The sequence below is a fragment of the Brevibacillus sp. JB24b genome (assembly GCF_051713385.1).
Classification (GTDB): domain Bacteria; phylum Bacillota; class Bacilli; order Brevibacillales; family Brevibacillaceae; genus Brevibacillus_B; species Brevibacillus_B laterosporus.
This window is the reverse complement of the sequence record NZ_JBNVQV010000001.1, coordinates 5,226,029-5,283,699: the sequence shown is the minus strand read 5'-3', so window position 1 is coordinate 5,283,699 and position 57,671 is coordinate 5,226,029. Positions and strand designations below refer to the sequence as shown.

Annotated in this window: 56 protein-coding genes and 1 pseudogene (1 of these 57 cut by a window edge); 43 read left to right on the top strand and 14 right to left on the bottom strand. The window is 39.6% G+C overall.

Annotated elements, in window-relative coordinates; all coding sequences use genetic code 11:
- The first annotated feature begins 335 nt into the window (after window positions 1-335).
- From pepF to ACQV1I_RS24600, 12 genes are all read left to right on the top strand, one after another.
- A complete protein-coding gene (gene pepF / locus ACQV1I_RS24655) occupies window positions 336-2,267 on the top strand; it encodes an oligoendopeptidase F (protein WP_116333494.1) in 1,932 nt (643 codons plus the stop codon).
- A 599-nt stretch (window positions 2,268-2,866) separates the two neighbouring features.
- Window positions 2,867-3,574 carry a hypothetical protein gene (locus ACQV1I_RS24650; protein ID WP_116333496.1) on the top strand — a complete coding sequence of 236 codons (708 nt, stop codon included), beginning with the start codon at window positions 2,867-2,869 and terminating at the stop codon, window positions 3,572-3,574.
- 519 nt (window positions 3,575-4,093) lie between these two features.
- Complete coding sequence (gene ychF, locus ACQV1I_RS24645; protein WP_094700194.1) at window positions 4,094-5,194, top strand: redox-regulated ATPase YchF; 1,101 nt, start codon at window positions 4,094-4,096, stop codon at window positions 5,192-5,194.
- A 139-nt stretch (window positions 5,195-5,333) separates the two neighbouring features.
- The gene (rpsF, locus tag ACQV1I_RS24640; RefSeq protein WP_018671214.1) at window positions 5,334-5,621 is read left to right on the top strand and encodes a 30S ribosomal protein S6; all 288 of its coding nucleotides are present in this window, start codon (window positions 5,334-5,336) and stop codon (window positions 5,619-5,621) included.
- A 24-nt stretch (window positions 5,622-5,645) separates the two neighbouring features.
- Complete coding sequence (gene ssb, locus ACQV1I_RS24635) at window positions 5,646-6,113, top strand: single-stranded DNA-binding protein (RefSeq protein WP_003334008.1); 468 nt, start codon at window positions 5,646-5,648, stop codon at window positions 6,111-6,113.
- Window positions 6,114-6,165: 52 nt separating this feature from the next.
- Complete coding sequence (gene rpsR / locus ACQV1I_RS24630; RefSeq protein WP_018671213.1) at window positions 6,166-6,396, top strand: 30S ribosomal protein S18; 231 nt, start codon at window positions 6,166-6,168, stop codon at window positions 6,394-6,396.
- Window positions 6,397-6,471: 75 nt separating this feature from the next.
- Window positions 6,472-7,452 carry a YybS family protein gene (locus tag ACQV1I_RS24625; protein ID WP_094700193.1) on the top strand — a complete coding sequence of 327 codons (981 nt, stop codon included), beginning with the start codon at window positions 6,472-6,474 and terminating at the stop codon, window positions 7,450-7,452.
- A 15-nt stretch (window positions 7,453-7,467) separates the two neighbouring features.
- Complete coding sequence (locus ACQV1I_RS24620; protein WP_116333497.1) at window positions 7,468-9,405, top strand: DHH family phosphoesterase; 1,938 nt, start codon at window positions 7,468-7,470, stop codon at window positions 9,403-9,405.
- A gap of 15 nt (window positions 9,406-9,420) precedes the next feature.
- Window positions 9,421-9,864, top strand: coding sequence for a 50S ribosomal protein L9 (rplI, locus tag ACQV1I_RS24615; RefSeq protein ID WP_116333498.1), 444 nt, complete (start codon window positions 9,421-9,423; stop codon window positions 9,862-9,864).
- 28 nt (window positions 9,865-9,892) lie between these two features.
- Window positions 9,893-11,239 (top strand): replicative DNA helicase, encoded by a 1,347-nt coding sequence (gene dnaB, locus ACQV1I_RS24610; protein ID WP_018671209.1) that lies wholly within the window; start codon window positions 9,893-9,895, stop codon window positions 11,237-11,239.
- Between the two features lie 308 nt (window positions 11,240-11,547).
- A complete protein-coding gene (locus ACQV1I_RS24605) occupies window positions 11,548-12,834 on the top strand; it encodes an adenylosuccinate synthase (protein WP_018671208.1) in 1,287 nt (428 codons plus the stop codon).
- A gap of 176 nt (window positions 12,835-13,010) precedes the next feature.
- Window positions 13,011-13,220 (top strand): hypothetical protein, encoded by a 210-nt coding sequence (locus tag ACQV1I_RS24600; protein ID WP_094700192.1) that lies wholly within the window; start codon window positions 13,011-13,013, stop codon window positions 13,218-13,220.
- Between the two features lie 210 nt (window positions 13,221-13,430).
- Here ACQV1I_RS24600 and ACQV1I_RS24595 read toward each other — a convergent pair whose 3' ends face one another.
- Complete coding sequence (locus tag ACQV1I_RS24595) at window positions 13,431-13,802, bottom strand: hypothetical protein (RefSeq protein ID WP_094700191.1); 372 nt, start codon at window positions 13,800-13,802, stop codon at window positions 13,431-13,433.
- Window positions 13,803-14,169: 367 nt separating this feature from the next.
- On the opposite strand from ACQV1I_RS24595, the gene ACQV1I_RS24590 reads away from it, so the two are divergent.
- From ACQV1I_RS24590 to ACQV1I_RS24565, 6 genes are all read left to right on the top strand, one after another.
- A complete protein-coding gene (locus ACQV1I_RS24590; protein WP_116333499.1) occupies window positions 14,170-15,663 on the top strand; it encodes a peptidoglycan DD-metalloendopeptidase family protein in 1,494 nt (497 codons plus the stop codon).
- 168 nt (window positions 15,664-15,831) lie between these two features.
- Window positions 15,832-16,542, top strand: coding sequence for a response regulator YycF (gene yycF, locus ACQV1I_RS24585; protein WP_018671204.1), 711 nt, complete (start codon window positions 15,832-15,834; stop codon window positions 16,540-16,542).
- Window positions 16,535-18,367, top strand: a complete 1,833-nt coding sequence (gene walK / locus ACQV1I_RS24580) for a cell wall metabolism sensor histidine kinase WalK (RefSeq protein ID WP_116333500.1) — start codon at window positions 16,535-16,537, stop codon at window positions 18,365-18,367. The genes yycF and walK overlap by 8 nt, the downstream gene beginning before the upstream one ends.
- On the top strand, window positions 18,364-19,749 hold the full coding sequence (locus ACQV1I_RS24575; protein ID WP_094700188.1) for a YycH family regulatory protein: 1,386 nt from the start codon (window positions 18,364-18,366) through the stop codon (window positions 19,747-19,749). Before walK ends, ACQV1I_RS24575 begins: the two co-directional genes overlap by 4 nt.
- Complete coding sequence (locus ACQV1I_RS24570) at window positions 19,736-20,518, top strand: two-component system regulatory protein YycI (protein ID WP_018671201.1); 783 nt, start codon at window positions 19,736-19,738, stop codon at window positions 20,516-20,518. Before ACQV1I_RS24575 ends, ACQV1I_RS24570 begins: the two co-directional genes overlap by 14 nt.
- 18 nt (window positions 20,519-20,536) lie before the next feature.
- The gene (locus ACQV1I_RS24565; RefSeq protein WP_116333501.1) at window positions 20,537-21,325 is read left to right on the top strand and encodes an MBL fold metallo-hydrolase; all 789 of its coding nucleotides are present in this window, start codon (window positions 20,537-20,539) and stop codon (window positions 21,323-21,325) included.
- Window positions 21,326-21,348: 23 nt separating this feature from the next.
- On the opposite strand, the gene ACQV1I_RS24560 is transcribed toward ACQV1I_RS24565, so the two are convergent.
- Entirely contained in the window at window positions 21,349-21,663 is a 315-nt protein-coding gene (locus ACQV1I_RS24560) for a hypothetical protein (RefSeq protein ID WP_116333502.1), read from the bottom strand.
- A 247-nt stretch (window positions 21,664-21,910) separates the two neighbouring features.
- Here ACQV1I_RS24560 and ACQV1I_RS24555 point away from each other — a divergent pair, with 247 nt between their 5' ends.
- A complete protein-coding gene (locus ACQV1I_RS24555) occupies window positions 21,911-23,185 on the top strand; it encodes a S1C family serine protease (RefSeq protein ID WP_116333503.1) in 1,275 nt (424 codons plus the stop codon).
- A gap of 320 nt (window positions 23,186-23,505) precedes the next feature.
- Here ACQV1I_RS24555 and ACQV1I_RS24550 read toward each other — a convergent pair whose 3' ends face one another.
- A complete protein-coding gene (locus ACQV1I_RS24550) occupies window positions 23,506-23,901 on the bottom strand; it encodes a RidA family protein (RefSeq protein WP_096886320.1) in 396 nt (131 codons plus the stop codon).
- A 444-nt stretch (window positions 23,902-24,345) separates the two neighbouring features.
- On the opposite strand from ACQV1I_RS24550, the gene ACQV1I_RS24545 reads away from it, so the two are divergent.
- From ACQV1I_RS24545 to ACQV1I_RS24430, 24 genes and pseudogenes are all read left to right on the top strand, one after another.
- Window positions 24,346-24,543: a PDZ domain-containing protein gene (locus tag ACQV1I_RS24545; protein ID WP_268878062.1), complete on the top strand. Its 198-nt coding sequence runs from the start codon at window positions 24,346-24,348 to the stop codon at window positions 24,541-24,543.
- Between the two features lie 21 nt (window positions 24,544-24,564).
- Window positions 24,565-24,984, top strand: coding sequence for a DUF4288 domain-containing protein (locus ACQV1I_RS24540; RefSeq protein WP_094700182.1), 420 nt, complete (start codon window positions 24,565-24,567; stop codon window positions 24,982-24,984).
- Window positions 24,985-25,345: 361 nt separating this feature from the next.
- Window positions 25,346-25,579 carry a CxxH/CxxC protein gene (locus tag ACQV1I_RS24535; protein WP_116333504.1) on the top strand — a complete coding sequence of 78 codons (234 nt, stop codon included), beginning with the start codon at window positions 25,346-25,348 and terminating at the stop codon, window positions 25,577-25,579.
- Window positions 25,580-25,584: 5 nt separating this feature from the next.
- On the top strand, window positions 25,585-26,064 hold the full coding sequence (rlmH, locus tag ACQV1I_RS24530) for a 23S rRNA (pseudouridine(1915)-N(3))-methyltransferase RlmH (RefSeq protein ID WP_116333505.1): 480 nt from the start codon (window positions 25,585-25,587) through the stop codon (window positions 26,062-26,064).
- A 144-nt stretch (window positions 26,065-26,208) separates the two neighbouring features.
- Complete coding sequence (locus ACQV1I_RS24525; RefSeq protein WP_161555060.1) at window positions 26,209-28,806, top strand: N-6 DNA methylase; 2,598 nt, start codon at window positions 26,209-26,211, stop codon at window positions 28,804-28,806.
- A 151-nt stretch (window positions 28,807-28,957) separates the two neighbouring features.
- On the top strand, window positions 28,958-29,338 hold the full coding sequence (locus tag ACQV1I_RS24520; protein ID WP_116333507.1) for a hypothetical protein: 381 nt from the start codon (window positions 28,958-28,960) through the stop codon (window positions 29,336-29,338).
- A gap of 116 nt (window positions 29,339-29,454) precedes the next feature.
- Window positions 29,455-29,907, top strand: a pseudogene (locus ACQV1I_RS24515) (JAB domain-containing protein).
- A gap of 12 nt (window positions 29,908-29,919) precedes the next feature.
- Window positions 29,920-30,243: a hypothetical protein gene (locus ACQV1I_RS24510; RefSeq protein ID WP_116333508.1), complete on the top strand. Its 324-nt coding sequence runs from the start codon at window positions 29,920-29,922 to the stop codon at window positions 30,241-30,243.
- Complete coding sequence (locus ACQV1I_RS24505) at window positions 30,240-30,461, top strand: hypothetical protein (protein WP_116333509.1); 222 nt, start codon at window positions 30,240-30,242, stop codon at window positions 30,459-30,461. Before ACQV1I_RS24510 ends, ACQV1I_RS24505 begins: the two co-directional genes overlap by 4 nt.
- Before the next feature lie 90 nt (window positions 30,462-30,551).
- Complete coding sequence (locus ACQV1I_RS24500; protein WP_116333510.1) at window positions 30,552-31,112, top strand: hypothetical protein; 561 nt, start codon at window positions 30,552-30,554, stop codon at window positions 31,110-31,112.
- A 305-nt stretch (window positions 31,113-31,417) separates the two neighbouring features.
- A complete protein-coding gene (locus ACQV1I_RS24495; protein ID WP_116333511.1) occupies window positions 31,418-31,927 on the top strand; it encodes a hypothetical protein in 510 nt (169 codons plus the stop codon).
- Window positions 31,927-33,756, top strand: a complete 1,830-nt coding sequence (locus ACQV1I_RS24490) for a DNA primase family protein (RefSeq protein ID WP_116333512.1) — start codon at window positions 31,927-31,929, stop codon at window positions 33,754-33,756. The genes ACQV1I_RS24495 and ACQV1I_RS24490 overlap by 1 nt, the downstream gene beginning before the upstream one ends.
- A gap of 259 nt (window positions 33,757-34,015) precedes the next feature.
- On the top strand, window positions 34,016-34,513 hold the full coding sequence (locus ACQV1I_RS24485; protein WP_116333513.1) for a recombinase family protein: 498 nt from the start codon (window positions 34,016-34,018) through the stop codon (window positions 34,511-34,513).
- 16 nt (window positions 34,514-34,529) lie between these two features.
- Window positions 34,530-36,218, top strand: coding sequence for a recombinase family protein (locus ACQV1I_RS24480; protein WP_116333514.1), 1,689 nt, complete (start codon window positions 34,530-34,532; stop codon window positions 36,216-36,218).
- A gap of 17 nt (window positions 36,219-36,235) precedes the next feature.
- Entirely contained in the window at window positions 36,236-36,526 is a 291-nt protein-coding gene (locus ACQV1I_RS24475; protein ID WP_116333515.1) for a hypothetical protein, read from the top strand.
- A 310-nt stretch (window positions 36,527-36,836) separates the two neighbouring features.
- Window positions 36,837-37,157: a hypothetical protein gene (locus ACQV1I_RS24470; RefSeq protein ID WP_116333516.1), complete on the top strand. Its 321-nt coding sequence runs from the start codon at window positions 36,837-36,839 to the stop codon at window positions 37,155-37,157.
- Entirely contained in the window at window positions 37,158-38,375 is a 1,218-nt protein-coding gene (locus ACQV1I_RS24465; protein WP_116333517.1) for a phospholipase D family protein, read from the top strand.
- 24 nt (window positions 38,376-38,399) lie between these two features.
- Window positions 38,400-39,545: an SIR2 family protein gene (locus ACQV1I_RS24460; RefSeq protein WP_236645717.1), complete on the top strand. Its 1,146-nt coding sequence runs from the start codon at window positions 38,400-38,402 to the stop codon at window positions 39,543-39,545.
- An 11-nt stretch (window positions 39,546-39,556) separates the two neighbouring features.
- On the top strand, window positions 39,557-40,045 hold the full coding sequence (locus ACQV1I_RS24455; RefSeq protein ID WP_236645718.1) for a hypothetical protein: 489 nt from the start codon (window positions 39,557-39,559) through the stop codon (window positions 40,043-40,045).
- Between the two features lie 363 nt (window positions 40,046-40,408).
- A complete protein-coding gene (locus ACQV1I_RS24450) occupies window positions 40,409-41,911 on the top strand; it encodes a malate:quinone oxidoreductase (protein WP_116333518.1) in 1,503 nt (500 codons plus the stop codon).
- Between the two features lie 564 nt (window positions 41,912-42,475).
- Entirely contained in the window at window positions 42,476-43,771 is a 1,296-nt protein-coding gene (hcp, locus tag ACQV1I_RS24445) for a hydroxylamine reductase (RefSeq protein ID WP_094700176.1), read from the top strand.
- A gap of 379 nt (window positions 43,772-44,150) precedes the next feature.
- Complete coding sequence (locus tag ACQV1I_RS24440; protein WP_116333519.1) at window positions 44,151-45,179, top strand: ABC transporter substrate-binding protein; 1,029 nt, start codon at window positions 44,151-44,153, stop codon at window positions 45,177-45,179.
- Complete coding sequence (gene fhuB / locus ACQV1I_RS24435) at window positions 45,176-47,263, top strand: Fe(3+)-hydroxamate ABC transporter permease FhuB (RefSeq protein WP_438769916.1); 2,088 nt, start codon at window positions 45,176-45,178, stop codon at window positions 47,261-47,263. The genes ACQV1I_RS24440 and fhuB overlap by 4 nt, the downstream gene beginning before the upstream one ends.
- 561 nt (window positions 47,264-47,824) lie before the next feature.
- Window positions 47,825-48,646: a hypothetical protein gene (locus ACQV1I_RS24430; RefSeq protein ID WP_094700171.1), complete on the top strand. Its 822-nt coding sequence runs from the start codon at window positions 47,825-47,827 to the stop codon at window positions 48,644-48,646.
- A 516-nt stretch (window positions 48,647-49,162) separates the two neighbouring features.
- Here ACQV1I_RS24430 and ACQV1I_RS24425 read toward each other — a convergent pair.
- From ACQV1I_RS24425 to ACQV1I_RS24375, 11 genes are all read right to left on the bottom strand, one after another.
- Window positions 49,163-49,741, bottom strand: coding sequence for an NAD(P)H-dependent oxidoreductase (locus ACQV1I_RS24425; protein WP_116333521.1), 579 nt, complete (start codon window positions 49,739-49,741; stop codon window positions 49,163-49,165).
- 122 nt (window positions 49,742-49,863) lie between these two features.
- Complete coding sequence (locus ACQV1I_RS24420; protein ID WP_116333522.1) at window positions 49,864-50,436, bottom strand: TetR/AcrR family transcriptional regulator; 573 nt, start codon at window positions 50,434-50,436, stop codon at window positions 49,864-49,866.
- Between the two features lie 164 nt (window positions 50,437-50,600).
- Window positions 50,601-50,900, bottom strand: a complete 300-nt coding sequence (locus ACQV1I_RS24415) for a hypothetical protein (protein WP_094700168.1) — start codon at window positions 50,898-50,900, stop codon at window positions 50,601-50,603.
- Between the two features lie 78 nt (window positions 50,901-50,978).
- Window positions 50,979-51,365, bottom strand: a complete 387-nt coding sequence (locus ACQV1I_RS24410) for a hypothetical protein (protein WP_116333523.1) — start codon at window positions 51,363-51,365, stop codon at window positions 50,979-50,981.
- A 12-nt stretch (window positions 51,366-51,377) separates the two neighbouring features.
- Entirely contained in the window at window positions 51,378-51,626 is a 249-nt protein-coding gene (locus ACQV1I_RS24405) for a hypothetical protein (RefSeq protein ID WP_116333524.1), read from the bottom strand.
- Between the two features lie 29 nt (window positions 51,627-51,655).
- The gene (locus ACQV1I_RS24400; RefSeq protein ID WP_116333525.1) at window positions 51,656-51,982 is read right to left on the bottom strand and encodes a hypothetical protein; all 327 of its coding nucleotides are present in this window, start codon (window positions 51,980-51,982) and stop codon (window positions 51,656-51,658) included.
- A 511-nt stretch (window positions 51,983-52,493) separates the two neighbouring features.
- Window positions 52,494-54,260, bottom strand: coding sequence for a sulfatase-like hydrolase/transferase (locus ACQV1I_RS24395; protein ID WP_116333526.1), 1,767 nt, complete (start codon window positions 54,258-54,260; stop codon window positions 52,494-52,496).
- 402 nt (window positions 54,261-54,662) lie between these two features.
- Window positions 54,663-55,310: a hypothetical protein gene (locus ACQV1I_RS24390; protein WP_094700164.1), complete on the bottom strand. Its 648-nt coding sequence runs from the start codon at window positions 55,308-55,310 to the stop codon at window positions 54,663-54,665.
- Between the two features lie 56 nt (window positions 55,311-55,366).
- Window positions 55,367-55,951 carry a hypothetical protein gene (locus ACQV1I_RS24385; protein ID WP_116333527.1) on the bottom strand — a complete coding sequence of 195 codons (585 nt, stop codon included), beginning with the start codon at window positions 55,949-55,951 and terminating at the stop codon, window positions 55,367-55,369.
- A gap of 229 nt (window positions 55,952-56,180) precedes the next feature.
- Window positions 56,181-57,023 (bottom strand): aldo/keto reductase, encoded by an 843-nt coding sequence (locus ACQV1I_RS24380; protein WP_018671181.1) that lies wholly within the window; start codon window positions 57,021-57,023, stop codon window positions 56,181-56,183.
- Between the two features lie 138 nt (window positions 57,024-57,161).
- Window positions 57,162-57,671: the 3' portion of an MFS transporter gene (locus tag ACQV1I_RS24375; protein ID WP_116333528.1), read on the bottom strand. Its footprint extends 702 nt past the window's final position; the window shows 510 of its 1,212 coding nt (coding positions 703-1,212); its start codon lies beyond the right edge, outside the window; the stop codon is at window positions 57,162-57,164.

Below are 57,671 nucleotides of genomic sequence, written 5' to 3'. Positions count from 1 at the left end.
TGCTTGATACAAAAAAGGATGCCTCGGGTATGGGGGCATCTTTTTTGTATAGAAAAAACCTTTCCACAAAAATAAATAAAAAAATGTGGATAACCCAAAAAGTGAAAACCCATGTATAGCAAGGCTTTCACTTGTGTATAACTTTTTTCAAAAAAACTATCCACAGAGATATCCACAGGTTTATCCAGGATAGAATTGAATAATTTTGTGACAATTTATCACAATAAAAGAGATGAACACTATCCAGTGAGATTTCCTACATAAAAAATAACTAATCTAATATGTATAGAAATAAATATGGAAGTGTTACGTTATTTAGAAAGGAGCAAGTTGCTATGATTTCTCTCAAAGGAAAGAACCTGGTATGCGCATTTGTTGCATGCACGTTTTTTATCCACAGCAGTTTTGTGTCTGTTTCCTTTGCCTATCCACAAGTGGGTAACAAAGAGACACAACGAACATCATACCAAAATCGCAAAGAAATTCCAACCATTTTTACATGGAATCTATCAGATATTTATCCAAATGTTACAGCGTGGGAAAAAGATAAGCAGGAAGTAAAGCGATTAGCCGATGCCTTTACGACACAACAAGGGAAATGGGTGAATTCAGCAAAGGCACTTGCTCAAGGAATGGAAGCATATAGTCAATTAATGCGTTTACTCGATAAGGTGAATGTGTATGCCACACTCAATTTTGATATACAGACGGCTAACCCAAGTGCTCAGGCCATTGTCAACCAAGCTGAAAAAATCCGAGTATATGTCAAGGAAAGAACCGCATGGGTAGGACCAGAGCTTGTTTCTATTCCCGATGAAAAGATGAAACAGTTTTTACAGGCACAAGAACTAATCCCTTACAAACCATTTATTCAAGAAACGATACGCGTAAAACAGCACATGCTTCCGAGAGAACAGGAACAGTTGTTGGCTTCCTTTTCTTCATTGGGGGAAACGCCAGAAAACATTTATAAGATGATGTCCAAAGACATTCCACTGCCTCTCATAAAAGATGAAACTGGTAAGATGGTGCCTTTAACTAGAACAAACTATGCTACTTATTTGGAAAGCAAGGATCGGCAGGTTAGAAAAGCCGCATACCAAGCGATGTATCGGACACTAGAAAATTATCAGGATACCTTAGCCCAGACGATAGCAGGACAAATTAAAGCAAATAACCTATATGCATCAAGTAGAAAGTATAAGAATGCTATGGAAGCTAGCCTTACCCCGAATCAGGTGCCTGTAGAGGTATATGATCAACTAATTTCCACTGTAAATAAGAATCTGCCACTATTGGAGCGCTATCTCAAGCTACGTAAAGAGATTCTTTCATTACCAGAGCTTCATATGTATGACTTATATGTACCTCTTATTGATCAAAAAACCGAATATATCCCCTATGAGCAAGCAAAAGAGCTGGTTGTAAACGGGCTTACACCACTTGGTGAGGAGTATGTATCTGTGATTAAAAGGGCATTTGATAATCGCTGGATAGATGTATATTCTACACCCGATAAAAGAACGGGTGCTTACCAATGGGGTGCCTATGATACCCATCCCTATGTATTGTTAAATTATCAAGGTTTAAAGGGAGATGTCTCAACTATTGCCCATGAATTGGGGCATGCTATGCAATCTTATTACACAAACAAGGCGCAACCTTATATCACATCGGGTTACCCGATCTTCACTGCTGAGGTTGCTTCCACTATGAATGAAAATCTATTATTTACGAGCCAATATAAAAAAGCCAAGACAAACCAAGAGAAAATGGCATTGCTCGTACAAAACTTAGAAAATTTCCGTACAACCTTATTCCGTCAAACTCAATTTGCTGAATTTGAGAAAGCTATGTATGAAGCCGACCAACGCGGTGAGGCACTGCAAGCGGATACCCTTAAAAAAATGTATCTGGATATCAATAAAAAATATTATGGCAAGCAGGTAGTTATGGATCAAGAGATTGCCATGGAGTGGGCCCGCGTACCTCATTTTTTTTACAATTTTTATGTCTATCAATATGCTACAAGCTTTGCGGCATCTGTAGCTCTAGCCAAACAAGTAGAAGAGGGTGGAAAACCAGAAGCAGAACGTTATATCAAGACGTTACTTTCGTTAGGGAGCTCTAAGCCTCCTCTCAGCGTTTTGAAGGAGGCGGGAGTAGATATGACTACCGCTAAGCCAATAGAGGATGCGATGAAGGTATATAAGGAGAGACTTGATGAATTGGAAAGATTGTTGAAGGAATCGGAGAAGAAAACCTAGGTAAACTGGGTTTTCTTTTTTTGCATCGCTTTGGTTGAGTTTCCATACTATTTTAGCAACTCCTGACGTATTCAATAAAATGTGAACAAGATATAGACTTTTATTCGAATTTAATAGATTGCGTTGCGATTATTGACTCTTTAATAAAAAAACTAAGACCATCAACGATATCGTTACGCGATCTTAGTTATGAAAAGTATACGTAGAACTTGTAGCTCTAGGGTATTTTTTTCTTTTAGCAATCTGCATGTGTGGATAATTTTACTTTGGCTCCTTTTTACTAAAGTAGGAAAGTAAAATTATTACGATGCTTATGGCCACTTCAATGTAGAAAAGTGAATAGAAAGAATCTAAAGGATGGGTTGAGTAAGTATGAGTGAATTTGTATTCTTCCAATGCGAACCATTCGCCCCAGACCATAGCCAGAAATAACTGAAAGAACGCTCCAAAAAGAAAAGCAACACCTATTTTGAACATAAAATCTGAATCCCTCCTACATACGGAATATATTTAAAATACTACAAATGATATGGAATATCCAATAATTGTATGCTACTATAAAAATGTTTAAATTTTACAAAAATGGAGGAATAAGTATTGTGAAAAAGCTAATAGGTTTATCCTTAGTGGCTGCACTATCAATTGGAATTACAATTCCTTGGGTAGATAATATTGTTGAAGCAAATGATTTACCTGTATCATTGAGCGACAGTAGCATTACACCCGATAAGATTGAATACATCACAAGCGAAAACGGACAAACTGTGCCAGTTATTTATATCGACGATCCCGAAAAGGCTCAAAAATTTATGGAACAAAATGGGTTTACACAAGAATCTGTTGTTAAGGAACAAAATACTAGCGACGACAAAAAGGGGAAAGATATCCAACCAATGCTTTTGGATACATACGAGTTTGTGGATTACGTGGGCACTATAAAATACGATTACATGGTTGACTATACAGAAAATAGATCGAAAAAAGATTTTAAATGGGTGCGTACAGTAGAGAGAGAATCATTCTCCGAAACATCGATAAATGTGGGCGGGGGATTTGAAAAGGTTTTTAATGCTGAAGTGGGTAAAAAATGGATCACTAAGACCAACTATAAAGATACATTCACTTTGGATATTCCTCCGAACAAGCAAGGAGAAATCTGGACTTGGAACAATGCCAGAGTGTATAAATTTAAAGAAATAGGAGTGACACGGACAGACTATTTCACTGCAACATTAGCAACCGATAATTTCGGAAATAGTATCGTGATATCAAAATTTAGAAACCCGCATGGCAATATTCCTAGATAGTTAGAATAAAAAAGCGCACCTCAAGGGTGCGTTTTTTATGTTGCAATCTTAATAGTTTAGAGAGAGTTTCCTTGAAAACGCTTTTTTTTATTTCTAGTAAACCACTTGGATTTTTTTGATTAACTGTTATAAATTTCTTAATACAATAGTTCGGTGCTCCTCATTGGTGGTCGGCTCATCCCCAAAAGGAAGGGGGTGAGCGCATGGTAATTACTCACGAAACACTTTCTTTAATGATCCAGTTTGGCATTACGCTTGTGTATGAACTAAGGAGCATAACTTAGAGCGTAAAAAAAGAAATGGAAAAGGTGTGCCATTACTGCTGTACATTTTTAAAGAAACTCTATTAAAAAAGACGACTTTTATAAGTTAGTAAAGGAATATGAACAAACAATTTAAGTTCTTATTGTGGGAACTCTTTCTATTAAAGATTGGAAGCGGTTATGATTGTATTATAACCAGTAAGTCTTTATACTAGAGAGCATGTTCTATTTCGGAAAATAAGGAGTGTATATATATATGGGTTCGAGCGTTGGAATTGTAGGTCTTCCTAATGTTGGTAAATCTACCTTATTTAATGCGATTACACAAGCGGGTGCTGAATCTGCAAACTATCCTTTCTGTACCATTGATCCTAACGTTGGTATCGTTGAAGTACCTGATCCACGTTTAAACAAATTAACAGAGATCGTTGTTCCAAACAAAGTTGTACCTACCGCTTTTGAATTCGTGGATATTGCTGGTTTGGTTAAAGGAGCGAGCAAAGGGGAAGGGTTGGGGAACCAATTTTTGGCCCATATTCGTGAAGTAGATGCGATTGCACAGGTGGTACGTTGTTTTGAAGATCAGAACATTGTACACGTTGCAGGTAAGGTAGATCCACTAAGCGATATTGAAACCATTAATTTGGAATTGGTATTTGCTGACTTAGATTCTGTTACTCGCCGGATTGACCGTATGGGGCGTAAAGCGAAGTCAGGGGATAAAGAGGCAAAAGTAGAGCTTGAGGTATTAGAAAAATTAAAAGCCGCTTTTGAAGAAGGTCAAGCAGCACGTGGCGTTGAGCTAACAGAAGATGAGCTTAAAATCATTCGTGACCTGCACCTGTTGACAATTAAACCAATGCTGTATGTTTGTAATGTAGCGGAAGACGGCATTCATACTGCTGAAGAGAATCCACATGTACAAGCAGTTCGCAAGCATGCTGAAGCTGAAGGTGCTGAAGTAGTCATTATCAGTGCTAAAGTAGAATCTGAAATTGCTGAATTGGAAGGCGAAGACAAGGAAATGTTCCTAGAAGAGCTAGGCCTGCAAGAATCAGGTCTTGATCGCTTGATCCGCGCTGCTTATTCCTTGCTTGGTTTGATTACGTATTTCACCGCTGGGGTTCAAGAGGTACGCGCATGGACGATTCGTCAAGAAACTAAGGCTCCTCAAGCTGCTGGTGTTATTCATACAGACTTTGAGCGTGGATTTATTCGTGCTGAAGTAGTGGCTTATAATGATTTAGTAGAGGCGGGCAATGTGAATGCTGCTCGTGAAAAAGGGAAATATCGCTTGGAAGGTAAAGAATACGTGGTAAAAGATGGCGACGTTATTCATTTCCGTTTCAACGTGTAATCTCTTGATTTGTCCCTAATGGTTTGTTATAATGCTTAAATGCGAGTATGGAAATGGGTGCCTCTAGTAGGTTTCATTAGCACTCGCTCCTTGTCCTTTTTTTAAAAGGGCCGCTAGTCCAAAAGGAGGTGAAGAAGGTATGCGTCAATATGAAGTAATGTACGTATTGCGTCCAGACCTTGAAGAAGAGAAAGTGAAAGCGAATGTAGCTCGTTATAGCGAAGTCGTGACTAACAATGGTGGAGAAATCACCAAGCTTCAAGAAATGGGTAAGCGTCGTCTTGCTTATGAAATCCAAAAGTTCAAGGATGGTTTCTACGTTTTGATGAACTTTAAAGCTAACGCTGAAGTTGTTACTGAAACTGAGCGTTTGATGAAAATTAACGACGACGTTATTCGTTTCCTTTTCGTAAGAGAAGATCAGTAATCGTTGTCGCGGGGAGGGAGTCTTATGCTAAATCGTGTTATTTTAATTGGAAACTTAACAAAGGACCCTGAATTGCGTTATACGCCCAATGGCGTTGCGGTAACGACCTTTACCTTAGCGATAAATCGTCCTTATTCTGGAGCCGGTGGCGAAAAGGAAACGGACTTTATCAATATTGTAGCATGGCGTCAATTGGCCGATCTTTGTGCAAACTATCTCCGTAAAGGTAGAAAAGCTGCCGTAGAAGGTCGTTTACAAACCAGAAGCTATGATAATAAAGAGGGTAAAAGAGTGTACGTAACAGAAGTTGTTGCAGATAACGTGCAGTTCCTAAGCTCACGTGAAGCGAGTGAAGGAAACACCGGCTATGACCCTGGTCCAAGCTATGGTGGTACACGTCCGGCTTCCAAAGGTAATAACGATTCATTTAATGACCCCTTCGCCGATTCTGGAAAGCCGATTAACATCTCAGATGATGATTTGCCTTTCTAGTTAAGTTCTAGATCGTATGTAAACTATCATAACTTGAAAAGGAGGGACTCTCATGGCACGTAAAGGACGTCCTAATAAACGCCGTAAAGTTTGCTACTTTACTGTTAATAAGATTAAAAAGATCGATTATAAAGACACTGATCTTCTTAAGAAGTTCATCAGTGAGCGTGGTAAAATCTTACCTCGTCGTGTAACTGGTACTTCTGCTAAATACCAACGTAGATTGACAATCGCTATTAAACGCGCTCGTCAAGTAGCGTTGCTGCCATATACGGCTGAATAGAATCAATAAAGTCAAAGGGGGGCACAGAGCGTGGCCCCTCTTTTTCCATATTTATAAGAGGGGAGTCGCTCCTTTTTGCCTAATCGAACAAAACAACTAGCAGAAAGTGCTTTGTTACTGGGAATTGCAGGCGTATTTCTCTTTTTAGGCCTGGCAACTCCTCTATCTGGCGTATTCTCTTTCTTGTTGCCTATTCCGTTCATTATTTTAGCGATGAGACGTACAGGTAAACAAATGATTATCGTATCGATAGCATTTGCTGTGCTTGGACTGATCATTAGCTCGATTGTTGGTATTATTTTTGCACTATCTTCCGTACTGTTGGGCTGGGCGATGGGCTATGCGTACAAGAATACCAATCGAGCATTTCCAGGTATTTTTGCAGGTTCTATTGTTAAAGCGCTGTCTTATGTATTTTTAGTGTATGTCTCATCGAAGCTTATAGGTATTGATATTGTTCAGCAGTTTCATCAAGGTAAAGAGATGGTATTAAATAATCAGCAGCTTTTAGAGCTAAGACCTCCAGAGTATACCGTAGAGGCATGGAAAAAATTGATAACGGATATATTTGAGATGATGACTATCCTGTTGCCGTTTATCATTATGTTTGGTAGCTTTGTATCTACCACGATTATTCATTGGATTGCACGACTGATTTGTAAAAGACTGTCCATTAAAATTCCAGCTTTGCCACCTATACGAGAATGGCAGTTACCGAGATCACTTCTCTTTTTTTATGTGGTAACGTTGCTGTTCATGCTCTTCAATAGAAATACAATGGGTCAAACGACGAGTGGTTCTTTGTTATTTAACTTATTTTATGCTCTACAATGCCTCTTTTTCATTCAGGGGTTAGGGTTTGTAGCATTCGTTGTTGATAAATATAAGAGCAAATGGCGCTTTCCATATGTCTTTGCTGGAGTATTTATTTTTCTCATCCTAGCTACTATACTTACTATAGGCGGGGTAGTATTATTGTTAGCTACCGTATTAGGATTCGTGGGATTGCTTGATTTGGGCATACGATTACGTACAAGACTTGAGAGTAGAAAGTGAAGAGGAGCTGAGTAAATGCCCAAGTTCCTGTTTAAACGTTGGTATGGCTTACATATGGTTTTAGCTTTAAGTTTTAGCTTAGTGCTTGTCGCCATCTTGACGTTATATCACTGGATATATGGCGCGATAGGGATAGTGTGCATTATCGGTCTCATATTAGCCACGCTTCAAATTGAAAAGAGATTTCAGCAAGACTTAAAAATGTATATTGCCACTATTAATCATCGAGTTAAGAAGGCAAGCGAGGGCGTATTACAGGAAATGCCCATTGGGATACTGCTGTTTAATGAGGACCAGGAAGTTGAGTGGACGAATCCTTATATGCAACAAATGACCAATATGGATAATTTGATCGGAAAAGAATTAGCTGAAGTATTTCCTGCGCTTGAATGGAAAGCAGAACAGAAGAAACTGGATTTTACCTTTGGTGAGCGAATTTATGAGGTATTAATTCGCCCTGAAGAACGTTTGCTGTATTTTACTGATGTAACTGAATATAAAGAGCTAGCTATTCGGTATCAGCAAGAAAAAATTATTGTGGGTATCATTCATTTAGATAATCTTGATGAGCTGGGGCAGGTAATGGACGACCAAAGCCGTACATTGCTTACGACCAGTGTATCTGGTGTGATACTCGAATGGGCGCAGAAGCATGGGATTTTACTTCGTCGCATGAGTTCTGATAAGTTTTTAGCGGTTATGGATCGCGCTACCTTAGATCGGTTAGAGGAAACACGTTTTGATATCCTGGATGTCGTACGCGAAATGACAGCAGACAACAAGATTCCTATTACGTTATCCATTGGGGTAGGTGCAGCAATGCCAAGCCTAGTGGAAGTGGGCAAGAATGCTCAGTCCAGTCTGGATATTGCTCTTGGACGCGGTGGTGACCAAGCAGCCGTGAAAGTTGGAAACAAATTAACCTTCTATGGTGGTAAGTCGAATGCCGTTGAAAAACGGACGCGTGTTCGTGCGCGGGTTATTGCCCATGCGCTACGTGATTTAATCCACGAAGCTGAGCAAGTTATTGTCATGGGACATAAAAATGCCGATATGGATTCTATCGGTGCTTGTCTTGGTGTGATAAAAACCGTACAAATACACAATAAACCAGGTTTTATCGTGTTAGACGAGGTTAATCCAGCGATTGAACGACTTATGAAGGAAGTGAATCAATCCCCGCTAGCGGAAGCATTCATTTCACCAGATCAAGCCCTACAGATTGTTTCTTCAAGAACTTTATTAGTGATTGTAGATACACATCGTCCGTCACTTGTGATTGAATCCCGTCTGTTGCAAGAAACCAGTCGCATTGTGGTGATTGATCACCATCGCCGTTCTGAGGAGTTTATTAATGATCCAGTTCTGTTGTATTTAGAGCCATACGCTTCCTCTACAGCTGAGCTAGTCACTGAGCTTCTACAGTACCAGAATGATCGTGTCAGCCTAGATAGCGTGACTGCTACGGGACTATTAGCAGGGATTGTAGTAGATACCAAAAGCTTTGCATTCCGTACAGGTTCACGTACCTTTGAGGCAGCCTCTTTCTTGCGGAGGAATGGAGCCGATACAGCAATGGTGCAACGTTTCTTAAAAGAGGATATCCAGCAGTTTGTCAAACGTGCACGCGTAGTTATGAATACAGAGGTGTATCGTGACAAGATGGCAATTGCAGTGGGTGACCCTAAGGAAACCTACTCTCAGGTGCAGGTAGCACAAGCAGCAGAGGCCCTATTAACACTTGAAGGAGTGCAGGCTTCGTTTGTCATTGCTATGCGAGCTGATGAAGTAGTCTTAATTAGTGCCCGTTCCTTAGGTGATATAAATGTACAGTCAATCATGGAAAAAATGGGTGGAGGCGGTCATTTAAATGGAGCTGCTACTCAGATGAAAGATATTGCCATTCCTGATGCTGTACGATTGTTAAAAGATGTTATAGATACAGAATTGTAAAGGAGGACGTTTCAAATGAAAGTAATCTTTTTGAAGGACGTAAAAGGACAAGGTAAAAAAGGTGAAATCAAGGAATTGTCTGAGGGCTATGTTCGCAATTTCTTACTGCCAAGAGGCTTAGTTAAAGAAGCAACAGATGGAAATGTTAAGAATTTAGAGGCGCAAAAAAAGAACGAAGATAAAAGAAAAGAGCAAGAAAAATTAGAAGCCCAACAATTGGCTGAGAAAATGAATGAAATGACCGTTAAAATAAAAGGGAAAGCCGGTGAGGGCGGACGTCTTTTTGGAGCGATTTCCAGCAAGCAGGTAGTAGAAGCGTTGGAAGAGCAATTTAACGTAAAAGTGGATAAACGTAAATTAGATATGGAGCCTATTCGTTCTTTAGGTGTTACACAAGTAAAAACAAAGCTACATCACGATGTTGTAGCGATTTTAAAAGTGCATGTAGTAGAAGAGTAAAATTTGAACAGAAGTTGAGGGGTGTGAAGTGAGCGATTTATATTTGGACCGAGTGCCGCCGCAAAATATAGAGGCGGAAGAATCGGTGTTGGGTGCGATTTTCTTATCCAAAGAAGCGCTTATTACTGCGATGGAACTCCTTCGCCCAGAAGACTTCTATAAAACTTCTCACCAGCGTATCTTCAATACTATGCTTGCTCTTTATGAAAGAGGCGAGCCGGTTGACCTTGTAACGGTTACAGCAGATTTACAGGATCAAAAGGTCTTGGAAGAAACGGGTGGTGTTGTCTATTTAACATCTCTCGCTAGCTCTGTTCCTACAGCAGCTAATATTGAGTATTATGCCAAAATCGTAGAAGAGAAATCATTACTTCGTCGATTAATTCGTACAGCAACTAAAATTGCTAATGATGGTTACTCACGTGAAGATGAAGTAGGCGAAATCATTGCAGATGCGGAAAAATATATCCTAGAGATCGCACAAAACCGCAATAGCGGAGGGTTTATTCCTATTCGTGATGCTTTGATGGAAACCTATGAACGTATTGAGTTTTTGAGCCAAAGAAAAGGCGATATAACAGGTATTCCATCTGGTTATCCTGATTTAGATAAAATGACGGCAGGTTTTCAACGGTCTGACCTGATTATTTTAGCTGCCCGTCCTTCTGTAGGTAAAACAGCGTTTGCTTTGAATGTGGCGCAGAACGTTGCTGCAAGGGCGAATGAAACAGTAGCTATCTTTTCTCTCGAGATGTCAGCATCTCAGCTTGTTCAACGTATGATTTGTGCGGAAGGCAACTTAGATGCTTCCCGTATGCGCTCTGGTGGATTGGAAGAAGATGATTGGCAAAAGCTAACGATGGCGATCGGTACTTTAGCTAAGGCCCCCGTCTATATTGATGATACACCAGGTATAACTGTACAGGATATTCGTGCGAAATGCAGACGTCTTCAAACGGAAAAAGGGCTAGGACTCATTCTAATTGACTACTTGCAGTTAATTCAGGGCCGAGGAAAAGGTGACAACCGTCAGCAGGAAGTATCTGAGATCTCTCGTACGTTAAAAGGGATTGCTCGTGAGCTAAACGTACCTATCATTGCTTTGTCACAGTTAAGCCGTTCTGTTGAGCAACGACAAGATAAACGTCCAATGATGTCAGATATCCGTGAATCAGGTTCAATTGAGCAGGATGCTGATATTGTTGCCTTCCTATATCGTGATGACTACTACGATAAGGAAACGGAAGCGAAAAATATTATTGAGATTATTATTGCCAAACAACGTAATGGTCCTACGGGAACCGTTGAGCTTGTTTTCTTAAAGGAATTCAATAAATTTGTCAGCCTAGACCATCGTTATCGAGAAGTAGGGTAACAAACAAAAGCCATCTTCCATTCGAGAAGATGGCTTTTATTGTGTTTTATCGGGATAGAAAATACATATTTCTTGTTTTTACTAGGCACAACAAGAGCTTATTACCGCCATTTTTTCTTTTTTTGGCATATACTAAGAAAAATAGGTAAAAGGACAGGGGAACTTGCTCCTTTTTGGCATAGAATGAATATGTATTTACGAACATATAGTAATAAGGATTATAAAATGTTCGTGATTTGGTTGACATCTGGGCTTTGCTTTAGTAAAATGAGTTTGTTTTTCTGATTATTAATCAGGAGGTGTGTTCATTGTCAACAGTCGTGGTTGTAGGAACCCAATGGGGCGATGAAGGAAAAGGAAAAATTACAGATTATTTGGCAGAAACAGCAGAGGTAGTAGCACGTTACCAAGGAGGTAACAATGCTGGTCATACAATTATTTTTGATGGGAATAAATACAAGCTTCACTTGATTCCATCCGGGATCTTTTATAAGGATAAAATCTGCGTAATTGGAAACGGTATGGTTATTGATCCTAAGGCATTGGTAGCAGAGCTAGATTATCTGCATGGTCATGGGTTCACTACTAACAATTTAAAAATTAGCGATCGTGCTCATGTTATTCTACCGTATCATATTAAGCTAGATGGAGTAGAAGAAGAGAGTAGAGGCCAAAACAAAATCGGTACAACTCGTAAAGGTATTGGTCCTGCTTACATGGATAAAGCAGCACGTATTGGTATTCGTATCGCTGATTTGATGGACAAAGAAGAGTTTAAAGAGAAATTAGCTCGGAATCTGATAGAAAAAAATCGCATTCTTGAAAAGCTATATAACGAAGAAGGCTTTAAACTAGAAGATATCTATGAAGAATATCTGAAGTATGCTGAAATCATTCGTCCATACGTAGCTGATACATCGGTTGTGTTAAATGATGTTATTGATAACGGAAACCGTGTCCTTTTTGAAGGAGCTCAAGGGGTATTACTTGATATTGACCAAGGTACTTATCCATATGTGACATCGTCCAATCCGATCGCGGGTGGAGTTACCATCGGTTCTGGTGTAGGACCATCCAAAATTAATCAAGTAATTGGTGTGGCGAAAGCATATACAACACGTGTAGGGGACGGTCCATTCCCAACAGAATTGCATGATGCAACAGGTGATCATATCCGTGAGGTAGGATTTGAATTTGGTACAACAACAGGAAGACCTCGCCGTATCGGCTGGTTTGATACTGTTGTGGTTCGTCATGCCCGTCGCGTGAGTGGTATCACTGGTTTAGCAATTACGAAGCTAGATACACTGTCTGGCATAGACAAACTTCGAATTTGTACGGCTTATAAGTACAAAGGTGAGATTTTAAATGAATTCCCAGCAAGCCTAAAAGTACTGGCTGAATGTGAACCAGTATATGAAGAGCTTGAGGGTTGGAGTGAAGATATTACAGGCATTCGTGATTTAAATGAACTGCCGGCTACTGCTCGTCACTATATCGAGCGCATCACGCAGCTAACAGGAGTACCTATGTCCATCTTCTCCGTTGGACCTGATCGTGAACAAACAAACGTAGTAAGAGGCATTTACGTGTAGTTTCTTCCCAAAATAAAAAAGCGGTTCTTATGCTAGTAAATAGCATAGATCCGCTTTTTTTATATACGGAAATAAGGATTTTCTTCCTCTACAAAAAAATTATTTTGGGACAGTCACCAGTACCCACCATCTGGGCATATCGTATCGTATACCAAATGAAAACGGGGTGCTTGATAATGGGATTCGATCAAAAAGCGATGACATTGGTTGGCAAAGACGTGGAAGTTAAAATGTTTAATGGTGTAATCATCAGCGGAACCATGACCCATGTAAGCAAGGGATATGTTTGCTTCGTACTTGGCAAAAGAGAAGATGACACAAACAAAAAGAAAGAAATTCGTAGATTATCTATCCGTGACATTACTTCAATGGTAGCTATTAACTAGGTTATGCAGGATTCATGAACAGTAGAATAGCAGGGGATATCGATTGAAACCGAAATGAACCACAATGAACCACTAAATTGGTTTGTTGTTGTCTAAATCGTCAAAAAACCATAGTAGCAAAGAAAAGGACTGTCTTCTTCGTCTATGTGGATACATGTAGACGATAAAAAACAGTCCTTTTCCCTTTTACCTAAGAGAAGCTTTAGCAAGCTAAATCATACCACCATGGGATTGGATAATTTGATTGGCCTTACTACTGATGGCATCATCAACTAGGCAGGTTAGCAGCAGACCTGGCATACTAGCTTCAGCACCTCGATCAGTCATGCCGCTAGCCGAAGGGTCGGCAGCTGCCAGAACACTAGCATCACGGCCAGTAGGGAAGTCTCCGCTTAACGTCATACTTCCCAAATTGGGTATATCCCCAGTAATGGGATTCATTATGTTATCTACACCTTTTCCAGGATAACTACTTACATCATCAATTTGAACTGTAGAGCACCCCAGCTGCCGTAATTCGTCTGCTGCCTGTTGAGCGCTTTGAAGAGATGAAAAGCCTGCTAAAATACTAATTTCTTTCATAGAAATTACCTCCAATCGTTGAGAAGTATGGAATAAACTGACCCATTTTTTACCAGTGTCGACCTTTATTTCTTTCACATATCATGGGTATTATTTCCTATGAAAATAATCGTTATAATACAGGTAAAAAGTACCTTGTTATTCTTTTACACTCTTGTGACTTTATTATTACTCGACACATAACTATTTATTCGACTGGATTTTACACTTGATGTCGATTGCTGTGATGTGATACAGTTTAATAAGTTGGCTTAATTAGGAAATTTGACAGGTATAATTTAACTCCAGACACATTGTGCTGGAACATTTTGTTTTTTCAACTTTTCGCGAGTAATGTTGATGTTGGAAAGGCTTATAGGAGGTATTAATGATGCGACCGGCCGAATGGAAAGACTGGTTGGTTCAGCGTGTCAAGCCATTGCTTGATACATGTAATCAAAGTTCCAGACGAATTGCAGACCGTGCTTGGGCATATATCCTTAGCCATAAGAAACAATCTGTTACTGTAGCTGTAACACTTGTAATGGGTGCTACTAGCGTAACCTATGCGAATTATTACTACACTTCTAATATGACTCCCCTTTATCATGTCATGCTAAATGGTAAAGAGATGGGTGTGGTGGACAACCCTGAAGTGGTGAGGCAATGGACGGAAGAACGCTTAAAGGAACAGGAACAGAAACATCATGCCCCGCTTACGCTAAGTGATAATCTCACGTTTGCAGAAGAAAAGGTATTTAAAGGGCAGGTAAATAATCAGGAAACACTTCAAACACTTGAAAAAGAAGCAAATATTCAGGTTGAAGCAATAAAGGTAATGGTTGAAGGCAAACTTGTAGGTTATGCGGCTAATCAAGAACAAGCAGATAAAATTTTAGCTGATATCAAGGAACGATTCAGTGGCGTTCCGATGAAGAAAACGAAGAATCAAGAAGTTATGGCGGCTTCCCTACCGACTGACAAACAGGTTAAGTCAGTTAAATTCAAGGAAAAGATCTCCCTTGATGCAGAAACTGTACCGGCTGACAAGATTATGCCGGCTGAAAAATTAGAAGAAGTATTGGTTAAGGGTACGGCACAAGAAACAACACATTCTGTTAAGTCTGGTGATACAGTTAGCGGAATTGCTAAACAATATGGAATTACCCAAAAAGAGATTTTTAAAAACAATCCTGGTGTTACTGAGAATACGTTGCTTCAATTGGATCAAAAATTAAATGTTACAGAGATTCGCCCTTATGTGACGGTTCAAGTGGTGGAAAACGCAACTAAGGACGAAAATATTTTTTATCAAATTGAAACAAAATCGAATGCAAAAATGCCTAAAGGCGAATCGAAAGTAGTTCAAGAAGGTAAGAATGGTTTAAAACGTGTTCAATACGAATATACAAAAGAAAATGGTCAGCTTGTAGCAACGAAGATGATCGATGAAGATATGATTCAACAACCAGTTTCAAAAATTATTGAAAAAGGTACAAAGGTCATTGCAGACCGTGGTACCGGTCGTATCGCTTGGCCAGCTAGAGGCTATATCAGCAGTGGATTTGGAACTCGCTGGGGACGTATGCATAAAGGTATTGATATTGCGGGATCAGGTACAGTGAAAGCAGCAGATAACGGTCGCGTTGTCCAAGCTGGCTGGAATGGAGACTATGGTATTTCCGTTACGATTAATCATGGAAATGGAACGCAAACCCTTTATGGACATTTGCGCAGTGCAAAGGTAAAAGTTGGACAAGTTGTCAGCAAAGGTGGAGCCGTTGGTATTATGGGATCTACAGGTGACTCTACAGGTGTCCATCTTCATTTTGAAGTGCACAAAAACGGGCGTTTGGTAAACCCGCTTTCTGTGTTACGCTAACTATAGACAATTCAACAGACCAATTCTGACAAATATGTCAGGGTGGTCTGTTTTCTTTTTCTCTACTAGTTATGTGAGGCTATGTAGATTGCTTGAAAGGAAATTATTCGTTAAAGTGGAATGGATAGAGTACGCGAATAGATCGAGTAGTTGAAAGGAGTGAATCCATTGGCGAAACTCCTCGTAGTGGATGATGAAAAACCAATTGCTGATATATTGAAATTTGCTTTAGAAAAAGAGGGCTATCAGGTGGTGTGCGCATACGATGGTGAGGAAGCTCTTCGGTTGGTACATCAAGAAAAGCCTGATTTAATTTTATTAGATATTATGTTGCCTGGTCGAGATGGTATGGATGTGTGTCGGATTGTACGACAGGAATACGAGATGCCGATCATTATGCTAACAGCTAAGGATTCAGAGTTGGATAAAGTACTAGGCTTAGAATTAGGTGCTGATGATTATGTGACGAAACCATTTGGTACACGCGAGCTATTAGCTCGTGTAAAAGCCCAGCTTCGCAGGCAAAAACCAAAGCAAGGGGAACAGAACAAGCACCTTTTCCGCATTGGGGACCTAGAGATTGACTTGTATTCTTATACAGTAAAGAAGCTAGATGAAACCCTGGAATTAACCCATCGGGAATTTGAATTGCTCGTCTATTTGGCAAAGCATCAAGGACAGGTCATGGTACGAGAGCATTTGCTACAAGCGGTATGGGGCTATGATTATTTCGGTGATGTGCGAACTGTCGATGTCACAATTAGACGTCTTAGAGAAAAGATTGAGGATGATCCAAGTCAGCCTACTTATATCATTACGAGACGTGGGCTTGGCTACACCATGAAACAACCTTCCACGGGGGGATCACTTCATGGGTAAGCTGAAGCTGTTCAAAACAGTTCAGTGGAAGGTAGTCGTCATCTATATGTTGCTACTACTAATGGCGATGCAGGTCATCGGGGCCTATTTTACTCGTGAAGTAGAAAAATACTATACCAACAACTTTTCAGAAGGCTTAAACGGGCAGGCTACCTTATTGTCTACTCTATTAGAGAAATATTTTAGCCAGACACGCAGTCCGGATGACCATAATGGACAGGATGTAAAAACCGATATAGATAATCTGATTCGTAACATGTCCTTTAAGGAGGCACATGTACAGGTAGTCGATGCGAATGGAACAGTGATTAGTACCTCTGAAGATAATCCGGCGATTATCGGGCAGCGTACTGCCCAGAAGGAGATTACCATTGCACTCCTTGGGACACGCAACGAGTCGATGCGTATCGACCCGGTTACTGAAGGGCGAGTAAAGGTCTTAGCTGTCCCCATCAAAAAGGGTAATGTGGTATACGGAGCTGTATACATGGTTGCTTCGATTGAAAGCTTGTATACGACCATTCGTCAGACCACTAATATTTTTGCTACAGGAACATTTATCGCTTTAGTAGTAACAGGTGTGTTGGGCTATTTATTAGCGCAAACCATCACAAAGCCTGTCAAAGAAATGACGCGTCAGGCGAAGGCGGTAGCTAACGGGGATTTTAACCGGTCGGTGCACATTTATAGCGATGATGAGATTGGTCAGCTTGGCAGTACCTTTAACTATATGACGGCACGCTTAAAAGAGGCAGTTTTACTGGAAGAGGAAGAGCGGGAAAAATTATCGCAAATATTAGCAAACATGAGCGATGGTGTCATGGCAACCGACAGAGATGGCACGATTATTCTAATGAATCGATCAGCGGAAGAGATACTTGAGGTAAAGGAAGCAGATGTTTTAGAGCAAAAGCGTAGTATCTATGATGTACTTCGCCTGCCACCTGAGGAAGAAATGCCTTTGTTTCAAGAGGTGGAGCCCCTTCTCCTAGAGATGATGGTATCCAATCGTGATGTGATTATGCTGCGGGTCTTAATTACTCCACTCCAACAGGATAGTGGCAAAAAGGGTGGAATTATTGCTGTGTTGCAGGATGTTACAGAGCAGGAACGCACAGAGCAACAACGCCGTAATTTTGTGGCTAATGTATCACACGAGCTACGTACTCCGCTTACGACCATTAAAAGCTACACAGAAGCACTCATGGATGGAGCAGTGGAAGTGCCAGAGCTATCGAACCAATTCTTACGCGTCACAATGAATGAGACGGATCGTATGATTCGATTGGTAAATGATTTATTGCAGCTTACAAGGTTTGATGCACAAGGTGTTCAATTAAATCGAAAGCAAATAAGCATGACTGAGCTTTTACTCTACGCAACCCAACGTTTTACGATGCAGTGTGAACAAAATGGGATCAAGCTCACGCTATCCCATACAGAAGGTCTGGGCGATGTCTATATGGACGATGATGCCATTACTCAGGTTCTGGATAATTTGTTGTCTAACGCTATCAAATATACGCCAGAGGGCGGGGAAGTAACGGTAGAGGCACGTGCTGACAACGAACAACAACGCGCATATATTTCTGTAAAGGATACAGGAATCGGGATTCCCAAGCGGGATTTACGGTTTATTTTTGAACGATTTTATCGCGTAGATAAAGCAAGGTCTCGCAGTCAGGGAGGCACAGGCTTAGGACTAGCCATCGCGAAGGATTTGGTAGAAGCACATGGCGGAGAGATACAAATTTCGAGTGAGTGGAATGAAGGGACCATTGTAACGTTCTGGATTCCGTTAGATAAAGGAGGAGAGGAAGCTTGAGCAGAGAGCGGATGGAGAATATAAAGTCTGTCGTGCTTGTGGTATTGGTACTGCTCAGTCTGATTTTGACTTCCCTTCTTCTCAACAATCAGCCTCAGCTAGAATTTATATCACCTGCCACATTCGTCCCTGCCGACAAACAGGGTGCATCTAAGCAAGCGAAGGATTTTGTGGTTCCTGATGCTATTCTTTTTCATTATGGGGAAGATCGCCATACCAAAGCGATCTCCAGTGATGATGTGTATCGAATCCTGATGGGACAGGTGCAGAATTGGTACTTTAATGAATTTAGCTATTACCCTATGACGGAAGAAAAGTGGGATAGCTTGACTCGTAAAAAGCTGGGATTAGAGCTGCAATATAACTCTCTCATCCCCATTTCCGTTATGGAACAGGTGCTGACGTTGCGTGACGTTGATCAGCGATTAACAGGAATAGATCGAGTCTGGCTGTACTATGAGGAAGCAGATGATACGGTGTATGCTCTATTTTTGTCAACGAAGGATCATCAAAGCTTTCGGGCCAAGACAGCCGTAAGCCCTAAAGACTTACGCAATTCCTATCTTCTGTTTGGCAAGAATTTGCCGGAGCAGATCCTAAAAACGTATAAGGACCCACAAAGATCACCGTATATCGTACAAAATAAGCTATCCTTCTGGAGCATTTATTATCTACCCAAAAAGCCAAGTGTCATGAGTATGTATAATTACAACTATCTACCTATTTCACGCAAGCAGTTACTAGAGAGCTATTTTCTTGATCCGGGCTTGGTCAGACAGATCGTAGAGAGGGATGGTACGAATATTTATACGGATGGTACTCGGTCTGTTCAGGTGCGTAATGGTCAACACTTAATGACTCTCACCACACCAGTTTGGCAAGCTGGCGATACACAAATGACCGCCTATGAACAGCTTCAAGAGAGTGTTTCTTTTATAAACCAGCACATGGGGTGGATTGATGAGTTCCGCTTACGCTCAATGGAAGAACGCACGGAGAGTAACTCTCAAATCATTTTCCGTCAATATCTAGGAGCCTTCCCGGTAATCAGCCAGGATTCTAAATTAATAGACAACATCCAGCTTAATATGGATAAAGGACAGGTTCAATCAATGAGAAGGTCGTTGATTGATTTAGATACGTTCTTTGGCTATAAGGAAGTGAATGTCGCTTCTGGCACTGATCTGATTACCTATTTACAAGAGAATAAAATCGATACAGAAAAAGTCAGTAACATATATTTGGCGTATCAATTGATAGAGCAAAAGGGATACATGCAATTAATCCCAGCCTGGGTGGTGCAATTGGAAGGCGTGTATAATAAAATCATTGATGTTCGCAGCGCTGTGCCAAAAGGAGGGAAAGTGAGTGGACTGGAGTAAGACGAAAACCATTCTGATTCTTGCCTTCCTGACGCTTAATCTTTTTCTTGGCTATCAGGTTTATCTATCAAAATTGCAGCATGGCGTAGAGTCGGAATCTGCGCAAAATACGCAGTGGGAGATTGAAAACTATCTATCAAAGCAAAACATCACGCTCAAGATGGATATCCCACAGGAAACACCTTTATTAAACTATCTGTATGTGGAGTATGTGACGTCAGCGACCTTTGAACAGGAGGAGATGGCAGACCAGCAGGTGGTTGTAGACAATACCGTACTAGAATCACGACTTGAAAAGCCCGTCGCCATCCGCGATTTTAAAAGCCCAAAGGATGTCTTAAATCAACTACACAGCACCATTAAATTCGCAGATCAGTATAAAGAGGATGTCAACTGGACGCTATCTGCCCCGGTATATTGGCAGATGCATGATGGGTTACCGATGTTCGTCGCGCCACTAGAGCTACACATTGCTGATGGATTTATTAGAGGATATAAGCAGACCTATTTACTGGTGAAAAATCAAGGATCAGGTCGCAAAATTATTACTGCTTATACAGCTCTACGCTCACTGATCGAAAAAGAAGTAATTAAGAGCGGAGAAAGTATAGATAGCATTTCACTCGGATATTATGGGTTTAAATATGACGCTGAAATACAGGTGTTAGCACCGGTGTGGCGTTTTCAGCATGGCAATAAGGTTGAATATATGAATGGATTTACTGGGACGATGGAGCGACCACTAGATAAAAGAGGAATGGTCGAATAGAGGAAAGAGGGATATCTGTTGCAATTTAGTGTTTTAGCCAGTGGAAGTACAGGGAATTCCATCTATGTAGGAACAGAGCGTACTTCTTTATTGATCGATGTCGGTCTTACGGGGAAACAAGCGGAGGCATGTTTGAAGGAGGTTGGTGTAAAGCCAAGTGATTTGCAGGCAATTCTAGTAACACACGAGCATTCCGATCATATCAAAGGCGTGGGTGTCATGGCGAGACGCTATGGCATCCCGATCTATACCACACAAAAAACCTGGGGCGAGCTGGACAAGCTAGTAGGAACGATCCCAGAGGGTCAGAAGCAACTCTTTGAGGTGGGCCAAACGTTGGAATTCGGAGATATCACGGTTGAGTCATTTGGAATCTCCCACGATGCTGTCGAGCCAATGGGCTTTTGTATGCATGCGGATAATAAAAAGCTAAGTATCGCTACCGATCTAGGCTATGTAAGTGACCGAATCAAGGAAGTTATTCGTGGAGCAGATGCTTACATTTTTGAAGCAAATCACGATGTGGATATGCTGCGCATGTCACAATATCCATGGAGCATTAAGCGCCGAATTTTAAGTGATGTTGGTCATCTTTCCAATGAAATGGCAGGCGAAGCTTTGACAGATATTCTTGGTGGACGAGCAGAGCGCGTATTCCTGGCGCATTTAAGCAAAGAAAACAATATGATGGATCTGGCAAAGCTTACGGTTAAAAATATCTTGGAGGAACAGGGCTTACATGTCGGAAATGATGTGCATTTGCGAGAAACCTACCCGCATCGTCCGACGAAAATGGAAGTGTTGTAGTATCATTGTCAGCTTTTATAGAATTACTGTGGCTTGGTAGGCACATAGCTTCCGTTGGGTGCTTTTGGTGAGGCTTGAAAATTAACCGCGGCATGGTTTTGGCTTTTTTGCAAGGATTCCAACCCTTTTGGACAAGTTTTTTCAACGATCTGTGTATTCATGCGGCTGTCTAATTGCTGGACTTTGGCAGTTACTTCTTCATGATTAAGAATTCCTTTTTCGGTCAATAACTCAATAATGGCATGAAGCACCAACGTGTTATGGTAATCCACATGTCGCAGATCGCTAAGCTTGGCCAAAAGGTCTAGCTGGTCTAAGGGAGAAAAGGGCTGTTTCATGTGAAGCACGTCCTTTCTTTGTATGAATGAAGTGCGGTGGATAAGCCTTGTACATGTATTCATAAGACCATTCTTGACGCTTACCACTCATCTTATGCGAGTGGACAAGTTTCATTCCACAACCTTTCCATATTTCTAACGTTAATTTGCCTCAATGCCTGCGTATACTGTTACTACAGCAAGAATATGAAAGCTCTTCATTACAAAATTATCTTTTATTCCTGCTAGAACGAAAGGAGTAATTGTTATGGGTTATTACGATAATGATTTTTATGAAATGGAACCAAAGAAAAAGGCCAGCCGTTCCGGCATGGGCAAATATATCGTGACCTCTGTCACATCTGCTGTCATTGGGGGGCTGGTCGTGCTTATGCTTGCGCCAGCTATCTCCAAAACAGGTTATCTGAATCTACCTTTGAAAACAGGAGCAGATGCTAATCAAGCATCCGTAGCGGCATCGACGATATCTACGAAAACCAACCAGCCTGTAAGTGTTAACGTGGAAACAGCAATCACCAGCGCAGTGGAAAAAACAGAGGATGCTGTAGTTGGAATTACCAATATCAAACGGGTAGCTAACCTCTGGACCAGACAAACAGGTAACGTAGCAGCCGGTGTGGGCTCTGGTGTCATTTTTGAAAAGAAAGATGGTAAAGCACATATCATCACGAACAATCACGTTGTACAGGGTGCCCAAAGCATTGAAGTGAGTTTAGCAAGTGGAGATAAAGTAACTGCTAAAGTCCTTGGAGCTGACGCATACAACGATTTGGCCGTGTTAGAAATAGATGGATCAAAGGTAACAAAGGTTGCCGAGCTAGGCGATTCTAGCACCTTAAAAGTAGGGGAACCAACCATTGCGATCGGTAACCCGTTAGGTCTAGATTTCTCCCGTACCGTTACACAAGGAATTATCAGCTCGAAAAACCGCTCCATGCCGACAGACGTAAATGACGACGGCATTGTAGATTGGGAGCTGGACGTTATTCAGACAGATGCGGCCATTAACCCAGGAAACAGCGGTGGGGCTCTGGTCAATATCTATGGGCAAGTAATCGGGATTAATACCTTGAAAATCTCTCGTGAGGGCGTAGAAGGTCTTGGATTTGCGATCCCTATTAACGATGTGAAAAACATCATTCCACGTCTCATGCAGGATGGCTATCTAAAACGTGCCTACCTTGGCGTAACACCGCGCGACCTAACAGACGTACCAAAATATGCGTGGAAGGAAGTATTGAATCTACCAAACGAAGTGAAAACAGGTGTAGTTGCTATGGACGTAGGAAGCTTCTCACCAGCATCTAAGGGTGGCTTGAAACAATACGATGTCATTACCCAACTAGACGATACTCCAATTAATAGCAGTGCACAGCTATTGAAATACTTCACCCTGAATAAAAAAGCAGGTGAAACCGTATCGATCACTCTGTATCGAGATGGATTTAAGAAAGAGGTTAAAGTAACACTCGGGGAAAAACCACAGCAGAATCAGGAACAGCTACAACCGCAATTTCCGTAAATAATAGTGTAATGAGGGGGACCGCCAGCAAATCAAGTGTTGCTGGCGGTCTCCTTCGTCATCAAGCTAGTGAAAAGGAAAAGCTGAGAATGAGAGGACCTGTCATTTTCCTTGCCAGCACAAATGTTAGGCATGTGTAAAACCTTATCGGGTAATTTCTCGCTCATTCCAATACAAGCATCGGTGATGGATAAAGTACAAAGCAAAGACCATCCTTCATTTTCAGATTTTACACTGAATAAGGATGGTCATTTTTATCTTTTTATATCATGTTCTTACCTTAATGGTTTTGGAGACAGTCTGTTTTAGAGTTACTAAAATCAACCTGCTGCCCAAACATCTAATTCAATTTTTAATTCCGGTAACCCTAATCCTTTAATGTATGCAATCGTCATCGAAGGAGGTGTGGTACCGAATACTTGATTCCAAATCTCATCGAAATGCTCCCAATCAATTTCTTCTGTGGCCCAAATATTAACCTTAATGACGTGATCGGGAGTCAAATTTTGAGAAGAAAGGATTTCAACGATATTATTCATTGTGTTTGTCACTTGTTGATTAAAATCTGTGGGTATATTATTGTTCTGATCTATACCAATTTGCCCAGAAAATACATACATTTCAGCATTTCTGCTTATTTTTGTTACATGACTATAGTTCCCGACAGGTCTCGCTATATTTTCTGGATTATATCTTTTGATCACATGATTATTCATTGTAAAAGTCTCCTTTTAAATAGAAAACATATAACTTATGGGTATGTCATATATTTTCACTGTTTTTTAATCTTTCTTGATTTTAGACAGACTTATCCCGTCATTAATTAATTCTAGAAAAAAACAGCCGTAGAATACCCAATACCAAAAGATAAAGATTTAATCGATCTCTTTTTCATCGGGTATTTCCTCCTTACCTTTAAAAGTGAGATAATTACATTAATATTCTAACATTAACTCAAGACAAATGAAATGATGGTCTGATTCCAAGCTAAAAAAACGGGTACATCTATTAACAGGTGATTGATTTGAAAAGTAATAATAGGTTTACTTAAACCCATTTTAGGGGTAGCTTTTCATTAAAATAAACTGGCTCTTTTTGTGTCTAGCTGTCAGTAAGGCAGTAAATTTGTGTTTTGCTAGTGGTGTTTAAATTGAAAATAAGTGAAAACAGGTGTAGTTGCTATGGAAGTAGGAAGCTTCTCTCCAGCATCAAAGGATGGCTTGAAACAGTACGATGTCATCACCCAGTTAGACGATACTCCAATTAATAGCAGTGCACATCTATTGAAATACTTCACCCTGAATAAAAAAGCAGGTGAAACGGGTGGGTTTTACGTTAATATACTTAAAAGTTGTTAATTTGAGAGAGGAGAGATTTGTATGGAAAATGCTATATCGAATGAATGTAGAATGAAATGGTATTCAGTAAAGATTCTATTTGAATCTATCCATTCAGGTGCCCCACTTCCAGATAAAATAAATGCCGACTATTATGTAAGCAAGGACAATAAACTTTTGGAGGAAAGCATCATAATAGTGAAAGCTACAGACACAGAACAGGCTTGCAAATTGGCAGAAGAGTATGCAAAAAAGGCTGAACATGAATATCTAAATTACTATGGTGAACAAGTTAAGGATCAATTTGTATGTACACTCCATGCATTTGAGCTTAACGATTCAGAGATAACAACCGGGGTAGAGGTTTACTCAAGATTTATACACGCAACAAGCACAGAAACCACCAATGACATTATTAAAAGATACTATCCCGAGGCTTTAGATGAAGAGGAAGAACAATAATTAGAATGATCATAGATACAAAAGACGGTGAAGATTTTGAGCTAGACAGAAAGCTGGTTATATCCTTAACATGGTGAAAATCGGCTCTTTTTGTGTCTAGCTGTCAGTAAGGCAGTAAATAGGTGTTTGGCTAGCAGTTTTTTAATTGAAAATAATAGATAAAAAAGAGTCAATTTTTATCTTGTTTTTGAGACGGCTTATGAAAGAGCTGTCTTTTTTATGCCCATTCACCTTTGATTCATTACTTATCTGGGGTAGACTAGGAGAGTGAGAAAATCAAGCAATTTGAGTATAAATCTAAAGTCGATCTCTTAGCCGAGCATGAGAGACGACTTACTATAAAGCGGGGGTATATTACATCATGGTTAAAACAATCGTGATTCAAGGAAAAGAAACACCACTTCATGAGGAGCATCCAATCCGTGTGAGCTGTATGGAGCATATTGAAACGGAGCTGGACGATTATGTGAACTATCACGATGTAGCACCAGATACGTTTTCCATAGATGAAGTAGAATTGGGAGAAATCCCATCCACCTGCATGGAATGTAATCAACCAGGCAAAATCGTGCTATTGCATGTGAAGGGAATGTAGGAGAAGTGCAGATTACGATTATTACGGTCGGGAAGCTAAAAGAGAAGTATCTAAAGGAAGGAATTGCCGAGTATACCAAGCGTCTAACGGCTTACTGCAAGCTTAATGTCGTCGAAGTGAACGATGAGAAAGCTCCAGAAGAACTTAGTGCCACGGAAATGGAGCAGGTGAAGCGCAAGGAAGGCGAGCGGATACTAGCGCATATTAAGCAGGACCATTATGTGATCGCGCTGGCTATCGAAGGGCAGATGTGGTCGTCTGAGAAGCTATCTAGCGAAATGGACAGGCTAGCGCTGCACGGACGTAGTCAGGTGGCGTTTGTGATTGGCGGCTCGCTGGGGCTAGCTGATGAGGTGTTGAAGCGAGCGGATGCGCAGCTGTCGTTTTCTAGGATGACATTTCCCCATCAATTGATGCGATTGGTGCTGGTGGAGCAGGTTTATCGGGCGTTTCGGATTAGTCGGGGGGAACCGTACCATAAGTAAATGAGGTTTTTAAGAGTAGTCTTTATAGATTACTCTATTTTTATTAGTGCACAAAGTTGTGCGCTTGACTATTTTAGTTCGTTTGTTATAATAAAAACAACAATAAATAAAAACGCACAAAATCGTGCGCATCGGAGGGGTTTTATGTCAGAAAGTTTATCTCAGGGGTTACCATCTTTGGTATTAGACCAAACATGGAACATTAAGCTTTATAAATGTAATGATATCTCGTTTCAAGATTTAAAAAAAGAGGGTTTCAATTGCTCGAATAGCAAGAAAAAACCAGACCAATTAATTGCCCAAGGTATTGAAACGAAGAAGGTTATCATTGCAATTGAAGATAAAGTCGATGACTCCCAGTTAGAGGAAGCAGTAAATCAAATTAAAGAAAACTATTTAGATGCTCTTCCTGAAACTAAGTTCTTTATTGCCCGAGCTGGTTCTCGAATAAAGGTGCTTTATAGATTAAAAGGGGATATGCTCATCGAAATTAATACATTAAATAAAGGGTTTCAAGTTACCTGTTTTGGACCTCGTGTGATAACTGGAGAGAACGAAGCAATAATTGAAAACCTAAAATTATTTGCCTCACAAGCACTTAAAGATAATGAGCCAGCAAATAATGATTTTGAAATTAATCCGCAAGAGGATTATTACAATCCCATTAAAAACAAAAGCCGGATAATTAAAAGTCTTTGGCAAAAGATATTTGTTTGTACTGGAGAACAAGCTCACAAATGTTTAGCAACCTTTGTTGAGTTATTAGTATACAAAGGCATTTCTGATGCAGGGTTACTTCCTAAGGACTATAGAATTTCAACGTTAGCAAAAGATGATGTCGAAGATTCACTATGGACGTACACTAATTCAATACGTACCCATATTAGTAATAGAATTTTCCCTTGCATGCCAGAAGAACCGGGTATTATAGACCCTCAAGGATTTGCATTTACTGGGCAAGAGACCACTTTTAAATCTGTCCTAAACGACCTAGAAACACTAGGTAATATTGCTCACAAAAAATTAGACCCTGACTTTAAAAGAAGAGTGCTAGAAACCTTCCTTGGCTCTTCAAATAGAGAAGGAAAAATTAAAAATGGGCAGCATATTACACCTAGAAACGTGGTGCAGACAATCTGGAGAATGGCAAATCCATCAGAGACAGCAAGAATTATTGACTTAGCTTGCGGAGTAGGCGGATTTGTTCTGGAAGGGTTAAACTATCCTTTTGACTTTAATTATAGAACTTACAATGCGTTAGGAATAGATAAATCTAGAGAAATGATTACTTTAGCTAAAGCAAATATGGTATTGCATCTCTTAGATGTAATTGCAGAAAATCCTACGATTAACCACATTTCAGAAATTAATCGGATAATTAATCGAACTTTCCTGTATACAGATAGAAATGGTACAGGCACTTTGGCTGAAATTACAAAAGCTGCACAAAAAGAAAATGAATTTGTAGTTAATCATCCTGCAGACTACGTTTTTGCAAATGTTCCGTTTTTTAGTAGCGGAGTTTCTGAAATTGACAAAAGCTTAGAACAATTAGGTAATTTAAACACTTTCTATTCATCTAGTGGACTAGGTATTGAGAGTCGTTTTATTAAATACATTGTAGAGCAAATTCAAAACATGGACCCGGGTATGGCTTTTGTAATTGTGCCTGAAGGGATTTTAAAAAATGTAAACTCCAAAACCAGAGACTTGTTGAAAAGTAAAACAGATATGTTGGGGATTGTAGCCTTTCCTAAGGGGATGTTTGAGAATAACAATTGGAAAACATACATGCTAATCTTCCAGAAAAAAACCGATGTCAATAAGTACTCGAAGGTCATGCTTTATAATGTAGAAGATATTGGTGTTTCATTAGACCAATTTAGAGCCCCAATTGAAAAAGACGATTTAATTACAATGGAGGCTGCTTGGGAACAGAGGCTAGCTGGTGAGAGTGCTGACCCAAAATGTGCTTTTGTAACTCGTACAGAATTTAATAATGCAAAAAAATGGTCTGAATTATTTGATGTATTTAATAATGAAGAAGACGATTCGATTTCTGTTAATGAGTCTGTAGGTATCTTTGGTACATTCCAGATTGAACTTGAAAATGAAATTGCTGAAATGAATAAAAATTACACTAACATGTTTAACTATGAAAACAGTGTATCTATTCAATTGTCAGATGCAAATTATTTTATTGTTGGCGCACCAGCATTCAAGCCAACAATTCGCTATGCAAAATTAAACAAAGGGAAGTACCCTTTATATTCGTCACAGATTAGTGGACCAGTTGATTTTATGTTCTCCGATGAATTTCCACCGGTCTTATTCGAAAATGAGAACAGGGATGAAACTTCTAAAAAGAAAATAATTAGTTGGAATATAAAAGGGGATGCAGCCAAAGACGTAAGAGTACATGATGAACCTTTTTATGGAACAGAGAATAGAGGTCTAATTGAAATAATTAACCCATCTCAAGTAAATATTGAGTATCTAGAACTGTACTTAAAGGAGAATTTGGTAAGGTTGGGTCGTTTTAGTAGAGCAAATGAAGCTCATGTTGGTAAAGTCAGAGATATATTAATTGAATTTCCAGCTAATGAGAATGGACTACCTGACTGGGATAAGCAACTAGAAATCGTAGCTGCTTATAAGGAAATCCAGAGCTTTAAGTTAAACATGATTGAACTGACACAACGAATGAAAGATACAGTGGAAAAAATAAATATATTAAAGTAAAGAGTGAATAGCGAGACATAGTCAATATGTGTCGCTATTTTTAAGTATAAATATTAAATGGAACTTACTAGGGATGTTGTATATGTTGGTTAAGACTTGATATAATTAAAAAAGGAACATATGTTCTTATAAAAAACAGGAGGATGAAAATATGGTTATTAAGGAAGATTTAATAATGCCAAATGGTATCTCCAAACTATTGTCTAACGAAATGCTAAGTGATATTAAAAAAATTGCCTTTAATAAGAATAATAAGGGGGAAAGTATAGAGTTAAGGATAAAGAGTGTAGACAATTTTGTTGATTTGACCTTTGATGGAAAAGTTAAGGGTCTGTACACTGCAAATCATGAGTTAAAGCAGTTATTAATAGAAAATGAATGTATTTTACTTTATATCCTAAGAATGAATTTTTATACTGGTCTCACAATGAAAGTGATTCCAAAGGGGTGGGGTATTTGTGAATCAATGACTACTTATTTTATTTTTCCAAAACATGAAGAGCTATCTACACGGATGAAAAGATATGCTTAGATAGCCGTTAAACTAAAACTTTTAAATATATATTATAGTAATGAATTTTAGAGAAAGCGTTCAAGTCTATATTACTTGAATACTTTCTCTTTTTATTTTTCTAAAGGAGATAATACATGAAAAAATCATCAGCAAAGAGGGTTAACATTGTATCGGTCAAGCTAGTAAGAGAGTCTAGTATCCTATATGAAAGAAGGAGTATTCGTTCTCCTCAAGACGCCTATGAGTTAGTGAGAAGCTTATTGGAAGACAAAGACCGTGAGCACTTTATTGTAGTGACATTGGACACTTAGAACCAACCTGTATCAATAAACGTCTGTCACATTGGTAGCTTAAATGCAAGTATCGTCAGTCCTCGTGAAGTTATGAAGTCAGCCATATTGTCATCAGCGGCTAGCATCATGGTAGCTCATAATCACCCTTCTGGTGAAACCACTCCATCAAGAGAAGACGTTGATGTTACAAAACGTCTTGCTGAAGCAGGTAAGCTGATGAGTATTGAGTTGTTGGACCATCTCATTATTGGAGAGGGAAAATACACATCCTTGAAAGAAAAAGGATATATATAAGGGGGAAGGTCAATGTGTTACTATAACGCCGAACATTTCGCTATCTTCATGTCTTTACAATTTGGAATCGATGTTGATGAAGAACAAGTTGGAGAGGAGTCAGTTCTTTTGTATAAAGAGGAACTTGATGAAAATCTTGTGTCAGAAGAATTGCTTAGTATTTCTCCTGAAATGGTATTGGTTCATTCTTGTGTTTACAATAAAGAAGAACATGAGTGGTTGGTTTGTGTAGCATCTAATGCTGATACGAACCAACCACTCTTTTTAGTTTGTCTGAAGAATGGCGAGAAAATTTATGAAGAAATATTACTGCAAGAAAAGGATAATGAGAAATGATATATACAGCGTATATTACTGAATTAGAAGAACGCTCATATCAGTGTGTAACCTTCGATATGGAAGATTGGTCTTTTGTATATTTTACAGCCAAAGATAATGAGGAAGAAATCGAAATAAAGATTTGTCTTGAAAATGAAAATATCTATCAACGAAAAATAGGATTTGAAGATTGGTGGTATGTGGATTACTTAGCAGAAGATATTGATATAGAATGAATAATGTAAGATAAGGAGTACAAGATGAAAATCGGATTCTCATTTCCGGTTTTTTTTTGAGAATGATTTTAATGAAAGGCGGATTTTAAGGTGTCTAAGAATACTTTTAACATAACAGACCTAACGAAAGAAGTTTATGGAGATGAAGATACTAACTCCAGTGTGTTTGAGTCCAATAGAAAAAGAGTAGAAAGTCATATAAATAAAGTCCGTAAAATGTTGGGGCATCCAACTAAGAGGTTTGAAGCTCCGATAGAGCAACTAGATGCCTATATCAAGTTGATTAGAAATATGTTGGAAAACCCAAAAAATGAGGAAGCATTAGACCTGTTAAATAAAAAACTGGTTAAGGGAAAAACATTACAGCAAGAAACAGATGAAAAAGCTCTGACAACCTTAATTGAGATTTTAGCAGAGATTGAAAGCCAGAAGTTGACAGATGAAGACAATAAGTTATTTGGAGACTGGCTACAAGACCAAATGAGTGATGACTATTACTTGGAGAGCGAGAAAAATATTAATGAAGTAATGCGCATTGTAAAGAATGATTTTTCTCTATTCGATGACATGAGCAGCCTAAAGTCAAAGCTAGAATTTCAGGAACAATATATGAATGACTTAAGGACATTAAGTGCTTTGTATAGACAGTAAGTAGAACAGCAGTTACTATTCCAAGAATCCTTTCTTGAAGTAGTAAATTCTTATCCTCACTTAAATAAAAAGAAGATGTATACTACGGCAGATTTCCTTGAACTTCCCCCATCTATTCAACAAGAGATTCAAGAGCTAATAGAACAAAAACAACAAAAACCTTCTGAACGTTAAATGGTTCAGAAGGTTTTTGTTATGTCAAGGAATTTTTTTCGTGCATTTCCTCTAAAATCTTTCCGTGATGATTCATTAATTGCCAAATACAATGAGAATCGTAAACAAAAACGACTACGGAGGTAAAATTTATGGTTCACAAAAAAAATAACTATCAAATTGCAGTATCATCTCTAACTGATGCAAGGACCGACCACTATGATGGGGTCAATGCAATCTATCGTCTAGCAGCTCAGGTTCCGATTCCTGAAGGGACTTCTCCTGATGGAATGCAAAGAGTTATAAAACGATTAGTAAAAGACCTTTCAGTTCAGAAAGTGCTTGCGAATCGAATCAATATTCATGAAGATTTTTTAGAGATTGACTTCTACCCTAAGGGTTTTCAGATGGTAATGACTAGAGGTCAATACGCTGGTTTGCAACTAGAGTTTGCTAAGTTTCTAGACCAAACCGGAATCTGGGGAATTGCAATTCAAGATGGTTGTTACATGGATGACCCTGAAGATTCAGTGAAATCTGTATGTAATGACTTAATTAACTTCTTCCCTGAGTTTAACTCAAAATGTTTTGGAGCAAGGGAAAACGAGCCCATTGAGATTATTAATTGTAGTTCATTTGAATTGTATGGGGAGGTGGCGTAATGGCATTGAAAAAGGTTAAGCGACCGGTGATTCACAAAAGTAAACCTAAAACAAATAGTGAGGAGTCAAGTGCTTCTCAAACCCACCCTATTCAAGCGAACGAGCGATTTGATGTAGCAAAGGTAAAAGTAAGTAAAAATGAGAATGTTCGTCTGGATAAAAAAGAAGCTCACAACTTTTTATCAAAGCATCCAATAAGCAAACTAAGATTGTTAGAATCTTCGGAGACGCTTAAAGTATTGGTCCAGGAGATTGATGTTCCAGAAAAACAATCCTTATTGGTAACTGCTATTAGCATGGAGGCAATTGGAGAAGAAGAATCTTTCTTCTCCGCTTTGATGGAACATGTTCGCGATATGCCTAGACACAAATCCTTAGAACGATTCAAGTCTGCTCAATTGATTGCTGACTCACTGGTTCCGGAATCGTTGCTTTTGGAACTGGGTGAAGTCTTGAAGGTTGGAAAGGCGGAAGAAAGGGGGTTTCTTTACGATGACAAAAAGAAACGATACCACTTCAACGCTAACGTTTTTGCAAGGCATTTCCTCAAGCGATGCCATGTTCGTTCAACAAGAGACGGAAGGCTCTTTCTATACAACACAATGGGTGTATATGAAGAACTTTCAGAGGTGAATCTTGGAAAAATAATCAGGGCAGTTATGCATGAGGGTAGATGGAACAGTTGGAAAAGCACATATGAAACTGAGATTATTCGAGCTCTCCAACGTGAAGCACCTATTGTAGAAGAGATGAACACAGGACGCAACTTTATCAACTTAAAGAACGGCATGTTAAATCTGTCTACGTTCAGGCTACATGAACATTCGCCAATGTACCTTTCTACAGTTCAAATCCCAATTCCTTATGATGCGAATGCAACAGCACCTAATTTTGATGATTTCATGCGTGATATTACACTCAACAATCATGAACTAATCGCTGTACATCAAGAGTTGATTGGATACTGGCTGACTGGAGAAACCAAAGCAGAAAAAGCGGTCTATTACTATGGTAGTGGAGCCAATGGAAAAAGTGTGCTGGCTTCCATAGTAACTGAATTAGTTGGACCCGAAAACGTCAGCAGCGTACCTCTATCCAAGTTCAATGACCAATTCGGTATGGAAAGTATGATTGGTAAGTCGCTTAACATTTCTGCTGAGAACGAAATGGGTGGAAAGGCACTTAAAACCGAAAACTTTAAGGCGATTGTTAGTGGAGATAACATCACTATTAACATTAAGTATCGTCCTGCGATTAGTTATCGCCCATACTGCCGTTTGGTGTTTCTAGTCAACAACCTTCCTGACTCATCAGACGTTACAGAAGGCTATTTCCGAAAACTTATTATCGTACCTTTTTCAAGAACCTTTAAGAAAGAAGAACGAAACGTAGATTTGAAAGACGAACTGCTTAAGGAACTGCCTGGAATTCTTAATTGGGCGATATTAGGATTGAAGCGGTTGAGAAGCAATAACTATCAGTTCAGTACCTGTAAAGCAATTGAAGAAACCGAAAGTGCTTACTACGATGAGCAAAATCCAGTGAGAGATTTTTTTCATTCTCATGTGGTCCAAGAGGACGGTTCCCGCACTAAACAGTCAGACTTCTACAATATGTATAGTCAATGGCTAAATGTTCAGGGGATTGACGACAAAGGAACGAAATCACGTCAAGTATTTTGGCGCTATTTCAAAGTAATTTTAGACAGTGAAAATATTCCGATTGTGAAGAAGAAAGTCAAAGGAACTGTCTACTATGACGGAATAAAGCTGATAGAATTGGAAGATTTACAGTTCCCTACTCTCGCTGGCGATATTATTCAGTTCTAAGGGGGTGTAGGGGGTGTGTGAAAGGCAAAAAACTGCTCAATACCAAAAGCTTAAAACCCATGAAAAAAGTTTTGTTTTAGCTAACCACCCCTCCCCCCCACTTTCTTACAAAGAAATGAAATATATATTATTACTACGACGAGGAGAGCTTCCATGAACGAAAAAGAAGGTTCTATCTACGAATATCAAAATCTTTTAGACATGTTAGCAGAAATGGTCACAGAATACCTTACAAAACACCCCAAAGGAGGAGATTCCAATGATAAGTAGAGTTGAAACTGCACAGCAGAACCAAGACAAGATAGTAATTTACACAAGAAATACATCGTGGACCCAACCAGAGGGGTACAGAATTCATCGAGACGTCCAGGTCTTAAAAGAAAAGTGTGAGCGGGCTGGATATCAAGTCAGTAGAGTCTACTGGGAACCAAGCTCGGAATCTCAAGGAAAAAGAAGAAATGTATTGAAGCGAATGTTGGAGGATGCTGCTGAAGGCTTGTTCGGGGTAGTCGTTGTTTGGGATGTATTTACGCTTACTCCTGATGGGAAGGAGCTTAAACAAATAGAAAGAGAGCTTGCAAGATATGGTGTGGAGATTTGTTCAGTAACGGAACCTTTCGAGACTTCTACAGAAGAAGGATTGAGAGTGTTTGAATGCATGAGCACATTACTCAATACGAGACATTTAAGGTTAGCAGCCATGCAAGGAATTTCGCTGTCACAGGTAGCACGTTGGTTAATTGAGGATGAAAACTAGAAAGGGGGTGAACGTGATGCCGAACTATGCGAGACAGCTCGACAACCAGGTTGACCAATTCAGCCAAACTGGAACACAGAAAAGAGCAGCTATATATGCTAGAGTCTCCACATTGGAACAGGCAGAGGAAGGCTACAGTATTGATGAACAGGTCCGAGTACTAAGGGAAATGTGTGAGCGAGAAGGTTACGTTGTCCATAAGGAATACGTGGATAGGGGTAAAAGTGGGAAAAATATTAAGGGACGACCTGCTTTGCAACAATTACTGCATGATGCTAAGTGTAAGGACTTTGACTTGGTGCTCGTTTGGAAAGTGAACCGCTTTTCTCGTAAGACAAAGGACTTACTTAATATTGTTGAAGAACTGGAAATGAGAAACATTGTTTTTCGTTCTTTTACGGAGCGTTACGAAACGGAAACTCCAGCGGGTAAAATGCAGTTCCGTATGTTGGCAGTCATTGCAGAATTTGAACGAGATAATATCGCTCAAAACGTAAAAATGGGGATGTTAGCAAGAGCTAAAGAAGGGTCGTGGAATGGCGGTCAGGTTCTTGGTTATGATGTTGTGAGTGTTCCAGGAGAAAACCGTAAGAGAAAACTCTCAACACTTGTTGTTAATCCAACAGAAGCGCAAACGGTCCGAAAGGTATTTGACCTTTACGTTGAGGGGAATGGTTACAAATCCATCGCAAACAAACTCAACAATGAAGGACACCGGACAAAAAAGAACAAAGACTTCTCCATCAACGGGGTAAAAACGATTCTAAGCAATCCCCTTTACGCAGGATTTATACGTTATAATGTGCGGAGAGATTGGAACGAGAAGAGAAGAAACAATATCAATCCTCAACCTGTGATTGAAAAAGGGCAGCACGAAGCCATCATTTCAGAAGAAACATGGGAAAAAGCAAAAAATATCATGGCTAGTAGAACCGGCAAGCCTAATCGAATACATGACGGCGAGTTTCCTCTCACTGGTATCATGAAGTGTCCTGCATGTGGGGCAGGAATGGTAATTGGGAGGACAACGAATACACTCAAAGACGGAACAAAAAAGGTTCTGGAGTATTATGTATGTGGAGCTTGGAAGAACAAAGGTTCAGCGGTTTGTCGCTCGAATGGAGTAAGAACGGATTATGCAGACCCTCATGTACTTGAAAAGCTATCAAACATAGCCACAAATGACGTGCTTATAGAGCAAATTGTTGAACGGATTAATAATAAGAAAGAACGAGATTCTTCTCCGCTTCAACACGAATATGAGACCTTGAAAAAGGCACTGGAATCCAATCAACAAAAGAAAGAGAAGGTCCTTGGTTTGTACGAAGATGATTTGATTCAAAAAGCAGACCTTGTGCAGCGGTTATTCACTTTGAATGAAGAAAAGGAACGACTTGAAGAGAGACTTTCTCCAATTGAACTGCAGATGGGGCAAGGTGGTACACAACTCATAAACTTTTCAATGGTCAAACAGGTCATGCAGAACTTCAAAAGTGCCTATCAAGAGTCATTGACCAGAGAGCAGAGGAAAAGGCTGATGCACCTGCTAATCCGTCAAATCACCATCAATGAGGACCGAAAGATTGATACGATACAAATACAACTCAATAAAGAAGTTGCAAAACGCTTCACCTTTAAAGGGGGAGAGGATTCATCTATTACAGATGAGTTCTCTCCCCCTTTTTCTATTTTAATCGACCTATGAAAAGGAGCAAATTACCTATGAGCATTATTAATATATTCAGGAATTACATGGAGGAGCACCATCCACATTTAGCTTGGAAGGACTGGAAAGCGGACGTTAGGACCCTATCAGTGGATGACATAAGAAACGAAGAGGTTAAGGCTACTATACCAGATGAAATCAAACCAGAATTAACATGCTGGGTATTCTTGTATGATGGTGGTGCATCGAACGTTGTGTACTTGTTACAGGATAAGCAAGGATTGAAGGATATCTGTATTGGTCTTTCGAAAGATGGAGAACTTATTAAGCCGATTAGCTTTGTGTAAAGAACCGGCAGTCGGAAAGGTAACACAATCAACTATGTTTACACGTCAGAGAGGTTTGCTCTGTAAGAGTTTTCGTCTCTTTTTTCGTGTTTAATTTTACGGCAAGGGAGGTGAGTTCATGACACCAATTGACCTATTCAAAGCAGGCGTGGCATTTGGCGTATCTATTTACGTTTATGTGAAGAAGAACACTAATTTTGAAAAATAAAGGGGGAATAGTAATGCAATACTTTGTAATTGGAACAGTGGTTGGAATTGTAGCTTGTTTAGTATCAGAGCTTACACAGAATCCTTCAAGGAGTTATCGTTAATGAAAAGGATTCAATGTTTGACAGACCTTAAAAACCTTGCAGGTGAGATTCCAAATGAATTTTTACAGTACTTAAACAGCGAGTTTGATTGTCTCTATGAATATCTTAGCAATGGTGAAGAACTTGATAACTTCATACTAGGTGTATATCAAAATATGGTAATATTAGAGGGAGATGATGAGATAAAAAAATTTTCGTTTAATACTTTAGATTTGGAATTTATTGAAGAGGTCAAGCTAAGTCAGATTACAATCATCAGAATAGGTTTAAATTGTGATGAAGATATACAACTGCACTATGCAATAAAGGGGGGAACATAAATGCCAATTAGTTTTTTAGATAAAAATTTTGGAAGCACATTCTTTTCATTATTAGATTCAACTAAGAAAAAGATTCGAATTATTTCTCCTTTTATCGGTTATAAAACAGCATTAGCCTTAGTTAATTTTATTGAAGAAACGGATATTGAGTTAGACTGTGTGTTAATTACACGCTTTGATAGAGAGGATTTTATTAAGGGTGTTAGCAGTATTACCGGTTTAGAGCTACTTAAAAAGGCTGGTGTGAAGATGTATGCACTTCAAGGTCTTCATACCAAGCTTTACATCTTTGATAATGAATCAATAATAATGGGTTCAGCTAATTTTACTTTTAATGGGTTTTATAAAAATCATGAGTTTGGAATTTTCATGGAAGAAGAGCGTGAATTCTCCGTGGAGTGTAATAATTATTTTGATGGTCTACTTAAAGACATCAAGAATCATGGTGACTGGGAAATAACCCAAGACCTTATTGCAAAAGAAAAACCTTATTGTGATGATGCAGTAACAGGAAGAGCCCATTCGCAAAAAAAGCCTAGAAAAAATGAATTACCTGTAACCATCCAGCCTAATAGAGTGAAATGGGGAGCAACTCTTGATTTGCATGGTCAGCAACCACTAGATAACAAGAAAGAAAAGGACATTATTGAGGAGATACTTAAAGAGGAAACAGAAAAACAAATTAAAACACGTAACACTGGTATTTGGTTGAAGTTTGAAGGTAACAGTGAAAATCGCATTCCCAACCACTTAACCTATTTTGAAAGAAGGAAAAAGGAACACAGAAAGCGCACATTCTTTCCAAAACCACCATCCGGAATAAAAGATGGTCAGCTATTATTTATGACAATGGTAAGTACGGATAAAGAGGACAAAGGTACTCCTATAATAGTAGGTTATGCAATAACTTCTGGCTTTTCAGAGAGGAATGTTATCAATGATAGAACCCCAACTAATTCCGATAGGAACAGATATCCTTATTATGTTGAGCTTTTAACTGGGAAGTTCCTAAAAGCACCAATTAAAAATGGTATCACTTTAAGGGAGCTAGCTCGTGAGCTACAAACAGACCTGTATCCTAATCCTAAGTCAAACTTCAGTGAAATTATTTACACACATAGACAGAAGTCCCATCTACAAGTTACTGAAAGAGCACATGATTACATCATGCAACGATTAGATACATTATTTAAAGAATTTGGCTATGAAGAGCTCTAGTAACACTAGAAGGAGGACTTAAAATTGGATGATAAATTAATGTCATTATCATTTTCTGTTGAAGCAAATCAAGGTGTTTATGCCTTATTGCTGGGTTCGGGTATATCCTATTCATCAGGTATCCCTACAGGATGGGGCGTTCTAAAAGAGCTGTGCAGAAGAATTATGCTAGTAGATGGTTCAGAAGAGCAAGATGAAATTAAATGGTATGAAGAAAAATTCGGAACCCCTCCTTTATACGATGAAGTAATAGGTATGCTAGCTAAAACATCGTCAGAGCGGAATGGACTACTAAAAGAATTTTTTGAACCTACAGAAGAGGACCTAAAGGAAGGAAGAAAGGTACCAACTGAAGCCCATAAATCAATAGCGGAATTAGTAAAAAAGGGTTTTATAAAAGTAATTGTCACAACAAACTTTGACCGCTTAATTGAACAAGCATTAGATGAATTGAATGTACAGTATCAAACACTTTACCATGATTCAGACATAGAAGGAATGAAACCTTTAGCACATGCTGACTGTACAGTACTAAAAATTCATGGCGATTACAGAGACACAAGATTTAAAAATATTACCGATGAGTTAGAGTGCTATTCCTCTAATCTATCTGGGTTATTACAACAAGTTTTTGATGACTATGGGCTAATAATATCAGGTTGGTCGGCTGAGTGGGATACAGCGCTTAGAGACACGATTAAAAGTGTTAAGGGGCGTAGGTACTCATGGTACTGGCACTCTTTTTCTGAATCAATTGGTGAAAAAGCAGAAGAATTAATTAATTTCAGGGATGCCAATTTATTAATAGATTCTAGAGGTGCTGACCATTTCTTCCGAGAAATAAAAGAAGCTGTATTTAACATTTCTAAGTTGAAGAAGGTTAATCCAGAAAATATTCAAGTCAAAATTAAAAGATTAAAAGATTATATTCAAAATGATGATGAATCGGCTATTCGTGATTTGTTTACTAATGAATCACGAGACGTTATTGGTAAAATTAATAAACTTGATTCTAATCAAGAAGCAACTATTGAACTTATGAAACAATGGATTGAAGAAATAAAAGCCATCATAAAACCTATTTCCGTTTTATCATCAATACTTGCTTATTATGGTAAAGGTGAATTTCAAGAACGATTGCTAATTGAGACGTTAGAAAGATTTACATAGATGAAATTATGATGAAACCAAAAGTAAGAGATAGACTTCATAGCAGACAAGCTTTTTCTTGGTATGTTTCTCCACGGAGACATTTATATGATGCTTTTCAACGATTACAACCAGAAAGACCGTATCATTTACCCATTGAAGTAATGTTTACTTTCCCTTTTATGGAAGAGGTTTTTAAAGAAAGTCAATTGGCATTTGATAGTGTTGAATACATGATTCATTACGATTTGTTTGAATTTTTACGTTCATTAAAACATCGATACTTAGGTGACTATAATTATGTTAGTGGATGTTTTGGTTATAGAGATGATAGAACTCATATAGAGCAATTTTTATCTGAAGGTTCTCTAACAACTGACTGGGAAGTGCTTTTATTGTTTGAAGGCAATAAGGACCTTTTTATTAAATCCTTGAGAACATTATCTGAGAACTTAAATCAGCTTACGTATTACAGCGGACGTGGTCTTGTTGAATCATATCTAGATGAGAAAAAAATTTAAAAACCTCATTTAGATACACCACGGAGAACCGTATCACAAGTAACGACAAAAATTAGAGAATGTCTGTCCACTAATAACGGCAAACCAAAGCCTCAACCCTTGCAAGAAGCTGGGTTAAGGCCTTGGTTTTTGTGTGTTCCTAGGGCCTTGTGGACGGAATTCTCACTTTTTTACCAGCTTTAAATAGTTTATAATCATCAGATAACAGTAGATATTTTAATCTATAAATAATTATAATAGACTATGGTATGGTTATAATTGAGACAGAAAAGGTGTGTTCCTAGGTAGCCCCTTGCTTTTTGTGACACCTAAGCAGGAGCGCCTACCTCTTTTTTGCCAATATAGGGGATAAGGAAGGTTATAATGAGCAACAGACAGAAAAAAACAGACGTTATCTTAATAGGTGCCGGAGTCATGAGCGCGACTTTGGGATCATTACTGAAAGAGTTAGCACCGGAATGGGAAATCAAAGTGTTTGAGAAGCTCCCAAATGCAGGAGAAGAAAGCTCTAACGAATGGAATAATGCGGGTACGGGCCATTCTGCACTGTGCGAGCTTAACTATACATCCGAAAAATCTGACGGATCTATAGATATTAGCAAAGCTATAAAAATTAATGAACAGTTTCAGCTTTCCAGACAGTTTTGGTCTTATCTTGTAAACAGCAATCTGATTGGTAATCCGCAGGACTTTATCATGCCAATACCTCATATGAGTTTAGTACAAGGGGGAAAAAATGTAACGTTTTTGAAAAAACGTTTTGAAGCGCTGTCAAACAATCCCTTGTTTCAAGGGATAGAATTTTCCGATGATCCTGAAAAACTGAAGGAATGGCTTCCGCTTATCATGGAAGGCCGTACATCGAATGAACCGATAGCGGCAACAAAAATCGACTCTGGAACAGATGTCAACTTTGGTGCTTTAACACGCATATTGTTTGACCACTTAAAGAGTAAAAACGTCGAGATAAACTACAAGCATAGTGTTAAGGATATTAAACGTACTAGCGACGGCTCGTGGGAAGTGAAAGTGCATGATATCGATAGCGGTAAAATCGAATACCATACTGCAAAATTCGTCTTTATCGGCGGTGGGGGCGGAAGTCTGCCTTTACTACAAAAAACCGGCATTCCTGAGTCAAAACATATTGGAGGATTCCCGGTAAGCGGACTATTTATGGTATGTAACAATCCAGAAGTTGTAGAGCAGCATCATGCAAAAGTATACGGTAAAGCTAAGGTTGGTGCTCCTCCAATGTCTGTTCCGCATCTTGATACAAGATATATCGACAACAAAAAATCATTGCTGTTTGGACCGTTTGCCGGCTTCTCACCAAAGTTCTTAAAAACTGGTTCAAATTTTGATTTGATAGGTTCCGTAAAACCGAATAATGTCTTCACTATGTTGGCGGCAGGCGCAAAAGAGATGGCATTGACAAAATACCTGATCCAGCAAGTTATGTTATCGAATGAAAAGCGCATGGAAGAAGTACGCGAGTTTATTCCGAACGCCAAAAGCGAGGATTGGGATATAGTGGTAGCGGGCCAACGTGTGCAAGTTATCAAAGATACTGAGGCCGGCGGCAGGGGAACACTTCAATTTGGTACGGAAGTTGTTAGTGCCGCTGATGGCTCGATAGCTGCATTGCTTGGCGCTTCTCCGGGTGCTTCTACTGCCGTTCACGTTATGTTTGAGGTATTAGAAAAATGCTTCCCACAACATATGAAAGATTGGGAACCGAAAATAAAAGAAATGGTTCCTTCTTATGGCGTGTCACTAGTGGAAAACCCAGAGCTTTTCCAGGAAATTCATACTTCAACAGCGCAGACGCTTGGTCTAAGCGAAAAAGAAACGGTCTATAGTTAATTCTTTGGATGTAGAAACAAAGGTATTTAATGAAAAAATTAAAGCAACATTTTTTTCATTAATGGACAATTGTTTCTATGATGAAGAGATTGAAAAGGCAATGATTGAAAAAAACAGAGATAAAATAAAAAATTTCATAAAGTATTGAGTAAACAATAGAATATCATTGAAAATAAAACATAGAACCTTGCGATCTATCTTTGGATTGAAGGTTCTTTTTTTCAAAATTCGCAGTTAGAGAGGCTACGGTGAGCCTTATCATAAGTACCTGATAAATTTTACCTAATCTTTCGAATCGAAAGAAGGAACGACAATAGAAAGATCAAAAGCATTGAATTTTAATGAAATAAGGGATACCACTTTTACTAACTAACCCCTTTTGTGACAAGCGCAGAAGGGGCCTTTTTGCATTGATAAAAAATCACTCCACGAATGGTTAGTTTTTTAGCACCCACTCGCTTGTCACCGTTTCTCCACCCTTTTTGTGAGCCGTATCACATCGAATAGGATGGTTGATTTTTATAATCAACTTATAAAGGGCAGAAGAGAAAAGGAGAGATCGTGATGTTCTGTTACCAGTGCGAACAAACCCCAAGCGGTGGGTGCAAGGTGATCGGTGTCTGTGGGAAAACAGAGGAATTGGCTAGCATTCAAGACACGATCGTTTTTGCGTTAAAAGGGATTGCGGCGTATGCGACGCATGCCCGCCAACTGGGTTATATCGACTCCGAAGTGGATGGCATCACCCAGGAAGCGCTATATTTCACCTTGACTAATGTTAACTTTAATCTGGACGATCATCTAAAAATGGCGATGAAAGTAGGTCAGGCCGCAATCAAGGTGATGGAGCTATTAGACAAAGCCCATACTGAGCACTTCGGTGTTCCCCAGCCTGTAACCGTATCGCAAAATAAAATAGAAGGCAAATGCATTGTGGTTACTGGACATAATCTGTTTGCTCTGGAGGAATTGCTGAAACAGACAGAGGGGAGAGGCATAAACATCTTTACTCATTCCGAGATGCTACCTGCCCACGGATATCCTGCTTTGAAAAAGTACCCACATTTGAAAGGAAACATCGGCAAAGCATGGTTCGATCAACGACGGCTGTTTGAGGAGTTTCCAGGGGCAATTCTTGCGACAACAAACTGCGTCATGCCGATTAAAGGCAGTTATGCTGACAGATTTTACTCCTATGATGTAGCAGGGCTAGAGGGAGTAACTAAGATTGAAAATGACGATTTTTCTCCACTGATTGAAAAAGCACTCTCCCTGCCAGAAGCAAATATCGAATCCAATCAAACTTTAATCACCGGATATCATCACGAGACGGTTTTGGGGTTAGCGCCGGAAATTATCGATGCTGTAAAAGCAGGCAAGATCAAACGCTTCTTCGTGATCGCAGGGTGTGACGCACCGGGGAAAGGCGGCGAATACTACCGGGAATTGGCCACTTCTTTACCAAAGGAAACGGTTATTCTTACCACTTCCTGTGGAAAGTTCCGTTTTAATGATGTGGACTTTGGAACAGTGCCAGGAACCGATATTCCCCGCTATATTGATTTGGGGCAGTGCAACAACTCTGTATCTACAATCAAGATCGCAGCGGCTCTGGCAGACGCGTTTGGCTGCGAGGTCAACGATTTGCCGGTAAGCATCGTGCTTTCATGGTTTGAGCAAAAAGCAGTGGCTATCCTGCTCGGGTTGTTCAGCTTGGGAATCAAGGATATCCGAATTGGTCCAAAGCTGCCTGAATTTATTCAGCCAGGCGTGCTCACGGTCTTGCAGGACTTGTTTAACGTTAAACTGATCGGACATGCGCAGGAGGATATGAAGCAGATGATGGGGATTACCCAATAAATTTCTATAAACAACAAAAACAGTCTGAAACTTGCTTCAAAAAGTTTTGGGCTGTCTTTCTTATTTGAGCAAAAGGTATCACATTTGGCTAAACCCCATCAGTAACTACCTTCCTAAACCATACCCACACACTATCCCAACCCCAGACAACAGCTATACCACAGCATTATCCTTCCAAAAAAGCATAACCACCTAATCCTCACAACAGGAAGTAACATTTCCCCCGCTCCCAATAAAGAAACAAAAAACATATGCATATTCTAATATTGACACAGAAAATGATAATCATTATCATCTTTCTTTAGGAGGCATATCATCTGGTTCAACTATGCAATCATTTTGTGCTACATCATAGAACTCAAGTAGGGGGAATTATTCAATGCGTTTTGTTAAACTGCCAGTCTTTTTTGTCTTTCTGTCGTTGATGCTGGTACTTGCAGCATGCGGTAACTCAGGCACAGCCTCACAAACCGGGGGAACACAGACACAATCAGCTCCAACAGCCCAGTCAGAGTCTGACAAATCCGGAGAACAGCAAGAGCGAACAGTGAAGCATGTAATGGGTGAGTCAAAGATCAAAGGGGTTCCTAAGCGTGTCGTTGCATTGGAATGGAGCAGTGCTGAGCATGTGCTGGCATTAGGTATGCAGCCTGTAGGGATTGCTGATATTAAGAATATGAAAAAGTGGGTCAAGCTCCCAGTGGAAATTGCACCAGATGTAGTGGATGTGGGAAGCCGTATTGCACCAAATCTGGAATCGATCATGCTGTTGAAGCCAGACCTAATCATCGGGATAAAACGTAATGTGGAAGCAAACTACGACGAGCTGAGCAAAATCGCTCCTACGATCGTGTATGATTCAAACCCGCTTGAGGGTCAAGGTGACCAATATTCCCGAATGATTGACACTTTTACAGAGATTGCTGATATTCTGGATAAAAAAGCAGAAGCAGATAACGTTTTGAAAAACCTCGACAAGACTTATGCAGAGGCAAAGGACAGAATTGTCAAAGCCGGCATGGACAAAATTCCGTTCGTATTGGCAATGGGCTACAGTAATCAAAATGCGGTAGAATTCCGCCTATCTACTGATAACTCTACAGCGGTAAAAATTCTGGAGCATATCGGTTTGAAAAATGCGTACAAGCCGAAAAAGTTTGAACAAAATGGAATGACGACCACGGATGTGGAGGCGCTTCCACCGTTGCAGGATGCTAACTTCCTGCATATCATTCAGGATGATGATAATGTCATCAACAATCAATTGAAAAACAACCCTGTATGGAATGGGTTAACCTTTGTAAAAGAAAATCGCATCTATGCGTTGGGAGGAGACATGTGGCCTTACGGCGGGCCATTGTCCGCAGAAATCATGGCTAAAAAAGCGGCAGATCTACTAGCGAAATGAGCCTCGCCAAGCATGTATCGTCTGCCTCAACCGACATCCATCCAGCCCCTTCTTCTCAAAGAAAAGGCTGGAGGCCGTTTTGGATGCTACTGGGAGGGATTGCCGTTTTATTGGTTCTTACCTTTGTCAGTCTGACACAGGGCTTGGCTGATGTTTCTCTTCGCTCCGTAGTTCAGGCGATTATCTCTCCTCAGGATATCGCCGATCATCAGATGATTCGTGGGGTCAGACTGCCACGAACCGTAATGGGGCTTTTGTCTGGTGCGGCCTTGGCTGTAGCAGGAGCGGTGATGCAAACCGTGACGCGAAATCCGCTCGCCTCAGAGACAACTCTGGGGGTGAATGCGGGCGCATATCTCTTCGTGGTGTTTGGGATGGTCTTTTGGCCTTCGATCCTGCATCAGTTCCCGCTTCCTTTTGCAATGGCTGGAGGAATCCTTGCTGCGGTTGCCGTTTACTTCATGGCAGGCGGACGAAAAGGAACTCCTGTACGAGTGGCTTTGTCTGGGATGATCATCACGTTGGTGTTCTCCTCACTTACAAGTGCCATCATTTTGTTTAATGAAGAAACAACGCAAGGAATTTTCCTCTGGGGATCAGGCTCACTGAAACAAAATGACTGGACAGGAGTTCAGTTTAGCTGGTCTTTGATCCTTGGGGGGATCGCAGTTGGTTGTCTGATGGCTCGCCAGCTAGACGTACTCAGCTTTCATGAGGAAACCTCGCGTTCGCTTGGACAAAAGGTAGGCAAGACTCGTCTGCTTGCTATGCTTCTGGCGATTCTGATCACATGCGTAAGTGTAAGTGTAGTAGGTCCAATCGGGTTCATTGGACTAGTTGCTCCCCATTTAGTACGGTTGTCAGGATTGAACCGCCACATTTGGCTGTTGCCGATCAGTGCGATCTGGGGTGCCGCCTTGCTCGTTGCCTCAGACACGATTGCCCGCACGTTTGTAAATGCTTATGGGGAGCTTCCGGCAGGAGCCATCACTGCTGCTATCGGCGGTCCATGGTTGATTTGGCTGGCGTTACGCGTTTCCCGGAATTTGAGTGCAGGCTCCGCTTCGGGTACTTCGATGAGTGTAGGAGTCTGGCGTCGCCGAATTTCTTATCCACTACTGGTTCTTCTGCTTTGTGTCATGCTAGCTGTTGTCTGGATGATCAGCCTGTCGAGCGGAAACCTGTACATATCGTGGACAGAGATCGTTGCCATTTTCATGGGGCAAGGAAATGATTTGTACCGTCAATTGCTGTTTGATCTGCGAATGCCTAGGCTTTTGACGGCTATGCTGGCAGGAGTGGCATTAGCAATCAGCGGGAGTCTTATGCAAAGCGCGGTTCGAAATCCTTTGGCTGATCCGCAAATTGTTGGGGTCACCAGTGGGGCGGGGGTAGGCGCAATCCTCCTGTTACTTGTATTTCCACAGTTCTCAGGGTGGATGCCGCTAGGAGCTATGCTAGGGGGTATTATCTCAGCAGTCATTGTATACGCTGTTTCCTGGCGTCGAGGACTAAACCCAGTCATTTTGACTCTTGTGGGTATTGCGGTAGCAGCGGTGGGTTCTGCCTTTATCAATATTTTGATCGTGAAAGCCCAGCTTCTAGCAGCGCCAGCTCTTGCTTGGATGGCAGGGAGTACATATGGACGCGGTTGGACGGAAGTGAGCCGCTTGCTACCTACCATACTTCTCCTGACGCCAATTGCTTGGTGGTTGGGACGCAGAGTTGATCTCTTGTCCTTTAACGACGAGAGCTCGATGGGTTTGGGCTTACATGTACGTCTGACGAGGCTGATTGTAGCGGTCATCGCAGTTCTGCTTGCTTCATCTGCGGTTGCCAGTGTGGGAGCAGTTGGATTTATCGGCTTGCTTGCTCCTCATGCGGCACGAATGCTGGTCGGCTCCTATCATCGACGGATGGTTGTTATCTCTGCCCTGCTGGGAGCGGTGCTTCTGGCATCTGCCGATCTAATCGGGCGAGTCATCCTCATTCCTAAGGATATTCCTTCAGGTATCGTTGTCGCTTTGCTAGGGGCACCTTACCTATTCCTGTTGATGATTCGATCGGCACGTTCGGTCAAGTGAGTGGGCTCGACATTGGCCCTCCACCGACATCAAATATCGTAGATTTATAAATGGATAAGTAGACAAGCGGGATGAGTGTGATTGCGTTTGTCTACTTTTTTCATTTTGGAATTTTGCATGAAAGAGATAGAGATATTTATTTATGATTCCTCTTTTTTAACGATAAGGTCTTTCGGTATTTTATAGGTAGCTAGATAGATAGTTGTTTTGATTGTCGTCTTTTTATGTAAAAATGTTTATCTATCATGCTACAGAAGCTTCCTTATTAGACTAGAAAAGAAGAGGCATCGACTTATTTTTTATACAAACACACGAACGTATGTACTATAATGATAAGAGATACATTCCAAAACAGATGATTATTTCCGTCTCTTACACCAAAGCCTTACCTTCTTCGTCTATATCACATAACGTAAGTAAGATATTTTCATTCACAGTATTTTTGGATGCTCGTGTTTTGGGTTTGAGTACTTATGAAATAGGTGAAAAACAGAGCCTATCAAGCTATGGCATTTTCAAATAAAATATCTGCTGCATGAGAAAAGGAGAGGAGAATAGTCTATGGATAAAAAAGCGAAACAGATCGTAATGAAGACCTTCTGGAACAGTACGGGCTGGATTGATAGAGAATCACGTAGCATCTCAGACGAAGATTTTGCCTATGCCAAGAGCAAGGGACTGATGTTTGAACCGCTCACGATCACCCATGATGAGTGCGTGCAGAGATTAATTGATTTGCATCAAATCGTAACAAAAGAACAGGTGGCAAAAGCATTCCTACATAGCTTGTCGACAAGAAAGCTACATCTTCGAAGTGCGCTTTCCAGCTGGATATTGACTCACCAGCTTCCACAGCATGCTTTTGAGAGCAACGCTGGAAAGTATGCAACTATAAACAATGGCAGTACCTATGCGATGTTTGGTGATTGCTATATCTGTGACGGCTATCATGTTGCCAGTCTGCAAGCTTACAAGAATGAAGACCTGAACGTGTTGAATTTTGAGAGAATCAAATGGGGCGGAATCCGGCTCAACCACATTGTATATAATCTGCTTGATTTGGAGCTATTGATCAAGGAAGAGGACATCGAGGTACAAGCAGAGGATGTCGAGATTTTTCGCAGGGTTATGGAGACGATTAGTAGCTGTGAGCCTACGGATGCGGCCCGTCAGCTGGAGAAACGGCTTAAGGGCGTGCTTCCTTCAAGTAAAAACGAGCGGGATGCCTTGCTTGAAATTTTGGCAACAGCAGGAATACTAACCTCTAGCAAGGATCGACCGGGTCGAGGAGGAAAAAATGATTTTTTTGCCATTGTGAACTGGCGTGGTGAGGACGGATACTCCGCGCAGGCTGTAGACCATTATTTTAGCCATTGGTTGTAGCAAGAGGGAAATGTAAATAGAAAAGTGGCGGTCCCTTTCTGGTGTAAGAGTCGAGAAAGGGATTTGTACTTTATTAATTCGAATGTACCACCATGGTGGCTACTCCTGAAATGACACTGAAGAAGGCCCCGCTTAGCACAACCAAAGTTTGTTTCTTATTAAAATCCACAGGACCAATTAAGATAGGCAATAACCACTTTGTACTTATAAAAAACAAGATGCCTTCCAACAAGCCTAATATAAGTAAGAATCCGCCCAAATAAAATAGTGATTGAGGCGTTAATTGACTTGAAAAGCTGGATCAGAATGTATGGGAACGGAGTCATTATTTTCTGGTATATGCTGATATTTTTAACGGTAATCAAGATATATGGGTTCAGTGCGGCTCTAAGGATACGGACTACGGCTTCGCCTGCCTTCGTTGTTACCTTCTGACGCTTTTCTATTTCTAAAACAGGCTGTGAATCAAATTGCTTTACGACTAATGCTTTTCCACAATCCCTCTGACACGTACACTTACCTAAGCTGTTTACCCAGTTGGTTCACGGTCCTTAGCCACCGCTTTCTCTTTTCATCATCTGCCTTGCCAACCTGACTAAGGGTTGTTATTTTTACTGGGCTAATACCGCAAAATTGCAAGGTAGACCTTTTCATCATCCGATGGCCTGGTTTTCCTTGAACAAGACTGTAGTACCAATAGGGGGAATCCATGGTGACGATTAGTCTTGCTGATCTGCCCTTCAATAATTGCTGAGGGAGGGATGAGCCTTTCTTATAGGAAAAAGCATAGCCTGGCATGAAAACGCGATCGAGAAAACCCTTCAGCAATGCAGGTGGAGCGCCCCACCAGATTGGATAGACGAACACCAGATGATCAGCCCAGCTAATTAATTGCTGAGCAAGGATTAGATCATCCTCCAATTGTGGTTTATTTTTATAGCCGCCAGCTAAGTTAGGATTAAAATCAAGATCAGCCAGACGTAAGCTTTTCACCTCAGCCCCTGTAGACACGGCACCTTTTTGATAAGCCTCCGCTAGTGCTTCCCCATAGCTTTCTTTCACGGGATTGCCTTGAATAATGAGAATTTTTTTCATGTATGACCCTCCTGTATAAATTGAAATGGTTAGTGTTTACTAACTTTATGATAAAAAGGAAAAGGTCAATTTCGACCTAACCTGTTAAGAAACAATGACTGCATAGTATATCGGGTATATCTCTATTGTAATAAAGCCAATAATCGCTTCTTAATTTGAGAAGCCAAAGATTCTAACTGACTAGGGAGCTCACCCTGAAAACTGGAGACTGCCAGGCCTGTAAAAGCACCAATAATCAAAACAGCGGAGAGTCTTGCGTCTTGCTCAGGAAGCTCATTGCTCTCGATTCCTTGAAGGATTAAATCAATCAAAGCATCTAGTGGCTGTCTCATGTTTTTCTGAGCAACCTGCTGATACACATCGTGATGTTGGGATAACAATAGCAATCCGCAGTGATCCTCGTCGTGCATCTCTACTAGTTGATTGATTAAACAGTCAAATCTGTCATGAAACGTTCCAGACTGGCTTACATAAAAATCAATCATTTTGGTGTAACTATTGCAATACTGGGTGAATACCTCTGATGCTACCTCATTTTTGTTCTTAAAATGCTTGTAGATTGCGGCATCTGTGACACCCGCCGCGTCGCCAATCTCTTTGACCGAGATGCCATCGATCCCTTTTGTTGCAAATAGGCGCATAGCGGCTTGTAAAATATCTTTCTTCTTACTGTCAGCGTGTGGTTTTTTCTTCATGATGATATAGTAAGTGAATGCTAACTTAATTGCAAGGGGGAATTGAAGTAGTTTGTTGTACTGTTGAATGACTACGCATGAGGAATGTGACAAGCAAGAAGGGTAGTTTGCCAGCTATGTTTTCTAATGAGCCTTGAACCGTGTTACAAAAGTCAATTTGTGGTTCATGAGTTATTGTTGAATTCGTTTAAAAGAATAATTGCCTTCTGCTCGTGTTTGACATCTACAAAAACCGCCATCGTTGATTGTTTCAAGGGATCTAAGGCATTTGTATACATGGATTTTTCTGTGTAATCCTTAATTTTACAAATTACGCCATTTTCTTTTAGGAGGGAAAAACGAGCGTAGGCTTTATCAACTTGCCCCTCATAAATAATAATCCACTTATTTCTTTCTTTACATTTTATGTACAGAGATAAAAGGAACAAAGCAAAGATGATAATTACAATAATCAATCCCAACATGAGTATTCCTCCTTATCAAGAGTAATAGTTATCTTAGACTAGGATAAAAAAGATACCCCTCTTTAAAGGAGGGGTTCATCATTCATTTCCTTTTCTTTGTTCTTCTAAGGTTTTTTCTGTTGCTTCAGAAAGAAGGTCTTCGTAGTAATCATTGTTTTCGAAGAATTCCTTTAGTGGAATCTCAGCGACTATGGACTTATCTACCCCATTTACTAGTTGAATCGTTCTTTCGTCATGGTTTTCTTCTTTGTTTTGGGTACTCATTGAGTTTTTCTTAAACTTTCTTTCTTGATTATCATAGTATTGTTTATTAATTAAAACGGTTTTTATATCTGGATTTCCTGTTTCAGGGTCAATTTTGATTTGGCTTTTACTTGAAGCTATACCTGTAATCTGGGTGCTAAGCATTAAGCCTGTGCAAAATCCTACCGAGCAAAGGATAAGAATATACTTTTTTAGTTTCATAAATCCTCCTAATTATTTTTTGGGATACACTTTGATTGGTTCTACAATAGTAAAATCAGAAAAATATCCGAATTGCCAATTGGTTACAGTTCCAGCAGTTGCAAAGGCCTGGTCAATCACATGGTTATAATTTAATGTGTCTTTCTCCTTAATTTTATACTGAATTCCAAGATATCCAACTTCATCTCTTGTAATATCTTTGTAAGCCATGACATGTCTAACATTGGAATCTAAAGCATCGGATTCAATTTTGTATTCCATAGTTAAAGCGTCATATTTATAATCATCGTCTACCTCATCAAACCCTCAAGTCGTAAAGTTTTTTTGTTATATGAAGTGGAGAACCCAAAACGATCTTTCGGTTTGTTAGGATTTCCAAGATAAAATTTTGACCAAATAAAATTTTTGTTATTTCCATATTTGTTAGTTATATTACCAAATAGATGATCCCCACGTTGTTCATAATATGTAACATAAATGTTTTGATTCTTCTTAAATTCTGGGGTTTCGCGATAATGTTTTCCCATAGCTTGTTTTACATATAATGAACTTGCTCCTAGTACAATTGAAAGTGTAAACAAACCTAAAATAATACTGATTTTTATAAAGTTGTTCATGTTTCATCCCCTTTTTTTGGTGTAAATTGTAAATATTGCATATAATCTATCATATATATAATGTTTGGAGACGAAGTTTTGAATTAAAGGGCAATTTTTTATTAGCAAATCATACTTCGAGGAGAATAGAGAGAATAATGTTTCGTTTTAGAAGGATGTTTTAACGATTTGTGTAGACTCTCAAAAATATCATCTACTAATACACCCCAAGCAAATTCCTAAACAACCGTATCTTAATTAGTTGAAATTGCAGATTTACAAACGAGTGCCTTGCCTTTAAAAGATAAATCGAGAACAACGAAAGGAGCCTTCCACTAGTAAATGGTGGAGGCTCCTTTCGTTATTGTAAAACGATTATCGAGATTTTTTCACTCACAATAATCGTTTTATCCCATTACCTTGGTAAGAGAGTTGGCTAATATGTCTAGATGTAGAGGGAGGTACTTCTCAGGAGGACATCTCTGTATGGGGTTTACGATTTAGCTTGAATAACAGGTCACATATGATTTACTTATTGCATACTCGGTTCCAACCGTTTTTGTTTCCGTTGCTCCTCCAATAGATATGCCATCCATTCTTGTATTTTTTTCGTTTGTAGGGTAGCAAAAGCGGGGTGTGCAAGATTGCAGGTTTCAAGGGGGTCTGCGGTTAAGTTATACAGTTCATATTCGTCAGGGACCGGCTTGGTTTTATGGGAGGTAACGTAGCAGATACATTGCGATGATCGTGACATGTGTGTGGGTTCTTCCACTGGTTGAGCAGTGATATCTTTCTTGCCCGGACTGCTCCAGAATTGCTCATTATCAAAGTAGCGAGAGTACTTCCACAACTCTTTCGTGTTATTTCTATGTATGCTGGCGATAACGGTTTCGATGTGATTGGGCTGTATGACGGAAGGATAGGGTCTACCTAAAGGATTAATCTGGTGCTGACCTCGTGTAACATCGTCGTCCATCATAAAATAAATTGGTTTTTCTATAGAATTAGACCTGTTTTGTCCCAAGATAAAGGGGGAAAGATCTTGACCTACAAAGGAATGAACTTCGCTATATTTGTTTCGTAAGCGGCTTTGGATGTCTTGTATATCAACATTAGCCAGTCCTAACATGGTGGGTAATATATCCAGATGGCTTGTGAGCATATTGTAATGCTGATGCTGTGAAAAGAGTTTTTTATTATGAATAATGAAGGGAACATGTAGCATTTCTTCATAAGCACAGTACCATTTTTGATGAAGATTACCGTGAGCACCAAGTAGGTCACCGTGATCAGACGTAAAAATTACGATTGTATTGTCATAGAAGGATGATCGGGTAAGGGCTTCAAAAACTGTAAGCATTTGCTGGTCAGCATTTTTTTGTAGCTGATAGTAAAGTCTACGATACTTATTTTGGTTATATATAGGTTGTAAAGCTCTAGGATATATATGCCGATAGCTTGCTTGACAGCGAGGTTTGGTTTCTAAAGACTCATTTATCGTAGGTGGAGGATCAATCAGAGGAATGGTCGGTTCCACATTAAAGTTAAATGTAGGGAGATATGCGGTGAGTGCGCCGTACAAAACAATGTCACGGGGGTTTACAAATGAAGCTATAATCAGCCACGGCTTGGCATTAGCGTCGTTACTTTTCTCACGATCAAGAGACCCGATAAGTTCGACCACCTCTGAAGCATAGACCATGTCTCTGCCACTTAGGCCGATAGCAGCGGAGGAAGCGGAGTTTCGTGGATTTTTACCATGGGGTTCTGGACCAATCCAGGTGGAAAACCCGAAGCTGTCCAGTGGGTTAGCATGTACATACAATTCTTCCTGTTGTCTATCAGGCACACCGGTTATGGGATGGTAGCTAAGGACGCTTTTGTGTGTACCTGGAACAATGATATCTTCATAGGAAATATGCCATTTCCCTTTGTAATAGGTTTGATACCCTGCTTCGCGAAAATAATTTCCCATAGTTGGAACGGTGTTTCTATTTAGCCAGAACATATCAGAGTCAAAGGCCTCCTTTGCGATTCCGACCGTTTGGCTGACGCCATGCAGAGAGGGATATTGACCGGTAAACAAGGTAGCCCGACTAGGACAGCAAGCCGCGCTACCAATGTAATGTCTGTGGAATTCTATACCATAAGATTTCAAAAGCTCCTGTGTAATGAGATTGTTCCTGCGCCATTTTCTTACTTCTTCATTTTCATAAACGGGAGGATACCGTTCCTCATCTACGAGGATTACGAGAAAGTTTGGTTTTATACATTTATGTGAAAGAGACTGATCACTCATGGCATGCACATCCTAGATAAGGTGTTGTTATCCTAGATTATGTTAGAGGGCTCTAAAAAAGTATTCGAAAAAATGGTGATCATCATGCTGTAGTGAATTGTAACATTTACTTTATCGCGCGTGTACACGTGAAAAGGGATCAAATTTCCTGATAGGATTTTCCGAATAGAAAACACCAAGGGTAAGTATTGCTTCTTAACTTAATAGTTGCATAGATTAAAAAACACAGTGATAAGCCTTTTTCATCAATGTAACATTTGCTTGAAAAGTTAAGGGATCCATGAAAATAGATGGGGGCAAATACATCACATACACAGAACGCCTGGGTCATATAGGGCAATTTTTTAAAAAAGAGTCTTTATGCTCAATTAAAGCAGGTTATTAAATTTGAGTTAATGATTCCTATTGTTTAGTAATTTCAATAGTCTGAAATGGTGTTGGTACAATAATCCAACCAAGATATCTATTTTCTACAATAGTTTCTTTACCAGGATAGACAGTGGCTTTCCAATTTCCATAAAGATCATGATTCTCACCAACACTAAAAACTCTAACTACATATTTCCCTGGTTGTTTAAATTTTGCATCAATTTCTTGTCCTTTTTTTATAACATGAGTATATTTCTTGTCATATTGATACCCAATTTCAGATTTCAAAAACTTTATAGGGAATTCAATTTTTGCATTAATATTGTGTTCAGTAGAGACAGTTAATTCAGCACTGGTAGTATATTTTATACCTAAATCGATGCCTTTATCAATTTTAACATATTGTTTGTAAATTAATTTATGACTTGGTTCATCTGAATCAAACACAGCTCTCGCAGTTCCTTTAACATAGCCATTCGCGTGGTAAACAATACCCGTTGCATATTGTATTATATCGGGTTTACGAATTTTACCATCTGAACTTGCCTCTCGATCTGCTTCGCTATCGAAATACTTAACATATTTAATTTTATTTTCGGAGCCAGAAGCTTGAACGGGAGGACTTAACAAAAAAATAGAGGCCCCTAGTAATGACAATGCTATAATCTTTTTTTTAAACATTTAAATTTCCCCCAAAAATTATATATTTTATAGCAGGAAGCGCTATAATAACAAAGTTAGATTTGATCATTTATAAATTTCGTTAATGAAGCAAAAAAATCTGAATGAATATCGTCTGAATTTGGAACCTTCGATCTATCTGAAATTGATGCAATACTTATATTCATTCCTTTACTTGTAAAGTTATAAATACTTAAAGAAGTGTTGGGAAAAATATCACTATAATTTTTTGTAATACCATTTTCCTCCTCTTTTGCGTTATAAAAGTTTGGAGAATAATGTAATGCATTTCTCCATTCAGGATTTTTTAGATGATTAAGGCTAATGCCGACCATTACAACAACCCCATTTTTGGAATTTTTGTAAACGAGTGTTTTATTAGTTTCTCTGAATTGAGAATGCATGTCCCGAGACTCCCCTTTCAACTCAGGAACTAAATTTCTTATATCCCAGTCATCAGTGACTTCAATGAAATCCTCTTGTTTAAAATTAGCTTTAATATTTAAAAAATTATCATTAAATTGTTTAATTTCTGTTGAATTAAGTGCGGTTTCATTATTACTTATTTGTTCACATCCATTTAGCAATATGATTCCAAGAGATAATAAGCATAAAAGTAAGATAATTTTTAGTCTCTGCATGTTAGAACCACCTAACTGTAGTTTTTTCCATATTATTACTGATGCCATTACCATATCACTATTGAAGAAAAGGATAAATATATATATTTTAAAAAAGCAATATTTTCTTATTAATGTATATTCTTTAAGCAGTTATGAAAAAGATGCTTACGTGTATTGGTCATGTAAAATTAATAATGCCGCCATTTCTCTCTCCCAAAAAAGAAATGGCGGCTTATTAAGACTATCCTTAAAAATCAAAGTTGTCCGGATCTGGACCGACTCGATGATTTTGATTCAAAGCATCAATGCGATCCATCTCTTCTTTTGTTAACTCGAAATCAAACACGGATGCATTTTCAACAATCCGATGCTCCTTTGTAGACTTTGGAATCGTGATAACACCATGCTGGAGATCCCAACGAAGAATGACTTGGGCAACTGTTTTGCCGTGCTTATCAGCAATTTCCTGTAATACAGGGTTATCCAACAATTGACCTTGCATTAATGGAGACCATGCTTCCATTTGAATATCATGCGCCCGGCAGAAAGTAATCAATTCCTTTTGCGTCAGGTATGGATGGAATTCCACTTGGTTTATCATTGGTTTTATTTCAGCTTCTTCCATCAAATCCTCAAGATGATGGATTTGGAAATTACTTACCCCGATTGCCTTTACACGTCCATCTTTATATAGCTTCTCTAGCGCTCTCCAAGCTTCCTTATACTTACCCTTCACAGGCCAATGAATGAGATACAAATCGAGGTACTCTAATCCGAGTTTATCTAGACTTGTTTCAAAAGCAGCGAGTGTGGCTTCGTATCCCAGATCGGCATTCCAAACCTTTGAAGTTACAAAGAGGTCTTCTCTAGGTAGGTTTGTTTCTTGAATGCCTTCGTGAATCGCCTGCCCTACACTGGTTTCATTTCCATAAATAGCAGCTGTATCGATACTGCGGTAACCATGCTTAATAGCTGATTTTACTGCTGATACCAACTCCGAACCTTCTTCTACTTTAAATACTCCGATTCCAAACCAAGGCATTTTAGTACCGTTGTGTAGTGTTGTTGTAGCTTGTAAATTTTTTGCCATTATAATAGCCTCCTATTTCATTTTTTACATATACTGTGCTGAAAAAACGCTGTACAAATGATCAATAACGGAGGCTCGGTAGCCAGTATATAACGAGCCTCTGTCTTCTAAACAAGAGCGATCATCTAAACAAAGAGCTTACAAACGAGCTGGCTCATTTTTGATAGTAATCTTATCTTTTCTTTCTAGGGCACGAACCAAACCTGTTAAGATAACCGCTCCCAAAACCATCAAGGCTCCTACCCAGGCTGTATGAATCAGTCCGAGTTTATCAGTAACGATTCCACCCAAGTATGCTCCGATTGCGATACCTGCGTTGAAAGCTGCGATATTCAAAGCGGAAGCTACATCTACCGCTTTAGGTGCATAACGTTCAGCCAACATGACCACGTAGACCTGCAATCCGGGCACGTTCATAAAAGCTAATAAGCCCATGAAGAAGATTGTTATTAGACCGGCAGCTTTAAACGGAGCGGTGAACGTTAAGATGAAGAGTACAATGAATTGTATAGTAAACATATAGAATAAGGCGGAAATAGGGTTGTGGTTGGCTGCTTTTCCACCAATGACGTTTCCAATCGCAATAGCAATTCCATATCCAAGAAGAATGATGGCAACGGTCGTTTCCTTAAATCCAGTTATATCGTG

Bases quoted from the DNA above. Each gene is read 5' to 3' on its own strand.
- ACQV1I_RS24430 (WP_094700171.1), top strand. From the start codon at position 47,825: ATGGATAAAAAAGCGAAACAGATCGTAATGAAGACCTTCTGGAACAGT.
- ACQV1I_RS24540 (WP_094700182.1), top strand. From the start codon at position 24,565: ATGGAAAATGCTATATCGAATGAATGTAGAATGAAATGGTATTCAGTA.
- ACQV1I_RS24600 (WP_094700192.1), top strand. From the start codon at position 13,011: ATGGGATTCGATCAAAAAGCGATGACATTGGTTGGCAAAGACGTGGAA.
- ACQV1I_RS24495 (WP_116333511.1), top strand. From the start codon at position 31,418: ATGGTTCACAAAAAAAATAACTATCAAATTGCAGTATCATCTCTAACT.
- ACQV1I_RS24465 (WP_116333517.1), top strand. From the start codon at position 37,158: ATGCCAATTAGTTTTTTAGATAAAAATTTTGGAAGCACATTCTTTTCA.
- ACQV1I_RS24450 (WP_116333518.1), top strand. From the start codon at position 40,409: ATGAGCAACAGACAGAAAAAAACAGACGTTATCTTAATAGGTGCCGGA.
- walK (WP_116333500.1), top strand. From the start codon at position 16,535: ATGGGTAAGCTGAAGCTGTTCAAAACAGTTCAGTGGAAGGTAGTCGTC.
- ACQV1I_RS24525 (WP_161555060.1), top strand. From the start codon at position 26,209: ATGTCAGAAAGTTTATCTCAGGGGTTACCATCTTTGGTATTAGACCAA.
- ssb (WP_003334008.1), top strand. From the start codon at position 5,646: ATGCTAAATCGTGTTATTTTAATTGGAAACTTAACAAAGGACCCTGAA.
- ACQV1I_RS24485 (WP_116333513.1), top strand. From the start codon at position 34,016: ATGATAAGTAGAGTTGAAACTGCACAGCAGAACCAAGACAAGATAGTA.
- ACQV1I_RS24595 (WP_094700191.1), bottom strand. From the start codon at position 13,802: ATGAAAGAAATTAGTATTTTAGCAGGCTTTTCATCTCTTCAAAGCGCT.
- ACQV1I_RS24520 (WP_116333507.1), top strand. From the start codon at position 28,958: ATGGTTATTAAGGAAGATTTAATAATGCCAAATGGTATCTCCAAACTA.
- ACQV1I_RS24420 (WP_116333522.1), bottom strand. From the start codon at position 50,436: ATGAAGAAAAAACCACACGCTGACAGTAAGAAGAAAGATATTTTACAA.
- ACQV1I_RS24475 (WP_116333515.1), top strand. From the start codon at position 36,236: ATGAGCATTATTAATATATTCAGGAATTACATGGAGGAGCACCATCCA.
- ACQV1I_RS24560 (WP_116333502.1), bottom strand. From the start codon at position 21,663: ATGAAACAGCCCTTTTCTCCCTTAGACCAGCTAGACCTTTTGGCCAAG.
- ACQV1I_RS24620 (WP_116333497.1), top strand. From the start codon at position 7,468: ATGCCCAAGTTCCTGTTTAAACGTTGGTATGGCTTACATATGGTTTTA.
- fhuB (WP_438769916.1), top strand. From the start codon at position 45,176: ATGAGCCTCGCCAAGCATGTATCGTCTGCCTCAACCGACATCCATCCA.
- ychF (WP_094700194.1), top strand. From the start codon at position 4,094: ATGGGTTCGAGCGTTGGAATTGTAGGTCTTCCTAATGTTGGTAAATCT.
- ACQV1I_RS24455 (WP_236645718.1), top strand. From the start codon at position 39,557: ATGAAACCAAAAGTAAGAGATAGACTTCATAGCAGACAAGCTTTTTCT.
- ACQV1I_RS24405 (WP_116333524.1), bottom strand. From the start codon at position 51,626: ATGGAATACAAAATTGAATCCGATGCTTTAGATTCCAATGTTAGACAT.
- ACQV1I_RS24470 (WP_116333516.1), top strand. From the start codon at position 36,837: ATGAAAAGGATTCAATGTTTGACAGACCTTAAAAACCTTGCAGGTGAG.
- ACQV1I_RS24425 (WP_116333521.1), bottom strand. From the start codon at position 49,741: ATGAAAAAAATTCTCATTATTCAAGGCAATCCCGTGAAAGAAAGCTAT.
- pepF (WP_116333494.1), top strand. From the start codon at position 336: ATGATTTCTCTCAAAGGAAAGAACCTGGTATGCGCATTTGTTGCATGC.
- ACQV1I_RS24385 (WP_116333527.1), bottom strand. From the start codon at position 55,951: ATGCAGAGACTAAAAATTATCTTACTTTTATGCTTATTATCTCTTGGA.
- ACQV1I_RS24440 (WP_116333519.1), top strand. From the start codon at position 44,151: ATGCGTTTTGTTAAACTGCCAGTCTTTTTTGTCTTTCTGTCGTTGATG.
- hcp (WP_094700176.1), top strand. From the start codon at position 42,476: ATGTTCTGTTACCAGTGCGAACAAACCCCAAGCGGTGGGTGCAAGGTG.
- ACQV1I_RS24550 (WP_096886320.1), bottom strand. From the start codon at position 23,901: ATGAATAATCATGTGATCAAAAGATATAATCCAGAAAATATAGCGAGA.
- ACQV1I_RS24410 (WP_116333523.1), bottom strand. From the start codon at position 51,365: ATGAAACTAAAAAAGTATATTCTTATCCTTTGCTCGGTAGGATTTTGC.
- ACQV1I_RS24415 (WP_094700168.1), bottom strand. From the start codon at position 50,900: ATGTTGGGATTGATTATTGTAATTATCATCTTTGCTTTGTTCCTTTTA.
- ACQV1I_RS24535 (WP_116333504.1), top strand. From the start codon at position 25,346: ATGGTTAAAACAATCGTGATTCAAGGAAAAGAAACACCACTTCATGAG.
- ACQV1I_RS24395 (WP_116333526.1), bottom strand. From the start codon at position 54,260: ATGAGTGATCAGTCTCTTTCACATAAATGTATAAAACCAAACTTTCTC.
- rpsF (WP_018671214.1), top strand. From the start codon at position 5,334: ATGCGTCAATATGAAGTAATGTACGTATTGCGTCCAGACCTTGAAGAA.
- rpsR (WP_018671213.1), top strand. From the start codon at position 6,166: ATGGCACGTAAAGGACGTCCTAATAAACGCCGTAAAGTTTGCTACTTT.
- ACQV1I_RS24400 (WP_116333525.1), bottom strand. From the start codon at position 51,982: ATGAACAACTTTATAAAAATCAGTATTATTTTAGGTTTGTTTACACTT.
- ACQV1I_RS24480 (WP_116333514.1), top strand. From the start codon at position 34,530: ATGCCGAACTATGCGAGACAGCTCGACAACCAGGTTGACCAATTCAGC.
- rplI (WP_116333498.1), top strand. From the start codon at position 9,421: ATGAAAGTAATCTTTTTGAAGGACGTAAAAGGACAAGGTAAAAAAGGT.
- ACQV1I_RS24380 (WP_018671181.1), bottom strand. From the start codon at position 57,023: ATGGCAAAAAATTTACAAGCTACAACAACACTACACAACGGTACTAAA.
- ACQV1I_RS24490 (WP_116333512.1), top strand. From the start codon at position 31,927: ATGGCATTGAAAAAGGTTAAGCGACCGGTGATTCACAAAAGTAAACCT.
- ACQV1I_RS24510 (WP_116333508.1), top strand. From the start codon at position 29,920: ATGTGTTACTATAACGCCGAACATTTCGCTATCTTCATGTCTTTACAA.
- ACQV1I_RS24590 (WP_116333499.1), top strand. From the start codon at position 14,170: ATGATGCGACCGGCCGAATGGAAAGACTGGTTGGTTCAGCGTGTCAAG.
- ACQV1I_RS24390 (WP_094700164.1), bottom strand. From the start codon at position 55,310: ATGTTTAAAAAAAAGATTATAGCATTGTCATTACTAGGGGCCTCTATT.
- ACQV1I_RS24505 (WP_116333509.1), top strand. From the start codon at position 30,240: ATGATATATACAGCGTATATTACTGAATTAGAAGAACGCTCATATCAG.
- ACQV1I_RS24555 (WP_116333503.1), top strand. From the start codon at position 21,911: ATGGGTTATTACGATAATGATTTTTATGAAATGGAACCAAAGAAAAAG.